The sequence below is a fragment of the Parvibaculum sp. genome, from assembly GCF_002684405.1.
Taxonomy (GTDB): domain Bacteria; phylum Pseudomonadota; class Alphaproteobacteria; order Parvibaculales; family Parvibaculaceae; genus Parvibaculum.
Genome location: NZ_NYVD01000129.1, coordinates 1 through 54,979, shown reverse-complemented (window position 1 = coordinate 54,979; position 54,979 = coordinate 1). Strand labels below are relative to the sequence as shown.

Sequence of the window (54,979 nt, the reverse complement as noted above, 5' to 3'; positions counted from 1 at the left end):
TGCACGTCCTGCAGCACGACCTCGATCATGCGCTGAACGAGATTGAGTTCGATCGTCGTATAGGGTCGCCCCTCGATCCGCATCGCCGCGGTGCCGCGGCGGCCGCCCAGCAGCACGTCGACCACCGAATAGATCAGGTTGGAATCGACGGTGAACATACCGAAATTGTCCCACTCCTTCGCGCGGAACACGCTCAGGATCGCCGGCAGCGGGATCGAATTGAGATAGTCGCCGAAGCGGATCGACGACACATTGTCGAGCGAAACCTCGACATTGTCGGAGGTGAAATTACGAAGCGAGATCGTCATCAGCCGGACGAGCCGGTCGAAAACGATTTCGAGCATCGGCAGGCGCTCATAGGAAACAAGCGCCGAATTGACGATTGCCTGAATGCCCGTGCGTTCGTCGGCCACCTCTTCCTCGACTTCGAAGCCGAGAAGGTTGTCGATTTCGTCCTGGTTCAGCACGCGCTCGGACGTGCCATCGGCATCCTCCTGCGTCTCGTCCAGGGTCTTGTCTTCCATGTCTTGCAGATCGGCGTCGGCCATGAGAATTCGGTCCGCTTACTGAACGATGATTTCCTTGAACAGGATGTCTTTGACCACGGGCGGCTGAATCGCCAGATTCAGGCGCCGCAGAAGCTCTTCCTTCAGGCGCATCATCGCCGCCGAGCCCTTGAGGTCTTCGGGACGGAGCTGCCTGAGATAGGTCTGAAAGCCGTCCAGTACCCGGGGAAGCTGCTGATCGACGATCTTGCTGGCTTCCTGGTTTTCAAGCTGCAGCGACACCCGCATCTTCAGGTAGCGCTGCGGCGGCGGACCGCTCAGATTGGATAGGAAATCGGGAAGGTCGTAGAAAACAGGTGCGACCGCCACCTTCTCTTCCGTCGGGGCGCCGGAGCCCCCCAGCATGCCCGTGAACCAGGCTCCTGCGCCCCCGACGACGAGCAACACCGCAACGAGCCCCCCGACAAGCACAAGCTTGTTGGGTCCCGATTTCTTTTCAGATTTATCGGAGACGCCTTCCACTTCAGTGGACGGATCGACATCTGTCGCGGTCATAGCCCCACCTCTTTTTTGCCCGCGTCATGAAGCGTCCTGCCCAGGACATGTGCTTCACGACAAATCGATCATCGTGGAGTTTAGTTAACGAAGAGTTTTTCAGACCGGCTTCCCTTCATGGATGCGCGTACGCACCCGCGCGAATCCTTATATAGGCGCGCCGGAAAAGCGGCAGATATTGCCGGGTAAAGCCTTCCTCAAGCAAATCCCGCCGCCGGTACGAAAAACCCAAGCCACTGATTTCATTGAGTTATCTGTCTGGCACAGCGCCTGCACATGGAAGTCCGGGATCGAAGCGAAAACCGGACAGCCACCCTAGGACGACTGCACCATGGAAAACGCACTGCTCATCGGATTGTCGAGACAGATGGCCATGCAACGGAACATGTCCATCATCGCGAACAACCTCGCGAACATGAACACCAATGGCTACAAGTCGGAATCCATGCTGTTCGACGAATACGTCATGCCGGTCGCGACCGAGGATGCCCCCGACAAGTCGCTCTCCTTCGTCCAGGATATCGGCCTCAACCGCGATCTGGCCGACGGCAAGCTGGAACCGACCGGCAACCCGATGGACGCCGCCATTTCCGGCAAGGGCTATTTCAAGGTCCAGACCGATGCAGGCATCCGCTACACCCGCAACGGCCATTTCTCGCTCGATGCGCAGGGACGGCTTGTCGATGTCTCCGGCAATCCCGTGCTCGACGACAATGGCTCGGTCATCACCTTCCGCCCCGACGAAGAGGACATCTCCATCGCGCGCGACGGCACGATTTCGACCGATCAGGGACAGCGCGGCAAGCTCGGCCTCGTCGAATTCGACAATGAACGCCTGCTGAAGGCCGCGGGCGGCACGCTCTACACCACCGACCAGGCGGAAGTGCCCGTCGAAAAGCCGCATGTCGTGCAGGGCGCGCTGGAAGGCTCCAACGTCAACGCCATCCTCCAGATGACGAACATGATCGATGTCACCCGCTCCTATGCGAGTGCCCAGAAACTCGTCGACAGCGCCGACCAGATGCGCCGCGACGCCATATCCAAACTCGGCCAGGCCGCCTGAAGCGCCGCCGCGGAATTTTGAGAAAGAGGATCTAGAACATGCAGTCCCTCAGCATCGCAGCCACCGGCATGATGGCCCAGCAGCTCAACGTCGAGGTCATCTCGAACAACATCGCGAATATGAGCACCACGGGCTTCAAGCGTCAGCGCGCCGAGTTTCAGGACCTGCTCTACCAGAACCTGCGCCGCGTCGGCACCAACTCGTCGGACAGCGGCACGGTGGTGCCCGCCGGCATTCAGGTCGGCCTCGGCGTGAAAACGGGCTCCGTCTACCGCATCATGTCGCAGGGCGGCTACCAGAACACCGGGAACGATCTCGACGTCGCCATTCAGGGCCGCGGCTTCTTCCATGTGCAGATGCCCAGCGGCGAAGACGCCTATACCCGCGCGGGCTCTTTCCAGCTTTCCCCCGACGGGCAGATCGTGACCGCCGACGGCTACACCGTGGCCCCCGGCATCACCATCCCGCAGGACGCGACCGACGTCACCATTTCCAGCGACGGACAGGTCCAGGCCAAGATCCCCGGCCAGACCGATCCGCAGATCGTCGGCACGCTGGAACTCGCCACCTTCCAGAACGAGTCCGGCCTCGACCCGATGGGCAACAATCTCTTCCAGGAAACCACGGCAAGCGGCGCCGCAACGCTGGGCAATCCCGACGACACCGGTTTCGGCTCGCTGCAGCAGCGCTTTCTGGAAACCTCGAATGTGAACGCGGTGAACGAAATCACCTCGCTCATCACCGCCCAGCGCGCCTATGAGATGAACGCCAAGATCATCTCCGCCTCGGACGAAATGATGTCCGTCACCTCCAACGTGAAGTAAGGAGCGAGACCGATGATCCGCACTCTTCTCGCCTCCTGTCGCACCGTCGCGCTCGGCCTTCTGCTTGTCGCGGGCGGCGCCGCGCCGCTTGCCGCCGCCGAGCTTCATCCCGCCGTCACCGTGTCGCAGGATGTGGTGACGCTGGGCGATCTCTTCGACGATGCGGGCCAGGCTGCCGATGTCGTCATCGCCCAGGCACCCGCGCCCGGTCTTGCCGGTCAGCTTTCCGTCTCGCGCATTTCGCTTGCCGCGCGGCGCAACGGTATCGACTGGCACAATCATGCAGGCCTCACCCATGTCGTGATCGCCCGCGCAGGCGTTCAGGTGCCCGAAACCGAAATCGCCGCTTCCATCGCCAACGCCGTAACGGCGCGCTCGCCCTCGCTCAGCGACCCGTCTTCCCTTCAGGTGGATTTCGCGCAAGGCCTGTCCGGCATCCAGGTGGCGGACGGCGCGCCCCTCACGGTAAAGGTCGAACAGCTTGCCTGGAACAACCGAAACGGCACCTTCGCCGCCGCCATCCGCGCGCCCGCCGACGATGCGCTCGCCCCGCTGCGCCGCGTGTCCGGCCGCGCCTATCCGGTGCGCGACGTGCCCGTGCTGTCGCGCGACATGACGCCGGGCGAGGTCGTGAGAGCCCGCGACATCGAATGGGTGAAGCTCCCCGCCAGCCGCGTCGCCGGCAACATCATCGGCGCCGAAAACCAGCTCAAGGGCATGTCGCCGCGCCGCCCGGTGCGCGCGGGCGTGCCGCTGCGCCTGTCCGACATGGAGCCGCCCGTCCTCGTCAGCAAGGGCTCGCAGGTGGACGTCATCTACAAGACCGGCGCCCTGACGCTCACCGCCCGCGGCCGCGCGCTTGAAGACGGCGCCATCGGCGATGTCGTCCGTATCATGAATATCCGTTCCAACCGCACCATCGAAGGCACGGTATCCGCGCCGAACACGATCAGCATCGACGCATCCTCCCCCGCCCAGGCATCGCTTGGCGGCGGCGCGGCCAAGGGCTGATCTCCGCGATTAACATTCGGCACCGGACCCAAAGTTAAAGGTTGTTTCCATGATCCCGCGTTCTCTCGTCAAATTCTCCGCCTTCGCCCTGCTCGGCGCCCTGCTTGCCGGCTGCAGCGCCGTGGACCGCATCGAGAATATCGGCCAGGCCCCTGCCCTCGCGCCGGTCGGCGCGGGGTTGACCGCCGAGGTAAACCAGCGCGTGGGCATGCCCATGCCGCAGCCGGAAAAGATCACCTATCAGCCCAATTCGCTCTGGCGCTCCGGCTCCCGCGCCTTCTTCCGCGATCAGCGCGCCAGCCGCGTGGGCGACATTCTCACCGTCAAGATCGACATTGCCGACAGCGCCAAGGTGGACAACACCTCCAAGCGCAGCCGCGACAATTCCGAAGACGCCAATCTCAGCAATTTCATGGGCCTGGAAAGCAATCTGAAGCACGTCCTGCCCGACGCCGTGGACCCGACGAAACTGGTCGGCGCCGGCAGCAAGAGCTCCAGCGCCGGTTCCGGCTCCGTCAACCGCAAGGAATCCATCGCCCTCACCATCGCCGCGGTCGTGACCCAGACGCTGCCCAACGGCAATCTCGTCATTGCGGGCCGTCAGGAAGTGCGCGTGAACAACGAGGTGCGCGAACTCACCGTTCAGGGCGTGGTGCGGCCGGAGGATATCTCCAACACCAACACCATCGAACACACCCAGATCGCCGAGGCCCGGATTTCCTATGGCGGCCGCGGCCAGATCACCGATGTGCAGCAGCCGCGCTACGGCCAGCAGCTCTACGACATCCTGATGCCCTTCTAAGGATCACCCGGCGCATCCGACAGGCAACCTTACCCAATAAAAAACGCGGCCCTCCATGCGGGGGCCGCGTTCTTTCGTCCGGTTTCGCCGACCGCAATCAGTCGTCGCGATAGACCTTTTCCCGCCGCTCGTGGCGTTCCTGCGCCTCGATCGACAAGGTGGCGATGGGGCGCGCGTCCAGCCGCTTCAGGCTGATCGGCTCACCCGTCTCCTCGCAATATCCGTAGGTTCCGTCCTCGAGCCGGCGCAGCGCCGCATCGATCTTGGAGATCAGCTTGCGCTGCCGGTCGCGCGTCCGCAGTTCGAGCGAGCGTTCCGTTTCGCTCGAGGCGCGGTCCGCGATATCCGGATGGTTGGAAGAATCGTCCTGAAGGTGCTGCAGCGTCTCGCGATTTTCCTTCAGGATGTCGTCTTTCCACTTCTCCAGCTTGAGACGGAAATATTCCTTCTGCCGTTTGTTCATAAACGGCTCATCGTCCGATGGCGTATAGCCTTTGGGTAAACGCACTGCCATACCGACGGTCACTCCCTCAAACGAGCCCTAACCAAGCGCGGCGGAGTATATGGAGAGACCCTACGATTCTCAACTGCGCAGTCAGCGATTCGCCGATGAAATATCCGTGAAAATTCAACTGACGCAATGACTTGGCAAAAGGCCAAATTGCCGCAAAAAGCAGCAAAATCAGCTCAGTTTTCGGGATAATTGCCGAATTTGGCCAGTTCCACCCGCGCCCGAAGCTCGATCTGGTCGAGAACGTCCTGGAGGTTCGGATCGGCCACATGGCCCCTCTTGCGCCCGACCACGCCCAGAAGACGGGTCAGCCGGTTGACCGGCATCTTGCCCGAGAGCAGGTCGATCTTCACCTGATCCAGAATATCGAGCATGTCCTCTGCGCGTTCCATGGCGCGGCGCGGTGCGCCCAGCGCATCATCCGCCGCCTCGGCTCCCTGAAGAGCCAGCAGCGCATCGACCGCGCCGATCGATGCCGGCGCACTCAGGCCCGCGCTTGCGCGCGCCTGCCCTGTTTCGCCGATGGAAAAGCTGGAACCCGCGCCCGACGCCGCCGAACCGGCGGATCGCTTGCCTTGCGTTCCCGATGTGCTCTTTGTCTGCCCGATTTTCATCATGGCCCCCAACTGCGCTCACCCATGCGCTTTATGACTATGGAGAATGGATCGCGAGGCTTAAGGCGGGGTTAAATCCGCCCCCTCTCCCGGCAGTTTTTGCCGCCTGAGGCCGGAAAGCGCTGCCGCCCGGCACCGCGGGGCCCGCCCTGCGCTATGCGGCGCCCGCCATCGAAAGCGAGTAAATTCAACAGCTTACAGAACGCTGGAAGCCCTGATCGGCTTTGGCACGGCATTCGCTAGATAGGGGCAGGATCGCTGGCGAAAAACGAGTACCCCCTCTCATGTTCCGCATTCTCTTTTCTTCCCATCGCATTGCCGCGGCTTTTGCCGCCCTTGCCTGCCTGCTGGCCATGATCGTCATGCCGGCGCAGGGCGCCTCGCGCATCAAGGACATCGTCGATGTGGAAGGTATTCGCGACAACATGCTGGTCGGTTACGGCCTCGTTGTCGGCCTCAACGGCACCGGCGACACGCTGCGCAACGCTCCCTTCACCCAGCAAAGCCTGATCGGCATGCTCGAACGGCTCGGCGTCAACACGCGCGGCACCGCGCTCAAGACCGACAATGTGGCCGCCGTGATGGTGTCGGCAAACCTGCCGCCCTTCGCGCCGCAGGGCACCCGCATCGACGTGACGGTCAGCGCCCTTGGCGATGCCACCAATCTGCAGGGCGGCGTCCTGCTGGTGACCCCGCTCATGGGCGCCGACGGTCAGGTCTATGCCGTCGCGCAAGGATCGCTCGCCACCGGCGGCTTTGCCGCGCAGGGCCAGGCGGCCTCCGTGGTGCGCGGCGTGCCCACCAATGGCCGTATCGCCAATGGCGCCATCGTCGAAAAGGAAATCGATTTCAAGCTGTCGGATATGAAGACGCTGCGCCTGGCGCTGCGCAATCCGGACCTGACGACCGCCCAGCGCGTTTCCGCCGCCATCAATGCCTATCTTGGCGGGGATGCGGCCAAGGCCGACAACCCCACCACCATCGACCTCAGGATTCCGCCGAAATTCCGCGACGACGTGGTCGGCCTGCTGACCGAAATCGAGCAGCTCCGTGTCGAGCCCGATGCGCCCGCGCGTGTCGTGATCGACGAAAGCTCCGGCGTCATCGTTATGGGTCAGGACGTGCGTGTCAGCCGCGTGGCCATCGCCCAGGGCAATCTGACGATCTCCGTGCAGGAAACGCCGCAGGTCAGCCAGCCCAACCCCTTCGCCAACAAGGGCCAGACCGTCGTCGTGCCGCGCACCAATGTGCAGGTGGACGAGCAGAAAGACCGCAAGCTCGGCATCCTCGACGGCTCGATCTCCCTTGCCGAGCTGGTGGACGGGCTCAATGCGCTGGGTGTCAGCCCGCGCGACATGATCACCATTCTGCAGGCGATCAAATCCGCCGGCGCGCTGCAGGCCGAAATCGAGGTGATGTGATGGACATGACCGCCCTTCCCTCCGGCGCCTTCCAGTCCGCCTATGTGCATGTCGGCGGCGCGCAGCACGCCGCCAACACACCGCAGGGCAAGGACCCGAAAGCCTGGGCTGCGGCGCAGGACTTCGAGTCCCAGTTCCTCTCCAGCATGTTCCAGTCGATGTTCAAGGGCGTGAAAACGGACGAGACATTCGGCGGCGGACAGGGCGAGGAAATGTTCCGCTCCCTGCTGGTGGACCAGTACAGCCAGGAAATGACCAAATCCGGCGGCATCGGCCTTGCCGACACCGTCTATTCGGAAATCATCAAGCTTCAGGAGCAACACCAATGAGCGCCGAGCGCCGCACTCCCGCCGAGCAACTCCCGCCTGCTGAACTTGCCGAGCGCCTGCTCCGCCTGACGACGAGCCTCACCTCGATCCTGACGCGCGAAACCGAGGCCCTGCAGGCCCGCAAGATCGGCGCTTTGGGCGAATTGCAGGCCGAGAAGATCCGCGTGGCCAATGACTACGCCATGGACAGTCAGGCCGTACGCCAGCGCACCGCACTCATCGACCGCGCGCCTTCCGAAAAGATCAACGAGCTGAAAGCGGCCATGCACGATCTCGACGAGACGCTGCGCCGGAACGAAGAGACCCTGCTCGCCACGAAATCGGTCTCCGACCGGCTGATCCACGCGGTTGCGGAAGGGGTCAGCCGCCAGAAGGCGCCGGCGGGCGGATATGGCGAGAATGCCGCCATTCGCCAGACCCGCGCACGCGACAATTCCATCGCCTTCGACGAGCGCGCCTGATCCGCCCGACCGGGCTTAACCATGCGCTAACCAAGTTTCGGCCATTTTCCATGGCGTTGGGCACCGGCGTCGGCCGGATTGAACGAGGGTGGGCATGGCGTTCGAAATCGAAATCGCAACGGATCCGGTAATTTCCATCGAGGCAACCAGCCTCCGGCAAAAGCTGGATCTGGCAGCGGACGCGGTAAAGGCCTGCGACCCGCTGAAGGCCATCCAGTATCTGGATGCCGTGCTGGCCGAGAAGCCCGACACGCATCAGGCACGCCTCGTCATGGCGCAGGCCCTGACCCTGCTCGATGAGACCGAAGAAGCCTGCAAACACCTCGAAAAGGCATCCCGGCGTGCCGGACAGGACCTGCAGAAACAGTTCGAGGTCGCCCTCGCCTTTGCCGAATGCGGCGAGAAGAAACGCGCCGAAGAGATCTATCGCAAACTGATGCGCAAGGAGCCGCGGATCGCGTCTGCGCGGATCAACCTCGCCTCGATCCTCGACGAGCGCGGCGAAACGCAGGCCGCGGTCGATCTCGTCTCGGAAGTCATCGAGATGTTTCCCGACAATGCCGAGGCTTACAGCAATCTTGGTCGCTATCTGGCCAATGCCGCCATGTTCGACGAGTCGGAGGCCTGCTATCGGCGCGCCCTGATGCTGAAGCCGGACCTGATCCAGGCCGCCGTCAACCTGGGCTCGATGCTTCAGAACGCCGGACGCACGCAAGAGGCGATCCAGCTTTATCAGCAGGCGCTGTCCGTCACGCCTCACAATGCCAAAATCCTCTGGAACCTCGCCCTCGCCCTGCTCGCCACCGGCGATATAGAGAATGGCTGGGATCTTTACGGCTACGGTTTCGAATCCGGCACGCGCACGCCGCTGCGCCCCTTCCCCGGTCTCATCTGGAAAGACGAAGACCTCGCAGACAAGACGATTTTCCTCTGGCGCGAACAGGGGTTGGGCGACGATTTCCGCTTTTCCACCGTCTATCACGACATCGTGGAGCGCGCGGGCCATGTCATCATCGAAACCGATCCGCGCGTGGTGCCGCTCTACCAGCGCACATGGCCCGGCGCGACGGTGCGGGCCGAAACGCGCCTTGCATCGGGCTTTGAAAATTACGGCGACATCGATTTCGACCTCACCGCGCCGGCCGCCATGCCGTCCATTCATCTTCGCCGCAGCCTGGACGCATTCCCGAAAAACCCGCCCCGGCTCGTCGCCTGCCCCGAAAAACGGGCCCGGGCGCGCGAATGGCTCTCTTCTCTGGGGCCGCGGCCCAAGATCGGCATCACCTGGCGCTCGGGTATCTCGAACGCGCTGCGCGATCTCTATGCCACGCAGCTTTCCGACTGGAAGCCGCTTCTGGACGACGACCGCTTCGACATTGTGAGCCTTCAATATTCGAAACCCGAGGAAGAGCTCGCCAAAGCAAGGCAGGAACTCGGCATCACGATCCACGAAATGCCGGGTCTCGACACCCATGACGACCTTGAAGGCGTGGCCGCGCTTCTGTGCGAACTCGATCTCACGGTCGGATCATGGAACGCGGCGACCGAAATGGCCGGCGCGCTGGGAGCCAACGCCCTCGTCTTCGCCCCGATCGAGAATGCCAACCAGCTCGGCACGGGCAGCCTGCCCTGGTATCCCTCCCTCACCGTTTACCCTCAGGCGCCCTTCTGGGACCGCGAGGCCCTGGTTTCCCTGTTCCGCCAGGAAGCGGCAAAGCGCCTGATCGGCTGAGCATTTCCTGCCTGCCGACCGGCAAACTTTGCCGCGGGCCGCGCATCAATTGCCGCCCACGGGGCCCTCAAAAACACTCAACCGATTGTTTTTATTGAAAAAATGGATATGGCACGGCTTGTGCGATATAGCATGCCAGTAGTGACGCGGCGTGGAATCTGGCGCTCGGAAGCGTGAGAAGCCACAGCGGAGAAGGAAAGATCCAGATCCGTTTACGCTGAATTAAGCATTAATTCCGAGTATAGCCGCTGTGCCGTGATGATACGACGAGCCGGCAAAACCCTAGAGGTAGATGACAATGGCTGATGTGGTTCTTTCCGGAGCGATCCGCTCCAATCTGCTCAGCATGCAGAACACGCAGAAGATGCTTTCGGAGACGAACCTTCGTCTCTCGACCGGCCTGAAGGTGAATAGCGCGATCGACAACCCGACCGCCTATTTCACGGCACAGGGCCTGAACAACCGCGCCTCCGATCTGAACACCCTGCTCGATAGCATGGGGCAATCCATTCAGACGCTGAAGGCCGCCGATCAGGGCATCACATCGATCCAGAAACTTGTCGAAAGCCTGAAGGCGACGGCGAACCAGGCGCTGGAAACCAAGATCAGCGCGACCACGCTGACCGGCAAGGCATCCACCGATGTCGTCGGCACCGGCACCACGGCGTCCGGCGCGACCAACACGCTGACCGATACATCCCGCGGCTTCACCTCCGGTGAAACGATCACGCTCACGGTCGGCGAAAAGACTTTCGACTACGCCATTACCGCCTCGAGCGACATCAAGGCGCTTGTCGATGCGATCAACACCGATGCGGGTGGCGACCTGACCGGCGAAGGCGTCACCGCCTCCATCGAGGACGGCCAGATTCATCTGGAAGCCGCCTCGGGCCGCGCGGTCGCCGTCACGACGGACTCCGCCGACAATACCGCGCTCTCCAAACTGCTCGGCACGAAGACGTCCTCGTCCAACGGCGTGAACCGCGACAAATACGAAACGGACTTCAACAATCTGCGCGACCAGATCAAGCAGTTGGCGGACGATGCGAGCTATAAGGGCGTCAACCTGCTCAAGGGCGATATGCTGAGCGTCTTCTTCAATGAAGATCAGAGCAGCAAGATGGATATTCAGGGCGTCCAGCTGACGCCGGACGGTCTTCTGAACATCTCCACGGTTGGCGCATCGGACGGCAATCACGAATTCGAGTCCGACAGCAACATCAGTGATCTGATCAATGGCCTGAACTCCACCACGGATGTTCTGCGCCAGCAGGCCTCCACCTTCGGCGGCAATCTGGGTGTGGTGGAAATCCGCCAGGACTTCACCAAGAACCTCGTGGACACGCTGCAGACCGGCGCCTCCAACCTGACGCTGGCCGACACGAATGAAGAAGGCGCCAAGCTGCTCGCCCTTCAGACGCGCCAGCAGTTGGGCACCACGGCGCTCTCGCTGGCCAACCAGGCCGAACAGGGTGTGCTGCGCCTCTTCGGTTAACCCGAAAATTACCACGACGAAATCAGGCGGGGCCTCGTGCCCCGCTTTTTTTGTGTCCACGACTGAAATCGCAATTCTGTTTACTGGCTCTTAAGAGGCCCGCCCCTATCGTCCATTCAGAGCTCAGGACGAGCTTTTGACGATCATTCCTAGGAAAGGAAATCTAAAATGGGTGGTATTGCTCTTTCTGCTTCGGTTCGTCAGAACCTTCTCTCCCTCCAGAACACGGCCGACATGATGGCGCAGACGTCTTCGCGTCTGTCCACCGGTAAGAAGGTCAACAGCGCTCTCGACAACCCGCAGTCGTTCTTCACGGCTCAGGGCCTGTCCAACCGCGCCTCCGACCTGACGGCTCTTCAGGACTCCACGAAGCTCGCGGTACAGACGCTGAAGTCTGCCGACCAGGGCCTCACCTCGATCCAGAAGCTGGTCGACCAGGCCAAGTCCACCGCCAACCAGGCTCTTCAGGCCAAGGCGACGGCGACGACGCTGACCTCTTCTTCGGTCACCGCGCATGACTTCAGCACGTCTGCCGGTACCAATGAAGCGCTCGACATCATCGTGGGCGGCGCGACGGCGGCCACGGTCACCATCTCGGCCAACATCACCGATGCCGGCGACCTCAAGACCGTGCTCGACACGGCTGGCGTCACGGGCCTGTCGGTCACCGACAATGGCGACGGCACGCTGGGCTTCTCGCTCGCAAGCGGCGAAGATCTCTCCTTCGGTGCGGCCGCCGCCACGTCGCTGGGCATCAACTCCGACAGCTCGACCAATGGCGAAACGGTGACGGAAGCCCGCGCGAGCTACGAGACGGACTACAACAGCCTGCGCACGCAGATCGACCAGCTGGCGACCGATGCGAGCTTCAACGGCGTCAACCTGCTCAATGGCGACAACCTGACCGTGAAGTTCAACGAGGACGGCTCGTCCAAACTCGACATCACGGGCGTGAGCTACAACTCGACGGGCCTCGGCATCAACACGGCCGACTTCTCGAGCGACGCCAAGGTTGCGAGCGCCGTGTCGGAGCTGAACGCGGCGACGAACACGCTCCGCGCTCAGTCCTCGACTTTCGGTGGCAACCTCTCGGTCGTGCAGAACCGCCAGGACTTCACGTCGAACTTGATCAACATCCTGGACTCCGGTGCCGGCGACCTGACGCTTGCCGACACCAACGAGGAAGGAGCGAACATGCTGGCCCTGCAGACCCGCCAGTCTCTGTCCACCACCTCGCTGTCGATGGCCAACCAGGCCGACCAGGCAGTGCTCTCCTTCCTCCGCTAAGGGGAGGCCGGGTACCGGTTTTAGTACGGAGTACGGTATCGAGTATTGGACGGGGGCTTCGGCCCCCGTCTTTTTTGTTGGATTTCAGCCGGCAAACCATGGGCGTATACTGCCCCGGGTGATTCGGGCAGGCAGCAATGCCGCGACCATGTTCTATCCCCTTGGGAACGGGGCCGTTCCTGCGGATAGGACACTGACTGAAAACATGTGACGTGCCCCTGGCGACGATCCCGTCGGCCAGACTTTCACGACACAGGAAGGACAGTGCGACATGGCCTTGAAGGTGGAATTGAAGCCGGGCGAGCGTTTTATTCTGGGCGACAGCGTCATCACCAATGACGACCAGCGGACCCGCCTCTTCATCGAGGGAACGACGCCGATCCTCCGCGAAAAGGACATTCTTCGGCTCGACGAGGCGGATACGCCCTGCAAGAAGATCTATCTCGTCGTGCAGATGATGTATCTCTCGCCGGACCCCCGCCAGCACCACGATATGTACTTCGATCTGGTCAAGCAGGTGCTGGAGGCCGCGCCGAGTACGCGCGCCTATATCGACGACGTGAACAGCAAAATATTAACCGGCGAAATGTATAAAGCTCTCAAGGCAGCTCGAAAGCTGATCGGGTACGAAGGGGAGCTATTGGGGAATGTCTCAAGCACATGAAGCCTACGCCGCGGCAAACCGTCGAGCAGTAAATTCCAGCGATCCACGCTCGTTCGAAGCGGAATTGCTGACCAAGGCCGCGGGCAGACTTCAACGCGCAAAGGACGCCTGGCAGGAAGGCTATTGCGACGAAGAGGACGCCCTCCTCTACAACCGCCAGATCTGGACCGTCTTTGCATCCTCGGCTGCGGAGAAGGAGCATCCCCTGCCCCATGAGATCAAACAGAACATTGCCAATCTGGCCCTGTTCATCTTCAAGCGCACAGCCGAGATCGAAGCCCAGCGCGAGCCTCGCCCGCAGCTCTTCGATCCGCTGATTTCCATCAATCGCGACATCGCCGCCGGTCTCGCCGGCCGGCCGTAATCCTTTCCCCTCATTTCCCCGAAAACGAAAAGGGCCCCGATGGAGGGCCCTTTTTTTGACCGGTGCCCGTCGAACACGACAGGCCCGGGAAATGCATCGAGGGATTAGAGGAAGTTCACCAGCGACATTTGCGAAAGCATCGACGTCACCTGGTAGCTCGCCTGAAGCTGCGTCCGCAGCGTGGTGAGCTTGGCGCCGACTTCATATTCGTCGATGCCCATCTTGTCGCCCAGAACGCCCGAGGCGAGGCCCTGCATCTGATCGTTCCTGTCGAGCGTCTCCTTCAAGGTGGAGGCGGTCAGCCCGAGCTGCGTCACCACCCCTTCCACCGTCTCCGCCCCGGAGGGCGCGGTGATGGTCGAAACGCGCGAGGTCAGGTCCTTATAGGCCTGCTCCGCATGCGGATCGGCCTTGTCATAGGTCACCGCCGACAGCAGCGCCGCCGCCTTCACCGTATCGCGAAGCGAGGTCTGGTTGGCCTGTGCGCCATATTTGATGATGCGGTCGTCGTCGATCACCGCGGTCATGTTCGCGCCCGGCTCAAGCGTCAGGTCGCCCTTGTACCAGAACACCGTATCGTCGCTCGTCGCGTCGCGCAGTCCCGTCGCCGTGTCGAAAGGCGGTCCGTCCACACGTTGTGGCGGATGGCTGCCGTCGAAATCGAAGAACTCGTTGGCGGCCTGCACCGATGAGGCCGCGCGCAGGCTCGTCGCCGCTTCCGTCTTGAGCGAGGCGGAGAGCGCGGCCTGAAAATTCGTCGCCGTATCCGCGGCACTCGCGCCGATCGTGAATTGTCCCTCCGCCGGCGGATCGTCCGTCGTCGCCGTCAGCGTAACGCGCGTCGTCGTGCCGTCCGGCAGGTCGAAATCCATGCTGATCGTATCGCCGCCCGACGGCTGGCTCGCGCCGAACTGAACGCTCATCGACGCCGGCGTGCCCGTCGGACCCGTCACCGTGGCGTTGGCGAGACTGGAAGAGACGCCGGTCATCTTGAAACCGAAAATGCCCGTCTGCTCGCCCACCGTCACCGTGTCGGCCGCCGGCGAGGTCACATCGAGACGGCCAAGACCGTTCGCCCCCATATCCGCCTGGCGGCGTTCGTCGACAAACTGCGTCAGGCCCGCATGGCTCGCATCGCCGTTGAGCATCGCATCGGGCAGTTCCACCGGCTTTTTCTGCGTCGCAGACCCGGCGAAAAGATAGCGGTCCTCGACATTGAGGTTCAGCAGATTGACCAGCTCGTCGAGATTCATGCCCGCCGAAAGCTGCCCGCTGTTCTGCGTCCCGCTCACCATGTCGAACTCGGTGGTGGCGCCCGTCAGCCGCAGGCCGGACGAAATATCGGAAACCCGCGTCAGCGAGTCCGCCATGGACTTCACCCGAAGCGAGGTCAGGTTGATCGTATCGTTGTAGGACCCCAGATTGCGCATCTGGCTCTGCAGCGACAGCACGACATTCTTGTCGGTCCCCAGCCCGCCATAGCTGTCCGAGATCACGCCCGAACTCAGCTGCTGCTGGAGCGTGGTGAACTCCGAGCGCATCTTGTTGATCGAGGTCTGCAGATTAAGCGACTGGGAAAGCGTGGAAATATGCATGTTCGTTACCTGCCGATGCTCATAAGCACGTCGAAAAGCTGGGAGACCGTGGTCATCACCCGTGCATTCGCCGAATAGGCGTTTTGCAGCACGAGAAGACTGGAAAGTTCGTTATCCACATTGACGCCCGTCTCGCTGTCGAAGCGGTCCTGAAGCGATTGCGACACGACCTCCTGGGAGGCAAGGTCGTTCTTCGCGTTGGAAGCCTGGGTCGACTGATAGGAGACGACGCGCTGCGCAAAGGAGGCGAGAGACCCCGTATAGGGAGAACTCGTGCCGCCGATCCCCGTGGACGGCGAAAATGCCCTGCCCGCCTGCGTCAGCCGGTTGTAGAGATCGACCGGCCGGGAGGAGTCGCCCGCCGAATTCGTGCCGCCCACCGTCTGATAGGTCACGAGCAGCGAGTCGTCGGCCACGACGTCGGGATTGATCGTAATGCGCGCGGCAAAGCCCGTCTTCTGGTCGACCGCGCCTTGCGCATTCGTGAAGAGCTTGCCCTGCCCGCCATCGACGAACAGCGCAAGCCCGGTGCCGCTATCCGTCAACGAGGTCGGCGTCACCGTCGCACTCAGCGAATTGATATTTGAAGTGCCCGCCGCACCGTCGTCCAGAATGCGGATCGTATTGCCCGACGGGTTCGACACCTGCACCGCGGCGGGCAGCGCCGCCTGCATGTCGGCGACGATACCCGCCATGGGCTGGTTGAAATCGATCCCCACCACCGTGTCGCCGGTCTGCGCCGTATCCGTATCGGAAAGCGGCAGCGCTGACGCATCGTCCACCCAGACGAAGGTCACCGTCTGGCTCGTCCCGCCGACATCATAGGTCAGGCTGATCGAATTGCCGTCCTGAAGCGCGCTCGTATCGAGGTCGAAGCCGGCCGCCGCGCCGCTGGTCGCAGCCGCGCCGTCGACCTTTTCCTGCGACATGGAAAGCGCGAGCTGGCTGGCGATTTCGTCGAGCTGGTTCTGCGCTTCGGGAAGGATCTTGTCGCGCAGTTCCAGATAACCGCCGATGGAGCCGCCCTTGAATGCCCCCGCCGCCACCAGGTCGACCCTGGTCGACCCGGAAACGAGGCTGACCGTCCCCACCGTGCGCTTGGCCGGATCGGTGTCATAGACGGATGAGGCGTTGATCTGCGTGTGCTGGTCGAAGCTGAGATCCGCCGGCGTCTTGTCCAGCAGCAACTGTCCGCCGCCGGTGAACACCGTCACCGTGCCGTCGTCGCGCTCATTGACCTTGATGTCCATGAGCTTCGACAATTCGTTGATCGCCAGGTCCCGCTGGTCCTGCAGGTCGGCGGCGGAAAGCGAACTGCCCACGCGCTGCGAAATCTGCTGGTTGAGATTGGCGACCTTTTTCAGCAGCGTATTGGCCTGCGCAATGCCGTCGGAGATATTCTGCTCCGCCTCCAGCCGCAGGTCCTGCACCGTCTTGGACATGCTGTTGAGGTCGGTCGCGACGTGCTTGGCCTGATTGAGAAAGGTCAGCCGGGCGGCGGAATCTTCCGGGCTCGTGATGAGATCGGAGAGCCGGGCGGCCAGCTTGTCGATCGACGCCGAGATGGACGTCTCGGACTCCGGCGAGCCGAACATCCGGTCGAGACGCGACAGCATGTCCGATTTGGCCGTCAGCGCGGAGGTTGCCGCACTCTCCGTCCGGATCTGCTGCTGCAGAAAGGCATCGACATGACGCTGCGCGGCCAGCCTCGTCACGCCGCGGCTTTCGCCCGCGACGATCAGATTGGTCTGATCGATGGATTTGGCCGTATAGCCGACCGTATTGGCGTTCGCGATATTGCGCGACGTCACATCGATGCCGGCCTGGCTGGCGGCGAGGCCGCTGCGCGCGGCGTTGAGCGCCTGTGTAAGGCTCATATCCTGTTGCCCTTAATGCTGGGACCCGGCATGAAGCGCCTTAGCGCTTCATGTTCAGCGTTTCCTGCGTGAGCTGGTCGACGGCGGTAATGATGCGCGATCCCGCCGTATAGGCCTGCTGCGTCGTGATCAGCTTGGCGAACTCGTCCGCCAGATCGACATTCGAGGCTTCGAGCGAAGAACCGACCACCTCAGCGCCCTTCGTCAGGAACGCCTCGCCCGATTCCTGCGTGGCCTCGAAGGCTGTGCCGTCGACCTTGTTGAGCGCGTTCGCATTGCCGAAATTCGCCAGCGATACCTCGGCCAGATCCACCGTCTTGCCGTTGGAATAGGTGCCGGTGATACGGCCATTGTCGCCCACCGCGATCCCCACCAGCGAACCGGACGGATAGCCGGTCTGGTCGAGATTGTTGACCGACACCGTGCCGTTGCCCTCGTCCCACTGCGTGATGCTCGCAGCGCCGTGATCGATCGTCACATCGCCCAGACTGACGCCATTGACCGCCATGCCCGTAACGGTGACGGAATTGACCGGCGGATCCATCTGGCCGTCGGTAAAATTGTAGTCCTGGCCGACATTGGTCCATTTGGTGGCAGCGCCGGTCGCGCTGTCGTCGCTCTTGTAGAAGAGCTGCCACTGGTCGCCGCCGCCTGCCTCATTGTCCACCTTCGCCCAGCGAAGCTGCACGCTGATCGGCTGGCCGAGCGTGTCATAGGCCGTCACCGCCCCGCCAGACAGGCTGCGGTCGAGAAACGCGGTTTCCTGGTTGGCCGGCACGACCGAAAGGTCCGCCGTGCCCAGATCGCCCGGCGTCAGCAATTCGCTGTTGGCGATATCCGGGTCCGCCACCGCCGTCTTCGGATAGGACGGCAGGTTCGCCTCATAGGAAATCACATCCGTGGGCCGCGCCTTGAGGAAGTCGCGGCTGATCTGGATCAGGCCCGGCGTGTCGCCGACGGGATTGCCGGTGTCCGGATCGACCATCAGGCCCTGAAGCGAATAGCCCGACTGGTTCGTCAGATAGCCATATTTGTCGAGCGAGAAGTCGCCGCGCCGCGTGTAATAGTCGACCTCGTCATAGACCGGCTTGCCATCCACGGTCGCGACCGGCGAAGACACGATGAAATAGCCGCTGCCATTGATCGCCATATGGGTTTTGGTCGCGGAGGCATCGATCGAGCCCTGCACCGTATTGGTGTAGCTCGGCTTTGCCATCACCGCGCCCGGCAGATGGTTCCGGCTGGTGGAAGCGGTCACGATGTCTTCGAAGCTCGTTTCCGTACGCTTGAAGCCCGTCGTCTGCGAATTGGCGATATTGTCGGAAATATTGCCCAGCGCGCTGGACTGCGCGCGGATGCCGGTAACGGCGGTGGTCATCGTCCCGTAGAAACTCATGGCCTGTCTCCATGCTTGATGTCCCGGACCTCTTGCCGCGGGACTTGGCTTGCGCCTCAAGGAGCAAGAACAGGACCACGCCCTATCATTGAATAATTTCAATGACTTGTGGAATTCCCGGCACCGTCCGCCGCCCCCTTTGCCCGGCACTCTGTGCCCGCCGCCCGGCAGTATTTGCCGTGTCGGGGCCCCGATCGCGGCCATATATGGCTTTTCCTTGAACGCAGGCAGCCGACGCCCTAGTTTCGTCGCGTCCAGACATTGCTAAACAAACCTATAGTGCCGAGGGAGATCACTAGTCGCATGAAGTTCGAGGGAACAAAGAATTACGTCGCCACCGAAGACCTTCGCGTGGCGGTCAATGCCGCGATCACGCTTGAGCGCCCGCTGCTGGTGAAGGGCGAGCCCGGCACCGGCAAGACGGTGCTGGCCGAGGAAATCGCCAAGGCGCTGGATGCCGAGCTCATCACCTGGCACATCAAGTCCACCACCAAGGCGCATCAGGGCCTTTACGAGTATGACGCGGTGTCCCGCCTGCGCGACAGCCAGCTCGGCGACGAGCGCGTGCACGACATCCGCAACTACATCGCCAAGGGCAAGCTCTGGGAAGCCTTCGAGCGCGAGAAGCGCCCGATCCTGCTGATCGACGAGATCGACAAGGCCGATATCGAATTCCCGAACGACCTGCTGCAGGAACTCGACCGGATGGAGTTCTACGTCTACGAGACGAACGAAACCATCAAGGCCGCCCAGCGCCCCATCGTCATCATCACCTCCAACAATGAGAAGGAACTGCCGGACGCCTTCCTGCGCCGCTGCTTCTTCCATTACATCAAGTTCCCGGACGACGAGACGATGCAGGCCATCATCGACGTCCATTTCCCGGGCCTGAAGGGCCAGCTCGTCAAGGAAGCGCTGTCGATCTTCTACGAGATCCGCGAAGTGCCGGGCCTGAAGAAAAAGCCCTCCACGTCTGAACTTCTGGACTGGCTGAAGCTTCTCATGTCCGAGGACATCTCGCCGGAGACGCTGCGCGAGAAGGACCCGACCAAGCTCATCCCGCCGCTCCACGGCGCGCTGTTGAAGAACGAGCAGGACGTTCACCTCTTCGAACGCCTCGCCTTCCTCGCCCGGCGCGAACGGAACTAGGCGTCGCGTCCATCGAAAAGCACTGAAAAGCCGGATCGGGTCCTCCCGCTCCGGCTTTTTTCATTCCGGCTTGGCGATCAGCGGCTCGCTGCCAAGGAAATCGTCGAGATCCTCCGCCCGCTCGCGCGCCATATCCGTCTCGCAGCCTTCCTTGATCGCCACATACATCGTGCCCTGCGTCATGTCGAACCGGTCGCAGCGCACCTTTCGATAGGCCTCGAAGCTCGCCGCCGATTCTTCGAGCCATTTGTCGATTTCGGGCGAGCCCAGCGCCTTCACCGCCGCCATCCGCTGCCTGACCTGCCCCATCCAGTAGCCCGTCGCCTCGCCCTGGCACTCATTCATCGCGGATTGCGTCCAGCCCCGCCCTTCGGCGCACGCCTCGAAGAATTTGTCGGTGCAATAGGAAGTCGCCCCCTTGAGCGGCGCCCCGTCGGCCTTTTCCTGCATGGCGGCCGCGTCATAGGAGGCCAGACAGCCCTCAATGGCCTTCGCCGCCGGATCGCCCGCATCCGCCGAAAATCCCGGTCCGGCGGCCAGAACAAGCAGCATCGGCAAAAAGGTCAGGAAACGCCCCATTTCCGCCTCCCCCATTCCCTGCGGTCTCGCCCCTTCAAACCGGGGCGCATGAGGGTTAGATTAGCGCAACTTGGATATTTCTGAATACCGCCCCGGGAGGGCCCGCACCGCATGTTCGTCAATTTCTTCCAGGAACTCCGCACCAACAATGTGCCGGTCAGCCTGCGCGAATATCTCACCCTGCTCGAAGCGCTGGACGCGCATGTCATCGAGCAGAATGTGGAGGATTTCTATTTCCTCTCCCGCTCCGCGCTGGTGAAGGACGAACGCAATCTCGACAAGTTCGACCGCGTCTTCTCCCATGTCTTCAAGGGCCTCGACATGATGAGCGAGGCGGACCTCGCCGAAATCCCGGAAGAATGGCTGCGCTCGCTGACCGAGAAATTCCTCACCGAGGAAGAGAAAGCCGAGATCGAGGCACTGGGCGGCTGGGAAAAGATCATGGAGGAGCTGCAAAAGCGCCTCGAGGAACAGGACGAGCGCCATGAAGGCGGCAACAAGTGGATCGGCACGGGCGGCACCTCCCCCTTCGGTGCGAACGGCTACAATCCGGAAGGCGTCCGCATCGGCCAGAAGGAAGGCCGCCACGGCAAGGCCGTGAAGGTCTGGGACAAGCGCGAATATAAAAACCTCGACGATCAGGTCGAACTCGGCACGCGCAACATCAAGGTGGCGCTCAGGCGCCTGCGCCGCTTCGCCCGCGACGGCGCACCGACCGAACTCGATCTCGACGATACGATCCGCTCCACCGCGCAAAACGGCTATCTCGACATCAAGATGGTCCCGGAACGCCGCAACAAGATCAACGTGCTGATCTTCTTCGATATCGGCGGCTCCATGGACAGCCATATCAAGCTCTGCGAGGAGCTGTTTTCCGCCGCGCGGACGGAATTCAAGAACATGGAATATTTCTACTTCCACAACTGCCTTTACGAAGGCGTGTGGAAGGACAATCGCCGCCGCCATACCGAGAAGATGGATACCTGGGACGTGCTCCACAAATATCCGTCCGACTACAAGGTCATCTTCGTCGGCGACGCCACCATGAGCCCCTATGAGATCACCTATGCGGGCGGCTCGGTGGAACACTGGAACGAAGAGCCCGGCGGCATCTGGCTCGAGCGCGTCAACCAGATCTACGAAAACTGCGTCTGGCTGAACCCTGTCGCCGAGCGCCACTGGGAATACACGCCCTCGCTCCAGATCGTGAAACAGATCATGGCCGAGCGCATGTTCCCGCTGACGCTGGAAGGCCTCGACGGTGCCATGCGCGAACTTTCGCGCTAAACGCAAAAAGCGGGAACTCTCGCGCTAACTCATAAACGTCATTGCGAGGAGGCGTCAGCCGACAACGCAATCCAGCCCTGCCCGTCTCGCGGTCGCGGTCGCGGGAGGCTCTTGACGCCCGCCCTTTCATGTAACTATAAAAGTTACATGAAATCCAACAGCCAATTGTCCCTCGCCCTTCATCTCCTGCTGCACATGGCGGATATGGAGGAGCCCGTCACCTCCGGGCTGCTCGCTTCGGCGATGAACACCAATCCCGTCGTGATCCGCCGCCTGATGGGAGGACTTCGCGAACACGGCATCGTGCAATCGAGGAAGGGACATCACGGCGGCTGGACCCTCTCCCGCCCTCTGGCGGAGCTGACGCTGCGCGACGTCTATCTCGCGCTCGGCGGCGGCCCCCTGCTCTCCCTCACTCACCGGACGCAGAACCCGGACTGCCTCATCGAGCAGGCCGTCAACGAAACGCTCGACGGCGCGTTTCGCGACGCCGAAGCCCTGCTCCTTGCCCGTTTCGCGGATCTGTCCCTCGCCGCCCTGCAATCGCGCATACACGCAGCGATCCACAGCCCCGCGCATCTCTGTGCCTGAAAGGAAAACCGCACCGTGAACCAGTTCCTGAAATCTTTCGAGGACCCCGAAGCCGTGGCGCGCTATACCGACGGCCCCATGCGCTTCGTGCCGGGCCTTGCGGATATGCACCGCATGACGGCGATCCTACTGGCCGAACGCGCCCCGCAGGACGCGCGCATTCTGGTGCTCGGCGCCGGCGGCGGTATGGAGCTGAAAGCGCTCGCCGAAGCCCAGCCCGGCTGGACCTTCGACGGCGTGGACCCCGCCCCGGAAATGCTGAAACTCGCCGCCCGCACCCTCGGGCCGCTGGCCGATCGTGTAGACTTGCATGAGGGCTATATCGAAGATGCGCCGGAGGGCCCGTTCGATGCGGCGGTATGCCTCCTGACCCTGCATTTTCTGGAACGCGAAGAACGCGAGCGCACCGTGGCGGAAATCCACCGCCGCCTCGCACCCGGCGCCCCTTTTGTGGCGGTCCACGCCAGCTTTCCGCAAAGCGCCGCCGAACGGGCGCTCTGGCTGTCGCGCTATGCGGCCTTCGCTATCGCCGCCGGCATCGAGCCAGCCATCGCCGAAAACGCCCGCGCCGCCGTCGATGCCAGCCTGCCTGCCATCGAGCCGGAGGACGACGAGGCGATTTTCCGCACCGCCGGTTTCTCGGATGTCAGCCAGTTCTATGCGGCCTTCACCTGGCGCGGCTGGGTCGCCTACGCCTGAGGGCGGCGGAAAGACGGCCCTGCGCTAGCCGTGTTTCGTATCCGACACGATCTCGCCATCCACCAGATGCACATTGCGCATCGCCGCTTCCGCGAAGGCGGGCTCATGCGTGACCGCGATGATGGTGCGCCCCTCTTCCTCCGCCAGCCGCCGGAAGATATCGCGCACCACCTCGCTGTTTTTCGTATCGAGATTGCCGGTGGGCTCGTCCGCCAGAATGATATGCGGATCGTTGCCGAGCGAGCGCGCAATCGCCACGCGCTGGCGCTGGCCGCCCGAAAGCTGGTCCGGCATCTTCTCCGCCTGGTCGGCGATCCCCAGCCGGTCGAGAAGCGCCAGACCGCGCTCCGTCAGCTCCTTTTCGCTCAGCCGCCCGAGACGCCGCATGGGCAGCGCCACATTATGCAGCACGCTGAATTCCGGCAGCAGGAAATGAAACTGGAAGACGAAGCCGAGACGCGATAGCCGCAGCGCCGCCAGCTCGTTCGACGAAAGCCCCGCCGTCGTCTGTCCGCCGATCAGCACCTCGCCTTCGCTCGGCACATCCAGCAGCCCGAGCAGATAGAGCAGCGAGGATTTGCCGGAGCCGGACGGCCCGGTGATCGTGACGAACTCGCCGCTCTCCACTTTCAGGTCGATATCGTGAACGAGCCGCACCGGCACGGCGAGATCGAGAATGCGCGTTACGTTGCGCGCCTCGACGAGAACACCTTCCTGGAGCCGTGCCGCCCCCATCACACAGCCCCCCGGATGATGTCCACCGGCTGCACCTGCGCCGCCTTGCGCGCCGGGATCCAGGCCGCGCCGATCGCTGCGATCAGCGAGAAGGCACCGCCGACCGCCCATTGAAAGATGCCCCAGTCGAGGACGAAGCCCTGCCGGTCCGCCATGCCTGGCACGTTGAACTTCACCTGCCCCAGAATACCCAGCAGGCCCCAGCCGATAGCCCACCCCATCAGCATGCCGAGCACGCCGACAAGAAAACCCTGCATCAGAAAGATGTACTGGATGTCGGCCTCGCGAAATCCCATCGACATCAGGATGGCAATGTCGCGGCGCTTCTCCAGCACCACCGTCGAGATGATGTTGAAGATGCCGAACGAGGCCACGATCATGATCGCCGAGACGATGGAATACATGATCGCATTACGGATGATGAAAAGACCGAGAATGTCCCGGTTCACTTCCTGCCAGCTTTCCGAGCGATAGCCCCAGCGCGCTTCCAGCCCCGCGGCGATGGCCTCCGCCTGGTTCGGATCGGGCACCTTGATGCGAAGCTGGTTGGCGATGAAGGGCTTGTCGAGCAGCACCTGCGCATCCTTGAGCAGCATGTAGATCTGCCCCTCGTCGAGCAGCAGATTGCCGGTGTGGAAGATCCCCACCACCTTCATACGTTTCACCAGCCCCGCCGGAGACACCACCGTCGCGAGATCGCCGAGCTTCAGGCTCAGCCTGGTGGACATGCCCGAGCCGATCACGATCCCGTCGGATGCGGTGCGCAGCCGCTCGAGGCTGCCCTCCCTCATATCCTCGGCAACCTTGGTCAGCAGTTTTTCCTTGGACGGATCGATGCCGATCAGCGAGGCGCTCACATCCTTGTTGGCATAGCGCACGATGGCCTGTCCCGTCAGCGCGGCTTCGGCGATATAGCCCGGCCGCTTCGACAGTTCCTCCACCTTCTCGCCATAGTTCTTGATGCCGCGCAGATATTCCCGCGGCTTGACGTTTTCCAGCTTCACCGCCGCCTTGGGAAACCGGATGAAGACCGGCTGCTTGGCAGGGTGGCGGAACTCGTCCTTGACGGTGATATGCGGCGAGCTGTTCACCAGCCGGTCCACGAAATCCTTTTCCGAGCCGGACATGATGCTGGAGACGCCGATAAAGAAGCCCACGCCCAGCGCCACGCCCAGCACCGACACGACGGTCTGCCGGCGCCGATGGGTCAGCTGCGCAGCCGCGATGGAAAAGGCGACACGCCAGAACATGGGGGCCCTAGTCCTTTTCGGCCGGGGCCGCCTGCACACGCTGCCCCTCTTCAAGACCGGACGGCGGGTTCGCGATAACCTCGGCCGTGTCGTCGAGACCGCTTTTGATCTCCGCCATTTCCTCGCCCACCGTGCCGAGCGTCACATCGGCAAGATGCGCCCGGCCATCCTTGAACACCCAGACCCCCGCGCCCGATATCGCCGTAACGGGCACAAGCAGCGCATCCTTGCGCTCATCGACGACGATATTGATTTCCGTCGTCATGCCGGAAAGCAGCGGCGTGTCGGACGGCAGCAAAATATAGACGCGATAGGTCCGCGCCACCGGGTCGCCATGCGGCGTGATCCGGCTCACCCTGCCCTTCAGCGCCTGGCCGGAAAACGCATCCGCGCGAATGAGCGCGACCTGCCCCGGCTTGATGCGCGGAATGTCTTCCTCATCGACCTCGGCGTTGATTTCCAGCGAAGAGGGATCGCCGATCAGGAAAAGATTCTGGTTGGCGCCCACCATGTCGCCGGGCTTGATCTGCTTCACCGAACGCAGAACTTCGCCTGTGAGCGGCGCCAGAATGAAATGCTCGTCGAGCCTTGCCTTGGCGCCCTCGACGGCGCTTTCGGCGGCCTGCGACACGCTCACCGCCTGATCGAGCGCCGCTTTGGAAACATGACCGCCCTTGAAGAGGCGCCTGGCGCGCGAAAGATCGGAGCGGGCAAGATCGAGCTTCGCCCGCGCTTCCTGAAGCTGTGAAATGGCCTCACGGGCATCGAGAACGGCGAGCACCTGCCCCTCGCTCACCTTTTCTCCCTCGCGCACCGGCACATCGGTCACACGGCCGATAACCTTGGACCCAACATAGGCGTAACGAACGGATTCGACCGTCCCCGTGGCATAGACCGCTTCCACCGCCTCGCCGCGATGCGGCTTTACCGTCTGTACACTTGCCGGGCTGAAAATCAGAAAAAGGCCGCCCGCGAGGACGCCCAGCAATATCAGCCCACCGACCCAGAGGAATTTTCTGGACATTCGCAACCCGCTCTCGTGACGCCATACCCGCGCTGCCCCTTATATCAGAAACAGCCGCTAAATGGCGTCCCCGGGGTTGACCTATCGTCGCATTGGAGGCCGCAATAGGGACATGGAAAACATGGAAAGAATGAAGGAGTCGCCCCGGCGTCGACGGCTGACACGGGCCTTTGCCTGGCTCGATCTCGCAATCACCCTGCCCCTTGCCATTCCCTTTGTCGGAGAATGGGTCATCACGCTCCTCTATCGGCTGGATTATGCGATAGGCTGGTTTACCGGTTTTCCGGTTCTGAACCCCATTTCGATGCTGTTTATCCATGTCACCGGCCTGCTCGGGGTCGTCTGGGCGCTTGCCAGGCTCCACGACCCGAGCGAGTTCAACGCGCGGATCGATTCGCTGGGCCGTTTGGCCGTATCGGTTCTGATCCTGTTCGCGCTCTATCAGGGCGCCACGCCCGCTATCGGTCTTTTTCTCGTCACGGAGCTTTCCGGCGTGATCGTCGAGAAGATATGGCGCCCGAAGAACAGCAACGAACTCGCCTTCGGCAAATACAATGGCAGGATAAGATAGCCGCCTTCAGTGAAAATCGCGGCTATTGGGAAGCAAACGCGCCGTTCGCCCCCTGATGGAACTCTCGTCCATGCCGTAGAGAAGCCCCAGCTCATCCGTCAGGTCGGTCAGCTCGTCGGCCACCACATGGATAACGCGCCCTTCCTTCTGTACGCGGCCGCGCACCATCATCAGCCGCGAGGTCAGCACGATCCGGCGATAGGTCTCGAACACCCGGGGCCAGATCACGATGTTGGCAATCCCCGTTTCATCCTCCAGCGTCGCGAAGATGACGCCGCTCGCCGTGCCAGGCCGCTGACGCGCCAGCACGATCCCCGCCACGCTCACGCGCTTCCGATCGTCGATATGCTGCAGCCTTTCATTCGCCGCCACGCCCCGCGCAACAAGGCGCGAGCGCAGAAATGAAACCGGATGCGCCTTCAGCGACAGGCGCAGCGTCGAATAATCCAGCGCGACATGCTCGCCCAGCGGCATGGGCGGCAGCGCCGTTTCCTCTTCCGTCTGGAAACCGCCCTCCTCCATCGCAGCGAAAAGCGGCAGCGCCGCCGGCATCTTGCCGTTCTGTCCGCCCCCATATCCGCTCTTATGTCCGCCCCCATACCCGCCGAGCCCCCGCACGGCCCAGAGCGCGGCGCGCCTGTCGAGCCCGAGGGAACGGAAAGCATCCGCATCCGCCAGCCGTTCCACCACGCGCGGCGCCAGCCCCGTTGCGAGCCACATATGCCGAACGCTGTCGAACCCCTTGCCCCGCCGCGCCTCGACGGTTTCGCCATCGCCCGCATGGAACCCCTTCACCTGGCGGAGGCCCAGCCGTACCGCACACCGGTTGCCGGGCAGCTTTGCCTCTTCGGCCTTGTCGAGCGGTTCAAGCGCGCAGTCCCAATTGCTGAAATTCACATCGACCGCGCGCATCTCCGCGCCATGTTCGCGCGCATCGCGCACGAGCTGGGCGGGCGCGTAAAAGCCCATGGGCTGCGAGTTCAAAATCGCCGCGCAGAAAACATCCGGGTAGTAATATTTGAGCCAGGCCGACACATAGGCGAGCAGCGCGAAGCTCGCCGCATGGCTTTCGGGAAAGCCGTAATCGGCAAATCCCTCGATCTGCTTGAAACAGCGCTCGGCGAAATCGGTCTCGTACCCGTTTGCCTCCATGCCGGCGATGAACTTTTCGCGGTAATGACCGATCGTGCCCGTCTTGCGGAAAGTCGCCATGGCCCGGCGCAGCAAATCGGCTTCCTGCGGGCTGAACCCCGCCGCGACAATCGCCATCTTCATCGCCTGCTCCTGAAAGAGCGGCACGCCATAGGTCTTGCCCAGCACCTCGCGCAGCGCGTCGGAAGGAAACTCGACCGGCTCCTTGCCGTGGCGACGGCGCAGATAGGGATGCACCATGTCGCCCTGAATGGGACCGGGGCGGACAATCGCCACCTCCACCACGAGGTCGTAGAACTTTCGCGGCCTGAGCCGTGGCAGCATGGTCATCTGCGCCCGGCTTTCCACCTGGAAGACGCCGATGGAATCCGCCTCGCACAGCATGCCATAGACGCGGGCATCGTCATGCGGCACATCGGCAAGCCCCATCGTCACGCCGTAATGCGTATCGAGCAGCTCGAAGGCGCGGCGGATACAGCTCAGCATGCCGAGCGCCAGCACGTCGATCTTCAGTATACCGAGCGTATCGAGGTCGTCCTTGTCCCATTCGACGATGGTGCGGTCTTCCATCGCCGCGTTCTGGATCGGCACCACCTCGCTAAGCGCGCCGCGCGTGATGACGAACCCGCCCACATGCTGCGAGAGATGGCGTGGAAACCCGATGAGTTCGCCCGACAGCGCCAGCACCTGTTGCAGCCGCCCATCCGTCGGATCGAGCCCGGCTTCCGCCGCGCGCTCATGCGAAACGCCTTTCGAGCTCGATCCCCAGCCGGATTTCGCCAGCGCCGCCACCACATCCTCCGACAGGCCGAACACCTTGCCCACTTCGCGCACCGCGCTGCGCGAACGATAGGTGATGACGGTCGCCGCCAGCCCGGCGCGATGGCGCCCGTATTTCTCATAGATGTACTGGATCACCTCTTCGCGCCGCTCATGCTCGAAATCGACATCGATATCAGGCGGCTCCTTGCGTTCCAGCGAGATGAAACGCTCGAACAGAAGATCGATCTGCGTCGGGTCCACCGAGGTGATGCCGAGACAGTAGCAAACGGCAGAGTTGGCGGCCGACCCCCGTCCCTGACAGAGAATGTCCTGCTCGCGCGCATAACGAACGATGTCATAGACGGTGAGAAAATAAGGCGCATAGCGCATCTCCCCGATGAGCTGAAGCTCATGGCGCAATGTCTGTCTGAGCTTTTCATCACAGCCTTGCGGATAGCGTTCCTCAAGCCCTTCCCATGTCAGCCGTTCCAGCAGTTCCTGCGGCGTCTCCGTCGCGGAAAAAGTGTCGTCGGGATATTCGTAAGCCAGCTCGTCGAGCGAGAAACCGCACCGCGCCACGATCTCCGCGGTCGCGGCCAGCGCCTCCGGCAGATGGCCGAGCAAACGGTGCATCTCGTCCGCCGGTTTCAGATGGCGCTCCGCATTGGCCTCGATGAGATAGCCCGCCTCCTCCAGCGTCACGTGCTCCCGAATGCAGGTGAGCACATCCTGCAGGGGCTTTCGCGCCGACACATGATAAAGCACATCATTCGTCGCCATCAGCGGCACGCCCGTTTCCCGCGCCATCGCCGCAAGCCGCGCCTGCCGCCGCCCGTCGTCTCCTGCATAGGCCGGAGAAACGCCGAGCCAGACCGACCCGGGAAACGCATCGGACAGCACGCGCAGATTGTCCCGGAACGCCGCGCCCGGCTTTGCCGGCGGCATGGCGATGAAGCAGAACCCCTCGCCATGCGCCAACACATCCTCCATCACGAGATGGCATTCCCCCTTGGGCGCGCGTCGATTGCCCAGCGTCAGCAGCGTCGTCAGCCGCGCATAGGCGGCCCGGTCCCGCGGATAGGCAATCGCCTCGAACCCGTCCGTCAGCATGAGCCTTGCCCCGACAAGCAGCCGCATCCCATGCGCCTTCGCCGAGGCATGCGCACGCCCCCCCCCCGCCAGCGTGTTCCGGTCGGCAACCCCGATCGCTTCGAGCCCCAGCGCCCTGGCCTGCAACACCAGCTCGTCCGCATGCGAGCCCCCGCGCAGGAAACTGAAATTGCTGGTAACGGCCAGTTCCGCAAATCCGCTCACGCCTCACCCCCACCTAAATCCTCCCCCGCAAGCGGGGGAGGACTTTCAAGGAGCGCAAAGCCTTCTTCCCGAATGACCGTCAACACGCCGCCGATATTCGTCAGAACCTCATTGTTCCAGAAACGTAAGACACGAAACCCCTTGGCATTCAGAAATGCCGTTCGCTTTTCGTCATGCGGCTTCCGGCGATCATGCTGCCCGCCATCCAGTTCGATGATGAGAGGCGGATCCAGACAGAGAAAATCGGCAACGTAAGGCCCCACGGGCGACTGACGGCGGAAGCGCCAGCCTGCCATCTGCTTCATGCGCAAATGACGCCACAGCACTTGCTCCGCCTTCGTCATATTCCGGCGCAGATAGCGGGCCCGAGCCGTGTTGCCCGGAAGCCTTCCCCCTCGCCGAGGGGGAAGGTTTGGATGGGGGTATCCTCCCAGAATATGAGGGTACGCTTTATCGCTCATGCGAAAACCCCGTGCAGATACCAGCGCGGCACGTCCTCGTCGCGCGCGTAAAGCCCGTCGCGGTAGAGCCAGAAGCGGCGGCCTTGCATATCCTCCACCCGGTAATAATCGCGCGTGCGCCCGCCCCCCTTTTCCCGGCGCCACCATTCCGGTGCGATGCGCTCCGGTCCTTCCGCCCGCGCGACCCGATAGGTCACGCGCCGCCAGCGAAAGATGCGCGGCGGCCCTTCCGGCACTTCGGCCACCACCTCCACCGGCTCCGCCGCGCGCAACAACCTCAACGGCCGCGACACGCCCTCCGGCAGATGCGCCGTCTCGCGCGCCCATCCCGCAAGCGCGGGCGACGCGCCCCGCATGGCGGGCACGGATGCGACGGCGCGTTCTGGAATATGGCTCGCCCGCGGCTCCGCCCGCGCGATGCGCCCCGACCCCAGCCGGTTGCCCAGACGATCGATCAGCATGGCAAGGTCATGCGCCTGGGCCCCCTCGCCCGTCAGCCCCTCCTGCGACGGCGCAAGATCGTCCACGGCCAGACAGGCAAGGCTCATCGCCTCGATACCGAACCCCGCATCGAAATCCTCCCCCGCCCCGTCGAGCTTTTCGCGAAACAGCCGCGCCACATGCCGCGTTTCATGGCTGGGCGCGCTCGTGCCCGCATGAAGCTCGCGCACCTCGCCATCGACGCGATAGAGAGACAGCCGCAGCCGCCGCGCGCCCTTGTGCTCTCCGGCCAGCAGCGAACAAAGATCGCCCGCCAGCCGCATCACCGCCTCTTCCACATGCTCCAGCCGCGCAATCGGCTCGGCGAAATGAAGCCGCGTGCGAAACGGCACATGCGGCAGCGAGGGCGAAATCGGTTCGGGCGCATGGCCCAGCGCCTCGTCGAGCCGCCGCGCAAGCAGGGGGCCGAACCGCGCCGTCAGCGGCCCGCGCGGCTTGTCATAGAGATCGCCCACGCGCCTGAGCCCCAGCCGGGCAAGCCCGTCCGCCACATTGGACGGCAACCGCAGGGCCGCGACCGGCAGGGACGCCAATGCCTGCCGCTCGCCGCCCGGCGACAAAACGGTCAGCGCCTCGCGGCCATAACGGGCCAGCGCCCAGGCCGCGCCCGGCGTGGACGCGACACCCGCCCGCACCCCGAAGCCGAACCGCCCGAACCGCGACGCGATCTCGTCAAGCAGCGCCTCTTCGCCGCCGAAAAGATGCGCGCAGCCGCTGATGTCGAGCAGCACGCCATCCGGTTCGCCATTCGCCTCGCCCACCGGGTCCGCCACGCTCCAGGGCGTATAGCGTCCGCACCAGCGCGCGAGCTTGTCGAGCGCGGCCCGGTCCGCCTCCGGCGCGGCGTCGTAAACCCCGACGGAGGGACAAAGCGCCGTCGCATCCGGCACGAGCTGGCCGGGCGTAATCCCCGCCGCCCGGGCGGAACCGTTGCAGGCCGTCACCCGCATTCCCCCCGCCCCCGGCGCAGCAAGAACGATGGCGGCGGCCGGCGCCCGAGGCCCCGCCGGAGACACGGCGCGACCATTGGCCGCCGCGGCCTCCCCATGAGAACGCTCCACATGGCCGCGCCTTTCCCGCAGAAAGCGCTCCATCGGCCAGTCCGGCAAAAAAAGCGAGGCAATGCGCCGTTTTTCGGTCATCACACCTGAACGTAAAATAGAACAAAAAAGGAACATTATTCTGACTCGAGACCCGCCCCGACGCGAGTCGAATCGACGCGACCCGAAAGAATTGCCGCCCTTTCGTCATCTTTATGGTTAGCCTGTACCCAACCACTGACGGGAGCTTCGACAATGAAAAGCCTGCGCATTCCACTTGCCGTAACCATGCTCGCCCTGCCCGCTCTGGGGCTTACCGCCTGCGCGAATACGGAGGAACGGCAAGCTCAGCAAAGACTGGAAGACCGGCAGAACTGCAAGGACCTCGGCTTCAAGGAAGGCACCGAGGAATTCGGCAATTGCATCCTGAAGATGCGGGAAATCCGGGCCCGCAAGGAAATGAACGACAACCCCAATTTCGGTTTCGGTCTCGGCGTCGGGATCGGCCTGTAAAATGCGCTTTGGTCACGAGTAAGGTGAGGTCGGTTCCATGAAACGCATGATGAAACCTCTTTTTCTGGCTTTCGCCCTTTCGCTTCCGCTTTTCACCGCCGCCTGCACGACGCCGGGCGAGGAAGCCGCGCAGGCTCAGGCCCGGCTCGCAGCCGACAAGGCGGAATGCACGCGCCTCGGCTTCAAGGAGGGGACGGACGATTTCAGCAATTGCCTGCTGAAGCTGAGAGAAATCCGCGCCATCAAGGCGGAAACCCGCTCACGCGACCTCGACCGCATGAACCGCCCCTGGTGGCCCTATTACAGCCCCGGCTACCCGCCCTATTATTGGCGGTGAGGCGGTTCCCTTCCTCCTGTGTCGTCATGCCCCGCTTCATGCGGGGCATCCACGTCTTTCTTTCACAATGTCAAAGACGTGGATGGCCCGAACAAGTCGGGCCATGACGAAAAAGCGCGACACCCTCACCCCGTCCGCCGCAGGGCCGGCACCTCGCCCGCCATATCCTCCGTAGACAGATCGGTTCCCTTCTCCGCTCCCTCTCCCACCTCGAACGCGCACGCCGCCGCCTTCCAGCGCAGTAGCCATGACGCAGGCACCCCGCCTCTCGCTTTCCGAAGGCGGACCTGCCAAACCGGGTCTCCGACGAGCCCCGGAAAACCGTTCCCGAAAAAATCCCGATCCGCCTCCACACGGCCCGGCGCCGGGCCGACCGCCCAGCGCGTCGTGGCCGCGCTCGCCCCACCCTCGCCTTCTTGCCGGTGCCCGGTGAAAAGCAGCACGGGCGTACCCGTTTCCTCCGCCGCCAGTTGCAGCCGCCGCGTCGCCGTCAGGTCGAACGCCGCCGACCGCCCGTCGATCTCGCCGACCACGCCTGAAAGCACGCCGGCCCTCAGCGCCTCCTCCATCACCCATAAAAGCTCCACGGGCTTCGCGGGCGACGCGAGGATCAGCCGTGCCGGATCGAGCCCGAACCCGGCCAGCCCCGGCGCATAAAGCGGTCCCATATCGAAAGGCGGCGCCGCCATCTGGCACCAGAGAAGCGGCGCGTCATGACCCGCCTGCTGGCAGCGCGCCGCCAGCGCCGCGAGAAACCCGGTCGCAGCGCCCATATCCCGATATTCGCCCGCCGACACCTCATGCAGCGCGCCGCGCTTCAACCCGCCGCCCGGCAAACCGGCATCCAGGGCTTCGTTTCCGAGAGAAATCGCTCCCCTTTGCACAGCCTCATGACGGCCGCCCGCCTCGCAGGCGGCAATCCGCGCTTTCAGATCGGCAATAAGGGCGGCCTTGCTCATGGTGCGGCCTCAAGAATTATGTTCTTGTTTTGTTCTAGATTTGCGACCGGAAAGAGTCAAGCCGCCGCCTTTCCCGGCCTTACTTTCTCCCGGCCATATTCGCCTGGAATTCTTCGCTGCTATTGGTCCGCGGATAAGGCGTCTCCGGCACCTTCACGCCGAGGAAATCGCAAAGCGGCTCCCACCCCATCTTCGCCTCGAAGACAAGCAGCCGGTCGGCCGGGATCGCGCGCTTCACCTCCGCCTCATGCGCCTTGAACACCTCCACCGCATGCGCCTCGGAAATGTCCCCGCCAAAGGTCTTTTCGAGCACGATCTCTCGCGCCATTTCGCTGACCTGCTTCATGACCGGATCGTCGACCTGCATCTGCACGGCCTGAAAAATCGTCTCCGACGCGCTCTTGAACCAGCTCTGCGGATCGCGCGTGGAAAGCACCACCTTGGCCTGCGGAAAGGCCTCCGACAGCTCCCGCCAGAAAGAACAACCGGGAAAATCCACCATCGCCCGATAGCCCTTGAAGACCGTCTCCCAGTCCACCGTCTCGCCGCGCGCGGCGGCGAGAAACAGCGGTGCCTGATCGGGGTTCTGGAACACTTCCGTCATATGGTGGCATTTGACGAAACCGAGTTCTTCCAGCGCCTGCTTGAGCGACAACGTCCCCGTCCGCCCGAACCCGGCGCCGATGACATCGAGGCTCATGCCTTCGCCGCGCCCCAATAATTGAACCCGGCGATCTTCGGCGTGGACGGCAGATACATGGTCTCCATCTCGTCGATGGTGAACCCGCCCTGCCGGATCAGCTCCGTCATGTTGCGGTTGATGTGGCAGCCCCCGAAAAGCACTTTCCACATCGGGTTGATCCGGTTCTGCCATTTCAGCGTCGCCTCGTCCGGCGCCGCGCCATGCTCGCAGAAAATGAGCTTGCCGCCCGGCTTCAGCACGCGCCGCATGCCTTCCAGCGCCTTCACCGGATCGGGAATGGTGCACAGGCTGTAGGTGACGAGCACCGTATCGACGCTTTTCGCCTCCAGCGGAATTTCCTCGCCCGGCAGGCCCACGAATTCCACATCGAAAGGCAGCGCCTGCGCGCGCTCACCCGCCAGCACCCAGGATTCCTCCGACGGATCGAGCCCGATCAGCCGCGTCACCTTGTTCGTGTCGTAATATGGCAGGTTAAGCCCGGTGCCGATGCCGATTTCGAGGACCACGCCCTCCGCGGCCGGTACCACCTTGCGGCGCTGATAGTCGATCGGCTTGGTGCCGCAGGCCTTGTTGATGACATGCGGCAGGATGCGTCGCTCGTAAAAACCCATGAAATTGTACCTCCCCTTTATCGGGGAGGGATTATGACGAGCCTGCGCGCCTAGCGCCACTCGGAAACGCCGAACCGCAAAAGCTTGTCGCCATCCACCGGCCCGATGGTCCGCCCCCGCCCCTTGAGCCCGATCACGGCGGCGCGTAGAAGCCGGGCCTCGCGCAGCGCCGATGCCCGCCGCGCACCGCCCGACAAGGCCTCCTGGATCGCATCCGGTTCCATCGCGCCGGTCTGGAAGACCGTCTTCCGCCCTTCCCATGACATGGCGGCGATACGGTCGCGAAGCGGTTCCTGCCTTATGGAAACGCCACCGGCATAAACCGCGTCGGAGAGCAGAACCGCCATATAGGCGGCTTCGGCGGCCGAGCGCCCGGCCACGCCCACCATGTCGGCAAGTCCCTCGGTCGGAAATTCCGCCCTGATGCCCGCCATCGCCGCGCCGCCCGTAACGCCCGGTCCCAGCGCTGTCAGGAATTCGCAGAGCACCGGCGGCATATGCGGGATGAAGGGCATCGCCATCCCCCGCGCCATCTTCACCGCCATGGCGTCGCCGAGCGACACGAGCAGAAATTCGCAGCCGTCGCCACTGGCCTCTTCCATGGCCTCCAGCACATGATCGCAGACCGCGCCCGGCAACGCCGCCACCACGGGCGGCAACCGGCCGGGCTCCAGCCGCGCCGCATCGGCCACGCGATGCACATGCTCCGTCACACGGCGCGCCGCGGCGCTGCGCGGCAGCACATCCGGCAATCCGCTGGAAAGCAGTTCCGCATCCGAAAGAAGCGCCCCCGACGTTTCCCGCGCGGCATCCATCGCAGCGGCAAGCGCGGCATGAGCCCCCTCGCCCGCCGCCGCGAAACGCAACAACCCGGGCCAGATTTCGAAACTGTTCTCGATAAGCGCAATGGTGTCGTTCATGCCCGGCATCATAAAGCCTGAGACGGCAAACGAAACGGGCCCTCTTAAAGAGGGCCCGTTAAATTCGCTTCATCGGCGATGAAATATCAGGCCGCTTCCTTCACCGAAATCGGCGCCAGGCGGACGCGAAGACCGTCCAGCTCTTCCGACATCAGGATCTGGCAGGACAGCCGCGACCACTCGCCACCGTAATTCTCGTCCAGCATGTCGAGTTCGTCCTCGCGCGGCTCATGCAGTTTCGCCGCCCAGTTCGGATCGACTTCCACTTGGCACGTCCCGCAGGCGCAGGCCCCGCCGCATTCGGCCACGATGGGATAGCCGTGATCGCGGATGATTTCCATCACCCGCCAGCCTTCCAGCGCCTCCAGCTTGTGCTCGGCGCCATGGCCGTCAACCAGAACGATATGCATCACGCGAACTCCTACTCTCACCCGGCAACGAAAAGCCCGGCGACAATCATGCCACGCCGAGCTTCTTCTGAAGGCTCGTCGACGAGGTCGTGTACTGGAACGTCACTTTGGCTTCCGGGTCGATATAGCGCTTGGCCGCCTGCGCCATCAGCGCGGCTTCGTGGAAGCCCGACAGGATGAGCTTCAGCTTGCCCGGATAGGTGTTGATGTCGCCGATGGCGTAAATGCCTTCGGCATCGGTGACGAACTTCTCGGTATCGACCGGGATCAGGTTCTCGTTGAGATTGATGCCCCAGTTCGCGATCGGGCCGAGCTTCATCGTCAGACCGAAGAACGGCAGCAGCGTGTCGCATTCGACCTGGAAGATCTCGCCGTCATTGCCCTTCACGCTCACGCCGGTGAGCTGACCATTGTCGCCGTGAAGTTCGGTGATCTGGCCGAGATGGAACTTCATTTTCTGCTCTTCCACCAGCGCGTGCATCTTGTTCACGCTGTCCGGCGCGGCGCGGAAGCCGTCGCGGCGATGGATGAGCTGCATGGAATTGGCGATCGGCTCGAGATTGATCGTCCAGTCCAGCGCGCTGTCGCCGCCGCCGGAGATCAGGATGTTCTTGCCGCGGAAATCTTCCATCCGCTTCACCGAATAGAAGACGGACTTGCCTTCATAGGCTTCGATGCCGGGGATCGGCGGCTTCTTGGGCTGGAAGCTGCCGCCGCCCGCCGCGATCACCACCGCCTTGGCATGGAAGGTCAGTCCGCCATCCGTCTTGAGGTGGAAGCTTCCGTCCTCGTTCTTGCGAAGCTCCTCGACCATCTCATTGTAGTGATATTCGGGATTGAACGGCGCGGCCTGCTCCATCAGCCGTTCGGTCAGCTCCTGGCCGCTCACCACCGGCAGGCCGGGAATGTCGTAGATCGGCTTTTCGGGATAAAGCTCCGCGCACTGCCCGCCTGGCTTGTCCAGAATATCCACCAAATGGCATTTCAGGTCGAGCAGACCCAGTTCGAAGACGGCGAAAAGTCCCACCGGTCCAGCCCCGATGATGACGACATCCGTGGTGATCGTTTCTTGAGTCATCCTTGATACCTGTATCCGTCGCGCGGAGTTGCGCGTCAAAAATAACGCGCAAACCATGTGATTAATTTTATTTCACAAGTTCGGCTGCATATATAGGTGCGCTGCGCCCGCGAGCCAAGAGAAAAATACCCCCGAATTGGCGCCACGAAGAGGCGACCCATGAGCGCAGGGGGCGCATGCGCGCAATCTCGCCCCGCCTCACGCTCAATCTCGCTCCAACCTTGCCCGAACCATGCTCATTCAAGCGCATTTCAGCCCGTGACAAACGCGCCGTTCTGCCTATGTTGTGCGCGCAGCGTGACGCGCTGCAGCACATATGCGGTCCGTTTCAGTTCTAGAGAAAATGCCCGGAGCCCCCCATGGTGAAATGCAACACGATGCAGGAAGTCCGCCGCGAGATCGACCGGCTCGACCGGGAACTCGTGAAATTATTGGCGGAAAGGCAGGGCTATATCGAGCAGGCCGGTCACATCAAGGGTGAGCGCAGCGCCGTGCGCGACGATGCCCGGATCGAGGATGTGGTGGCGAAAGTCGTAGCCGAGGCCGAACGCGCCGGCCTCTCCCCCGCCATCGCCGAGCCGCTCTGGCGGCTGCTGATCGAGAAGTCGATCGAGCACGAATACACGGTCTTCGACGCCAGAGCGCAGAAGACCGGAACCGATTGAATTTAAAGGAAAATCAGAACTGCTTTTCCGGCGTGGTCACGCGCAGGCCATCCAGCTCGTCCGAAACCTTGATCTGGCAAGAGAGACGGCTGTTCGGCTTCACGTCGAACGCAAAGTCGAGCATGTCCTCTTCCATGGACTCCGCCGGACCGACCTTGTCCATCCAGGCTTCATCCACATAGACATGGCACGTCGCGCAGGCGCAGGCGCCGCCGCAATCGGCATCGATGCCCGGAATGGAATTCTTGATCGCACCTTCCATCACCGTCATGCCGTTCTCGACGTCGATGACGTGTTCGGTGCCGCTATGCTCGATATAAGTAATCTTCGCCATCTTGCTTTATTCTTTTGTCCGTGATGTCGGAAAATCAGGCTCGCAGGGAGTTATCATGATGACTTGCCGCCCGTCCAGCCGCTTTTGGGCAAGCCCGGTATCTAAGTAAGGGGATTTGGGGATGACCGCCGACGCGACAAGGGAAAAGCCGCTCAATATCCTTTTTATCACGGCCGACCAGTGGCGGGGGGACTGCCTGTCCGCGCTGGGCCACCCGATGGTGAAAACGCCGCATCTGGACGCGCTGGCGGCGGACGGCGTGCTTTTCGCCAATCATTTCGCCAATGCCGCACCTTGCGGGCCGTCCCGGGCCACGCTCCATACCGGCATGTACCTCCAGAACCACCGCTCCGGCACCAATGGCACCCCGCTCGATGCCCGCCACACCAACTGGGCGCTGGAAGCCGGCCGCATCGGCTACGATCCGGTGCTTTTCGGCTATACCGACACCGCAAACGACCCGCGGGAACTTCAGGATGACAGCCCTTGGCTCCGAACCTATGAAGGTCCCCTGCCCGGCATCCGCCCCGTTTGCATGATGGGCACCTGGCCTACACCCTGGACCGATTGGCTGTCCGCCAACGGCTACGAGGTGCCGGACGACATCCGCCATGCCTATGGCGTCCGCGCGCCCGGCCCCGAATATGAGGACGGCGCACCGCATCCCCGCCCGCTCATCTACGGGCCCGAGATAGACGACACGGCCTTCCTCACCAACCGGCTGATGGACTACCTGAAGGAGGCAGACGGCCCCTTCATCGCCCATCTCTCCCTGCTGCGCCCGCATCCGCCTTTCGTGGCGCCGAAACCCTATTCCTCCATGTACGACCCCGCAGAGGTGCCGGGCTTCGTCCGCGCCGGAACGCGCGAGGAGGAAGGCGACCAACATCCCTGGCTTGCCCATCAGCTTTCCCGCAAGCTCTACACCTGCCCGGACGATGAAAAGAAGCTCCGCCGCATGAAGGCAGTCTATTACGGCCTGATGAGCGAAGTGGATGATGCGCTGGGCCGTGTCTTCGCCTCGCTGAAGGAACTCGGCCTCTGGGACAATACGCTCATCGTCTTCACCTCCGATCATGGCGAGCAGATGGGCGATCACTGGCTGCTGGGCAAAGGCGGCTATTTCGACGCTTCCTACCGTATTCCGCTCATCATCCGCGATCCCCGCCCCGCTGCCGATGCGGAACGCGGCAAGGTCGTTCGGAGCTTCACTGAAAACGTGGACATCATGCCCACCATGCTGGACCTGATCGGCGCGGAAACACCCGTCCAATGTGACGGCGCCTCGCTCCGCCCCTTCCTCGAAGGCCCGGAAACACCGGCATCATGGCGCAGGCAAGCGCATTGGGAATTCGATTTCCGCGACCCGGCCGACGACACGGCGGAGAAGAAACTCGGCCTGACGCTGCATCAATGCACGATGAACATCATCCGCGACGACCGGTTCAAATACGTCCACTTCACGCATTTGCCGCCGCTCTTTTTCGATTTGGAGAAAGATCCGCACGAGATGGTGAACCGGGCAAACGACCCGGCCTATCTGCCACTCGTACTCGACTATGCGCAGAAACTGCTCTCATGGCGCATGAACCATGACGAACAAACGCTCACGCATATTGCCCTCACGGACGACGGCCCCGTTGCACGGCCCGCCGCGAGATACTGACGCCCGGCTTCCCTAAGCTTCGCGGAAGCCGTCGATAAAGGCGTTTACGGCCGCGACCGCCACCCTGATCTCTTCCAGCGCATCGGCCCGCTCGGACACGGCCGCGCCGCGTTCTGCGAACTCCGCCAGATCGGCCAGCCGCCACGCACCGAGGGCCTTTGCGCTGCCCTTCAGGCTATGTGCCGCAGACACCCAGTCCTCATCATTGGCCGCCTCGGCGAGACGGCCCAGATAGACGTCGGCCTGCGCCCGGAAAAGGCCCATGAGCTCATTTTCCAGATCGCGATTACCGAGCGTGTATTTGGAGAGATGCACCAGATCGATCGGGCGGGCATTCGCGGCGACGGGCATACAAACGGTATCCTCGGCCAGTTTCATCGGTTTCATGCCTTGGCTCCTCAGCCGGTACCCCACAGTTACAAAGAAAAAGGCTACCGATTCGACATGGCTGAATCGTTAAAATTGTCGCCTTTCCTGCACCTTTGATTCCGAGTGTGTCTTCAAGTTGACGCCTTTGCGGCCTTCCGACACCCTATGAGGCGAAATTGCGGCTTCATGGCTCCGGCGAAACCAGATGAAAAACAGCGACTTGGCGAGCGACGCCCCCACTTCCCCTGAAGAAAAGCCCGCCCCCGTGGCGGCAACGGCAGCGGGCGTGCGCGCGGCGAATGAGGACAGCCCGTCCGGCGGCGCCCTCTACCGCATGATTTCGCGCCGGCCCAATCCGCGCATCCTGACGCTGGCCGTACTGGCGAGCATTTTCGTTCTCGGCGTGGAGGGGGCATATCTCTGGGGATTTTACGGCCCCGAAGTCCTGCGCGCCCAGGCGCCCGAACAGCTGGCGGTGCTGGGCGCCGCCCTCCTCTTCCCGCTTCTGCTGATCTGGATGCTGACCTACACGGTCTGGCGCGGGCAGGAGATGAGGCTGATGTCGGAGGCGCTGGCCCGGACTGCCATCCGCCTCTCCGATCCGGAAGATACCGCAACCGGCGAAATCGCCTCCATCGCGCAGGCGGTCCGCCGCGAACTCGACGACCTGAAATCAGGCCTCGACGAAGCGGTACAACGCGCCACGAGCCTCAAGGATGTCGTGACCGGCGAAGTTGCCGAGATCGAGCGGGGAACCGGCCGGGCCGAATTCCGCACCCGCACCATGGAAGAACTGCTGAAACGCCACCGGCAAAACCTGGAAGAGCTTTCCCATACACTGGGATCGCAGAGCGATACGATTTCCCGCGCAATCCGCGATGAAGTCGATGCGGTGCGTACGGTGGCACAGGAGGCGGAAACCGGCATTGCAGAAGCCACCACGCGCCTCTCCTCACAAACGGAAGCCCTGTCGCGCACCGGCGAAGCGGCCCGTGTCGGGGCCGACGCCACCGCCGCCATGCTGGACCGCCAGTCATCCCGCCTCGAAGTCGTATCGAGCAATGCGCTCAACCGCGCCGAGGAACTATCGCAGCGCTACGAAACCCAGCGCGACCTCATCGCGGAAGCCGCCCAACGGCTGGAAAAGGAGCATGTTCGCCTCCAGTCGATCTTCGAGTTGCACCGCGACACCATGCAAGCTGCCGACACGGCGCTTGCCGGCCATACCGATCAGATCAGCAAGGCTGTTGGACAGCTTTCCCAGGGGATCGACGACAATTTCGCCCGCGCCCACGACAAGGCGACGGCGCTACGCGAAAGCGTATCGGCCGAACTGGCCCGCGCCGCGGAGGAAGCGGAAACGACCTCGGCCGCCGTCAGCCGCTCGGCAGGCGCGGCGACACGCGCAATTGGCGCCACGGTGCAGGAACTGAAAGATGCCGGCAGTGCGCTCGACAACGAAGTGAACAAAAGCGCAGCCGACGCCATATCGAACACCACCGACCGCCTGAAAGCGGCAACCGCCGAAATGCGCGAGGAGGTGGGCCGTGTGACGGCAGCCATCCATGCCGATCTCGACAAGCGCGGCAACGAATTCCACTCCCTCATCGAACGCACCGTCGCGCAGGGAGAAGACACCACCTCGCGCCTCTCCGGTGTCATGGAACAACTCGGCAATACCGCCCGCACGGCCAGCGGCGACCTGCAGCTAGCCAGCGATGAACTCTCCCGGCGTATCGACGACCTGCCGGACGAAGCGATGGAAAGCGCCGACGCACTGCGCAAGGTGCTGGAAGATCAGGTCTCGGCACTGGCCAGCATCGCAGAGATCGTAGTGCGCCATGCCCGCGTGATCGATCGCTCCAGCCCCGCCCCGGAACAGCCCTCACGCCGAACGCACGAGCCGCTTCACGACCTGCCGCGGCAGAGCTCCACACGCGCCGACGAAAAAGGCGAGCGTCCCTGGGCGATGTCGGAACTGCTGGCCGCCGCCGGCGAGCAGCAGACCGAGCAAGCCATGCCCGATCCCGGGATGAACGAGGATGCGTTCCAGCGGGCGTCCGTGAATGTCTTTGAAACGCTGCAATCGCTGGCGATCGATCTCGACCGAGCACTGGAGCAAAGCCCGCCGCCGGATCTGTGGCGGCGCTACCAGGCGGGCGAGCGGAATGTCTTCACCCGCCGTCTCTACAATCTGTCGGGCCGGGAACTGTTCGACCAGATAGCCTCGAAGTACAAGAGCGACGGCGAATTCCGTACCTATGTCGATCGCTACGTCTCGACCTTCGAGGAACTGCTCGGCGCAGCCTCGGCACGCGACCGCAGCAATATTCTGGTCGAAACCTACCTCACATCCGACACCGGCAAGGTCTATCTGATGCTGGCCCAGACCAGCGGTAAACTGAGCTAAACCGCAAACGGCAGGCCTAACCGACGGGCTCAGCCGCCTTCAGCGTCGCGGCCGTCCAGCCCGAAAGCTTCGACAGGACATTGCCCAGCGCCGCGTTATAGGCGCCCACCACATTGTCCATGCGGCCATCGGGCGACGTAACCGTTTCGGAGAAGAGTTTCGTCCCAACGATACGGCCCGTGTCCTTCTCGATCAGCCGCGCCAGCAGCTCGACTTCGACCCGCTTTTCATTTCCCGCTGCAGGCATCGCCGCGAAGCGCCGGATGTCGCCGGTCAATGCATAATCAGCCTGCGCCGGAGATCCCTCGCCCAGCACAGCGGCGAAGCCCCCGCTCCGTTCGAGCGTTTCGATCATCAGCTGCCGGATCATGGCCGGGGTCTGGTCCGCCCAACGCGCGCCCGCATAATATTTGATTTCATTTTCCGAAGGCTGATAGACGATCCGGCTGGTTTCGAGTGCCGCGCTGGTTGTGAATTCCTGAACGGAAAGCTGCACCGGCATGGTCGGCGCCTTCGATTGAAGGGCTGGCGGCGTCAGCATGAAGAAGCGCGGCGCAGGCTCGCTGGCGACATCGACCAATGCGCACCCGCCAAGCGAAGCAAGAGACGCGGCCACGACCGCGCCGCGAAGGATTTTCGATATCCGGCTCATCCTGACCTCTCTCATTTCGCTTCCACTTCCGGTACGCGATTACCGATGAAGTAACGCGCCGGATCGTCTTGCGCACGATTGGCAATGCCGTTGAGCGACGTGACGAGCGAACGCGTTTCGGCAACGAGCTGCGGCAATTGTTGCAAACCGTCGCTGACCGCCGGACCGCTCGTTTTTATCATCCGGTCGAGCTGGTCCCCGACCTTGCGGTAGGATTCCACCGCTTTGCGCGCTTCGACAACAAGCTCTTTCCCGTCGCCGGCTATCAGCTTATCGGCATTGCGGCTGATATTGTTCAGATGAACCGACGCCTCCGACAATTCCTTTATGGCCTTCTCCATATCGGAACTGCCATCGGACATCACCTTGCTCATCTTCTCCAGGTTCTGCAGCGTATCTCTTATCGACTCGCGGTTTTCGTCGACGATATGGCCGACCGACGATACCAGCTTGTCGATCTTTTGCAGCGTCTTCGGGGCGGCGGTCGCTATTTCCTGCAGGGTGCTCTGTTCGGCTTTGATGATCGGATAATACTGGTCGCCCTTCGCCTCCAGCCGCGGCGATTTGGGACTGCCACCCGAAAGCTGAATGAAGGCGACGCCTGTAATGCCGGCAAGCTCCAGCTGAGCGACGGAATCCTCTTTGACGGGCGTGCGCCCATCGACGCGGATAAGCGCGACAACCTTATTGGGATTGTTCTTCATCAAATGAAGGTCCCGCACCGTCCCTACAGGCAGGCCGTTATACTGCACCGCACCGCCCACGCTCAGTCCGGAAACCGATCCGTCGAAAACGATCTCATACTCGTCATATTGCTGGTTCACCTGCACATGGCTCAGCCACATGACGAACAGGAAAACGCCGAAGACGGTAATGAGCGTGAAAGTGCCGATCAGCACATTATTGCTTTTGATCTCCATGGAGTCCGCTCCTTCGGCTGAGTTCAGCCCTTCTTGATGGCCGCCCGTGCGCGAGGTCCGTGAAAATACTCGTGAATCCACGGATGGTCGCTTGTCAGCATATCGTCCACCGTCCCCACGAGAATAACTTGCCGCTCCGCCAGAACCGCAATTCTGTCACAGATCGCGTAAAGCGAGTCGAGATCGTGCGTGACCATGAAAACGGTCAGGCCAAGCGTTTGTTTCAGATCGCCGATCAATTCGTCAAAAGCCGCCGCGCCGATGGGATCGAGGCCTGCCGTCGGCTCGTCCAGAAAGAGGATTTCCGGATCCAGCGCCAGCGCCCGGGCAAGCCCCGCCCTCTTGCGCATCCCGCCCGACAGCTCCGAGGGGTAGAGAGAAAACGCATTGGCGGGCAGTCCCGACATCTGGATCTTGGCGGCGGCCAGTTCGTCCATCAGATCGGGTTCCATGTGAAGATGCTCGCGATAGGGCACCTGCACATTTTGCGCAACGGTGAGCGCGGAAAACAGCGCACCATCCTGAAAGAGCACGCCCCAGCGCCGCTCATAGGTCCGCCGCTCCGCCTCCGGGAGTTCCTGCAGATTTTCGCCAAAGACGCGAATCCGTCCCTGATCCGGTTTCTTGAGCCCGAGGATTGTTCGCAGCAGGACGGATTTCCCCGTTCCCGAGCCGCCGACAATACCGATGACCTCGCCGCGCCTCACCTGAAGGTCGAGATTTTCATGGATGACGTTATCGCCGAACCTCGTACCGAGACCTTCCACTTCGATGATGTTGTCCGAGGAGTCGGCGCTCATGCCCTATACCCCCACCGCTGTGAAGAACATGGCGAATATCGCATCGACGATGATGACGAGGAAAATCGCCCGAACCACCGAATGCGTGGTCTGCTGGCCAACGGATTCCGCACTTCCGGTAACGAGCAACCCCGCCCTGCACCCGACCATTGCAATCATCGCCGCCATGAAGGGCGCTTTGATAATACCGACGGCGAATGTCCAGAAATCCGCCGCATCCCGAACCCTGTCGATATAAAGGCCGGGCGACATGCCGAGCATGAAAAAAGACACGACCCCGCCGCCGAGAAGCCCCATCAAATCGGCCACGAAGGCGAGCATGGGCAGCGTGACGATCAAAGCCAGCACGCGCGGCAGGATAAGCATGTCCATCGGGTCGAGACCGAGCGTGCGCATGGCGTCTATTTCCTCGCGCATCTTCATCGATCCGATTTCCGCGGTGAACGCACTGCCCGATCGGCCCGCCACGATGATGGCCGTCAGCAGCAGGCCGACTTCCCGAAGAAAGACGATTGTCACCATATTGACGGTGAAGTAATCCGCGCCGAATTTCGAAAGCTGCGTGGCCCCTTGCTGCGCAAGCACGGCGCCGATCAGGAAAGTCAGCAGACAGACGAGCGGCAGCGCGTCGAACCCCGCCCTCTCCATGTGATGAACGAACGGCACCCAGCGCAGACGCGCAGGCCGCCTGAACACCCGTCCGACGGCGGCGACAACCTCGCCGAGAAACTCGATAATCCCCACCGCCTCCCGGCTGACGGCGATAACGGCATCGCCCATATTACCGGCCACATGGGCGTAGAGACCGACCTCGTGCTCTTCAACCGGCGCGGGCGGTCCATCCTGCCCCAGCTTGTCGAGTAGAAGCGACTGGGCTTCATTCAGGTTCTGGAATTCGACCCGAGCCCCGGCCTCTTCCAACGCATAGGCGCAGCGCGAAAGAATCACCGCGGCGGAGGTATCGAAGCGGGTCACCTCGCCAAGATCGAAAACCGCCCGCGTCACCTGTCCGCTCTTGGCATCGAAGCCACGCAATTGCCGGTCGACGCCGGAAATCGCAGCCACCACCCACTCGCCGGACGCCCGCAAGACCAGCGTATCCCCCTCCTCTTCAAGGGAAATACCGGCCGCTCCCTCGGAATCGGGCGGATTTTTCTGGTGGTTGCGGAAAATACCCAATGGTGACTCGGATGTAATATTTAGCGATGGCGCCACTTTGACGGCCAGCACGGCGACGCGCAAGGGCCGGGCGCGCCAGTTTGACGCATGCAATCGACAGGGTTCAGGTTTAGGTTCCAGACGGACCGCCTGTCGGCGGACGAAAAGGAATTATCCGGGTCTCTGCCTGGCATGCTTGAGGAAGGGAAAGATCATGCGTTTTGAGAAATGGCTAAAAGGCACGGCGGCACTTGTTCTGGCGGCGAGCTTCGCAGCCCCCGCCTTCGCAGCGGATGGCGGCTTCACCAAGGGCGACGCCAAACACGGCGAAAAAGTCTTCAAGCTTTGCAAGGCATGTCATACAGCCAATGAAGGCGGTCCCAATCGCGTCGGACCGAACCTGTACGGCATCTTCAAGCGCGGGATTGCCACTCATGAAGGCTACAAATATTCCGATGGAATGAAGAAATTCGCTGGGGAACACAAGGAATGGACCCCGGATGTGATGTTCGTCTATCTGAAAAACCCGCGGAAGGATGTCCCCGGAACCTTCATGTCCTTCCCCGGCCTGAAGAAGGAAAAGGACCGCGACGACCTGATCACCTATCTGATCCAGGACACAGGCGGCCTTCCCGAGGAATGAGCCTCTCCGCCATATAGCGGCAACCATTTGCCGATATGAAAGGGTCCCGCTTCGGGGCCCTTTTCTTTTCCCGTCGAATGGAACGGAAGATGCAAATTGATTGCAGAGTGGCGAGCCCATGTCCCGGATCGGGACAGAAAGCTCGCAATATCGGTCAATTTAGGGCATTTGAAGCGGACCGGGGTCCGCTTCCGGGGCTGGCAAGAGAGTATGAATCCGACACCCACGTTCCGACGACTGTCTGCGCTGCTGCCGGGGCTGGTCCTGGTGCTCGCTCTTCTCGTGTCGATTTACGACGCGGGAGGTGCCGGCACCTATTTGCGGAATCTGGTTTTCGACGGCTATCAGCAAATTCTGCCCCGCACGCCTTCGGCCGGCGGCCCACACGCCGTCTATGTGGATATCGACGCCGAAACCTCCAGCCGCTTCGGCGCATGGCCCTGGCCGCAAAAGCGCCTGGCCAACCTGCTCGTCGCCCTGAAAAAACAGGGCGCGCGCACCATCCTGCTCGACATGCCGATTTCCGAGCCCGATCCGACATCGGCAAGCGAATTGCGCAGCCTCTGGGGATACCTTCCCGAAGGGCTCGCCGGACGGCTACCCCAAGGCGTCACCCAGCTCAAAAATGCCGCGAAGAACGCCAAACTCGTCGCCAGTTTCACACCCGGCCTGCCTTCCCTTCATCCGCCGCGCAAGCCTCGCCTTGCCGCGCCGCTCGACATGACGGGCGGCGACCCACGCCACTTCGTGCCCCGGTTCGACGAATGGCGGCCGAGCCTGCCGCAAATCGAGGCGATCGCCGATGGCATGGGCGCCACGATCCCGGCGCAGGAGACCGGAAGGACAGTCCATTCCATTCCGGCGCTCACCGAAATCGAAGGCACACTCTACCCGTCCAACGCGCTGGAAGCCCTCCGCGTCTCGCACGGGGGGACGGGCTATCGCAGCATCGTCTCCGAACCGGCAAACGGCCTCTCCTTCGATCTCGAACCCGGCGTCTCCCATGTGGAAATCGCCGGCACCGACCTCGATGTCGCCACACTCAAGGATGGCAGCCTCCGCCTCTATTTCGCAAAAGCGGGCTCACAGCTTTCCGTTCCGGCCTGGAAGGTACTCACCGGCGCATCCGACATCCCCTCGTTTGACAACCGGATCGCCGTAGTCGGCGTCTCCGTCAACGGCAAGCGCATGCTCTATGGCACGCCCATCGGCATTCCCATGGCGAGCGGCGAGATCATGGCGAATGCGATCGATCAGATCGCCGACGGGGCCTTCCTGACCCGGCCTGGCTGGGCCGCCACGGCCGAACAGGCCTTCATCTTCCTGGCCGGCGTGCTAGTGATTGTCGCGGTGACGCAACTCCGCTTCCGCTGGAGCCTGGCCTTCACCCTGATCCTGATCGGAGGCGCCGCCTATGGTTCCTGGTATGCCTTCGACATGCACCGCTGGCTTATCGACCCGGCCCTGGCAAGCGTCACCCTGCTGACTGTCTGGCTGACGGGCGGCCTGATGACGCGGCTCCATACCGAAGACCAGATCCGTTTCCTCGAAACCCAGTTCGGCAACCGCCTGTCGGAAGCGGGACTGGCAAAGGTCAAGGCACACCCCAAGCTCATCCAGTCCGAAGGCCAGCTTCGCGACGTGACATCGGTCGTGGTGGGCCTGCGCGGTTTCAACGTGATTTCGGATCGCTATCTGGAAGATCCGGAAGCCTATGCCGACATTCTGAACCGCTTCTTCTCACCGATGACCAAGATCGTGCTGGAACGCAACGGCATGGTGGACCGCAATGTGGGCGACACGCTTTATGCGATCTGGAATGCGCCGCTCGATGCGCCGAACCACGCTTCCAAAGGCTGCGACGCGGCGCTGCGCATGGTCGAAAACCTGGAAGCGCTCAATGAATTCCTCGAAGAAGATGCGCGCCGGCAGCATCTGAGCCATGTCCCGCTCAGCCTGTCCATCGGCATCGATACCGGCCCGGCCATTACCGGCAATCTGGGCGCCATCCAGCGCTTCGACTATGGCGTGATGGGCGAACCGGTCGGCTTTGCCGCCTATCTGCAGAAGAACGCCCGCCATTTCGGCCCCGCCATCATTGTCGGCGAAGGCTCGCAAAAGGCGGTGGGCGACCGCTATGCACTGCTGGAAATCGACCTCGTCTCGACCCCGCGCCACCCGGAAGGCCGCCGCGTGTTTGCGCTGCTGGGCGATCCGATCATGCGCGCCAACCCGAAATTCCGCGCGCTGCAGGAAGCCCATGCCCTGATCTTCGCCGCCTATCGCAACCAGCGCTGGAACGAAGCGAAGGCGGCTATCGCAGAATGCCGAAAGCTCAACGGCGCCATTCCCACGCTTTACGATTTCTACGAAAGCCGCATTGCCTACTACCAGGAAAACCCGCCGGGCGATAACTGGAACGGCGCCTGGTTCGCGGGCCGCATCTGACACGAATATCCTGACCGCATCGGGCGGGGACTGTTTTCAGCCACATTCCGCATATATCCAATGTGCCAATTCAGGTCTTGGTGTTATGCAACTTTAACGCGATTATCTCAGCCCGATTCCCCTTTTACGTCAGATCACACACAATTATCCGATGCGAACCGTCTATATCGAAGCCGAGTCCTGGCCGCTACGAGAGGCCTTCGTCATCTCGCGAGGCGCCAAGACAGAAGCTCGGACCATTGCCGTAACGATTGAGGAAGGTGGTTTCGCCGGCCACGGAGAATGCGTCCCCTATTTGCGCTACGGCGAAAGCGAGAAGGAAGTAGTCGCTGCGATCCGCGCGCAGGAGCCAGCTCTGCGGGACGGACTAAGCCGGGAAGACCTCCAGCGCAACATGCCGCGCGGCGCCGCGCGCAACGCCATCGACTGCGCGCTGTGGGATTTGCAGGCCAAGAAAACCGGCCAGCGCGCCTGGAAGCTTGCCGGGCTGCCGCAGCCCCTGCCCCGGCGCACCGCCTACACGATCAGCCTCGACGAACCTGACGCCATGCGCGAGGCGGCCAGACGCGCATCGGACCGTCCACTGCTGAAAATCAAGATGGGCGGCGGCAACGATATCGACCGCCTGCGCGCCGTGCGCGAGGGAGCGCCCAGCCCGGCTCTTATCGTCGACGCCAATGAAGCCTGGACACCCGACGAGGTACGCCCGCTTGCGAGCGAACTGGCAAAGCTCGGCGTCAGCCTGATCGAGCAGCCGCTTCCGGCCAAGGACGACGAGGCGCTTCGCGGGATCGAATCCCCCATTCCCCTTTGCGCCGACGAATCCGCGCACGGCATCGAAGGCATGCGCCGTCTGGTGGGCCTTTACGACTATGTGAATGTGAAGCTGGACAAAACCGGCGGCCTGACCGAAGCGCTCGCCGTGCTGCGTTGCGCGGAAAGACGCGGACTGCGCGTCATGGTCGGCTGCATGGTCGCGACATCGCTTGCCATGGCGCCGGCGATGCTGCTGGCCCAACGCGCCGAGTTCGTCGATCTCGACGGCCCGCTGCTTCTCGCACGCGATCGCAGTCCGGCGCTTCGTTATGACGGCAGCGAAGTCCACCCGCCCGAGTCGGAACTCTGGGGCTAACCCCGCTGCCTCTTAATCAGCGGCTCAAGCGTGGTTGAGCACGATCTTGCCGAAATGCGATGCGCTCTCCATGGTGCGGAACGCCTCTTGTGCATCCTCCAGCCCGAAGCGCTGGTCGATCACGGGATGGATGTCATTGGCGACAATGGCCCGCGACATATCCTCGAACATCGTCCGGCTACCCACCGTGATGCCGCTGATCTTCAGATTCTGCGAGAAGATCGCCGCGACATTAAGGTCCTTCATCATACCCGACAGAAGACCGATTACCGCGATGTGCCCGCCAAGGCGCGCCGCCATGATGGAATGCTGAAAGGTCTCCGCACCGCCGACTTCCACGATGTGATCGACACCGCGTCCGCCGGTGAGCTTGCGCGTCTCCGTCGCCCAGTCCGGGGTCTTGGCGTAGTTGATGAACATGTCGGCGCCAAGCTCGCGCGTGCGTTCCAGCTTTGCGTCCGATGAAGAGGTAACGATGACCCGCGCGCCCGCCGCCTTGGCGAATTGCAGCGCAAAGATCGACACGCCCCCCGTACCCTGCACCAATACCGTGTCGCCCGGCTTCACCCGGCCTTCGACCATCAAGGCGCGCCACGCCGTCAGCCCCGCGCAAGGCAGACAGGCCACTTCCTCATCGGACAGATTGTCGGGCGCCTTCGACACACCCTCCGCCGACAAGCGCATATAATCCTGGGCGCAACCGTCGATGGGTCCGCCCAAGGATGTCCCCAGAGCCTCCAGGGTCGGTGCGCCGGAAATCCATCCCTGAAAGAAGCTCGGCGCGACCCGATCGCCCACCTCCACGCGCGTGACGCCCTCACCCGCTTCCACGACTTCACCGCACCCGTCGGACAAGGGGACGAGCGGGAGCTGTCCCCGAACGCCATGGAGAGCCGCGACGGTCGCAAGGTCGCGATAGTTGAGTGAGGCGGCCTTCATCCGGATGACGATCTCGCCCGGTCCCGCTTTCGGGGTTTCGCGCTCGGCAAGTTTCAGATTATCGATGCCGAAATCGCCCTGAATTTCCATCGCGCGCATGGATATTTCCTCCCTGAATTCTGATGTCGATGCGCGCTAGGCTGCCCGTCAGACACGCCCTGTCAATCCCGTGCTGCACACGCTGCGGGAAGGCCAGTTTGCCGCGACGTCAGAAACCGGAGTTTTCAGAAAGGCTGTTTGCCTTTGATCTGCGCCCGGTGCATCACGCGCCGCTGTGAGCCGTCAAAAGCATCGCGCCGATGAATCGCACAGCGATTGTCCCAGATCAGAAGATCGCCGACCGCCCATTGATGCGTCCACGCAAATTCGGGCTTGGCGCAATGGGCCCAGAGCCGATCGAGCAGCGCCTCGCTTTCGGCAACCGGCAAGTCTTCGATATAGCCGTTGAGACGCCGCCCCAGATAAAGCGACTTGCCGCCCGTTGCCGGATGAGTCCGGATGACGGGGTGTTTCGCTCCCGGCGCTTTCGTGACGTCGATCACCTCATTCGCGCCCGCCCGAAGCTCGCCCACGCTGGTCGTGCTCGAGTCATGATTGCAGACCCGCCCCTCTATGGCCGCGCGCAAATCATCCGGCAGCTCTTCAAGCGCCTTGTACATATTGGCAAAGCTCGTATCGCCGCCGCTGTCGGGAATTTCGAGCGAATAGAGGCAGCTCGCCATGGGCGGCTCATCGACATAGGACATGTCTGTATGCCACTCCGCCTCCTTGTCGCCCAACGCACCGATAGGTTTTCCGTCCTCGACGACATTGGAAATGATCCAGATCTCCGGTCGTGATTTGGTTTGCGAACCTGCCATGTCCGTCGCGCTGGCAGGCGCGATGTCGAGATCGCCGAAGCGGCGTGAAAACCCGATCAGGTCGTCGTCCGAAATTTTCTGTCTACGGAACAGCAACACGATGTGATCGTACCAGGCCTGAAGAACTGCCTCGAAATCATCATCGCTCAACGGGCGGGACAGATCGAGCCCGCGTACTTCCGCGCCCAGCGCCGCGCCTGTGGGAATGATTTCAACCGGCATCTTCTTCCTCCTCGTCCGAAACGACCGGGCCACCCTGCCAACGGGTTTGAAGCAGGATTGCCCCGGCGAAAGCAGCCAACGCCGTCGCAGCCGGCAGCAGATAGGCCTCCGACAGGAAACGGTCGTAAAGCGGCCCCGCGGCCAGCGTCATCGCACCCATCATAATCCCGGCGGAAATGGAGGCGTAAAGACTTTGCGCTGTCGAGGCAAGCGACGGCGGTGAGGATTGGGCGACGAAATGAAGCGCACCCAGATGCGCCGCGCCGAAGCTCAACCCGTGCAGCGCCTGGCAGAAAATTACAAGCCAGAACGGTGGATTGAAGGCGAGCAATGTCCAGCGGATGACCGCCGCGCCTGCCGCCAGCATCAAAAGACGCGGCGCCCCAACCACACGCAAAACACGTCCCGATTGCGTGAAAAGCAGGATCTCGGCGACGACGCCGATCCCCCAGAGAATACCGATCAGCCCGTCGCTATAGCCCAACCGCTGCCAGTTGATAGACCCGAATGCGTAGTAGACCGCATGGCTTGACTGGATGAGCCCGCCCGTCGCCAGACCGAGCATGAAGACAGGGTGCCGCGCGATCTGGAGCGTGGCGATAAGCTGCCCGCCCTTTCGTTTGCGCTTTTTCGGCTGCGGTACCTCGCGCGCCAGAAGGAAGGTTCCTGCCAGCGTCGTGAGAAGACCGGCCAGCATGCAGAAGACGATGATGGATGCCGAGAACCAGCCGACCAGCCAGCCCGTACCGGTACTCGCCACGATGAAGGTAATCGAACACCAGATGCGCACGCGTCCGTAGTCGATACGCCCTTCCCGCGTCGCCTTCATGGCGATGGTTTCGATCAGCGGCGTGATGGACGGCCAGCAGGACATAAGCACGATGCTGACGGCCAGGATCGCCCAGAACCCGTTGACCAGCAAAAGCAGCGAGCCCGCCGCCACCGAACTCCATGCGAGCGCCACCACGACACGGCGGCGGTCGTCCAACCGGTCGGCGGTATAGGCGAACACCGGCCCGGCTGCGATACGCAGCAGCATATTTCCCGCGATGATGATGGAGATTTCCGACGACCCCAGCCCCACCGATTTCAGCCAGACGGGGAAAAACGGAAGCTGCACGCCGGAGAACAGGCAGAGCGAGCCGTAAAAGATCGAAAGGCGGATAGAAAGCGGCATGATTGGCCTGCGGCGACAGCGATGCGATCACTCATATCGCACCCGGCTGCCGCCGCGAAGGGCCTTGTTGAGATCACATTGTCGGATAGGGAAGCTTCCGCCTCTCCGCCGAGTCCGACAAATGCTTCCAGATCCGGCGTTCCATATGGGTCGCCCAGTCCCCACTCTGCCCTTCCAGATAGGTCTGAAGGTCGATCAGCATGGTTTTGAGTGCATCGTTCACGCTATCGAGCGCACTGATACGCAGCGACGTGTCGCGTATATCGGACGCATCGCTGAGGCGGTGGCGAAGTCCGGCATCCTCGATCTGGGATGCGGCCTCGGCAAAAATGGAGCGCATCTCGGAATTGTCCTCGGTACGGACTTCCGCCGCGCGGTCATATTCCTCGGCCGACATGAAGAGCATCAGCCCCATCACGCTGACATCGCCCACCGAATATTCCGCACCCAGATGAGGTGCAACCTCCATCAGGAGGGTCGCAAAACAGCCCTGCAGGACGTTATCGACGACAGGTTTCATTTGCGTGCCTCCTCCCTCAGTTCGGTCATACGGGCCACCAGCAGCCTGTTATGTACATCCGTGCAGTACCAGCTCGAAAAGGCGAGGACCGGATCGCGGTTGGACCCGCTCTGATATTCCTTGCCTGCAGAAATCCAGATGGCGAGGCCCTTCACCGCGGCGAACACCTCCCACCATTTGAAGGCCTCACGGTCGAGCGTCACGCCGCTGGCTTCCTGCCAGATGCGTAAGGCTTCCTCACGGTCGATGAGCCCCGCGGGCCGCTCGCGATTGCCGAAGGCCCAAAGCGGATCGGCCGCCCAGGCGAGATCCTCCAGCGGATCGCCCAGATGGCACATTTCCCAGTCGAGGATCGCCGTGATTTCTCCAGCACCATTGAACATGAAATTGCCGGTGCGGTAGTCGCCATGCACGACGGCAAGCTTCTTTGGCGGCGGCGGCGGGTTTTGCCGGAGCCAACGAATGGCCGCTCGCGCGATGGGCTGCGGCGTCAGCTCGTCCTCGTCGATCACTTGTTCCCATTTGTCGAGTTCGCGCTTCCAGCATTCTTCCGGCTTCACCGGTTCCATAGACGCCGAAAAGCCGATGGCATCGGGATCGGCACCGGAAATCTGCCCCAGATAACGCCAGAACTGATCGCCCAGTTTGTCCTTCAGTTCGCCGAATGGATCGGGAGAGAACGGCGAGGCCGCCTGACTATCCATGATCTGTTCCATCACGAAGAACGGGCGGTCGAGCCATTTGGTTTCCGTTTCCAGGAAAAGCGGCTCGGGCACCGGCAGGCCGGTCGGGTGGAACGCCTTGTAGGCATTGTATTCGAGGTCGCGCTCCGTCTCGATGAGGCTCGCTTCCGGATCGCGGCGCAGGATGAGCGCTCGCTCTTTCTTCGTGCCGCCCTCGTCCCAGGCGGC

The 54,979-nt window shown here is 62.5% G+C and carries 55 protein-coding genes and 1 pseudogene; 25 read left to right on the top strand and 31 right to left on the bottom strand.

The features are described from left to right. Positions 1-524: pseudogene (locus CMI59_RS12145) on the bottom strand (flagellar motor switch protein FliM); the annotation flags it as partial. Between the two features lie 39 nt (positions 525-563). Next, a complete protein-coding gene (locus tag CMI59_RS12140; RefSeq protein WP_293328516.1) occupies positions 564-1,061 on the bottom strand; it encodes a flagellar basal body-associated FliL family protein in 498 nt (165 codons plus the stop codon). Positions 1,062-1,392: 331 nt separating this feature from the next. On the opposite strand from CMI59_RS12140, the gene flgF reads away from it, so the two are divergent. The 4 genes from flgF to flgH are packed head-to-tail and all read left to right on the top strand — an operon-like array spanning position 1,393 to position 4,761. Further along, positions 1,393-2,124, top strand: a complete 732-nt coding sequence (gene flgF / locus CMI59_RS12135; RefSeq protein ID WP_293328515.1) for a flagellar basal-body rod protein FlgF — start codon at positions 1,393-1,395, stop codon at positions 2,122-2,124. 38 nt (positions 2,125-2,162) lie between these two features. After that, positions 2,163-2,948, top strand: a complete 786-nt coding sequence (gene flgG / locus CMI59_RS12130; RefSeq protein WP_293328514.1) for a flagellar basal-body rod protein FlgG — start codon at positions 2,163-2,165, stop codon at positions 2,946-2,948. Positions 2,949-2,960: 12 nt separating this feature from the next. After that, on the top strand, positions 2,961-3,959 hold the full coding sequence (flgA, locus tag CMI59_RS12125; RefSeq protein WP_293328513.1) for a flagellar basal body P-ring formation chaperone FlgA: 999 nt from the start codon (positions 2,961-2,963) through the stop codon (positions 3,957-3,959). A 49-nt stretch (positions 3,960-4,008) separates the two neighbouring features. Then, positions 4,009-4,761: a flagellar basal body L-ring protein FlgH gene (gene flgH / locus CMI59_RS12120; RefSeq protein WP_293328512.1), complete on the top strand. Its 753-nt coding sequence runs from the start codon at positions 4,009-4,011 to the stop codon at positions 4,759-4,761. Between the two features lie 97 nt (positions 4,762-4,858). On the opposite strand, the gene dksA is transcribed toward flgH, so the two are convergent. Together dksA and CMI59_RS12110 are read right to left on the bottom strand one after the other, a co-directional pair. Further along, positions 4,859-5,275: an RNA polymerase-binding protein DksA gene (gene dksA, locus CMI59_RS12115; RefSeq protein ID WP_293328511.1), complete on the bottom strand. Its 417-nt coding sequence runs from the start codon at positions 5,273-5,275 to the stop codon at positions 4,859-4,861. A 173-nt stretch (positions 5,276-5,448) separates the two neighbouring features. After that, complete coding sequence (locus CMI59_RS12110) at positions 5,449-5,889, bottom strand: flagellar assembly protein FliX (RefSeq protein ID WP_293328510.1); 441 nt, start codon at positions 5,887-5,889, stop codon at positions 5,449-5,451. 350 nt (positions 5,890-6,239) lie between these two features. Here CMI59_RS12110 and CMI59_RS12105 point away from each other — a divergent pair, with 350 nt between their 5' ends. From CMI59_RS12105 to flaF, 8 genes are all read left to right on the top strand, one after another. Beyond that, positions 6,240-7,307 (top strand): flagellar basal body P-ring protein FlgI, encoded by a 1,068-nt coding sequence (locus CMI59_RS12105; protein ID WP_293328519.1) that lies wholly within the window; start codon positions 6,240-6,242, stop codon positions 7,305-7,307. Beyond that, positions 7,307-7,636, top strand: coding sequence for a rod-binding protein (locus tag CMI59_RS12100; RefSeq protein ID WP_293328509.1), 330 nt, complete (start codon positions 7,307-7,309; stop codon positions 7,634-7,636). Before CMI59_RS12105 ends, CMI59_RS12100 begins: the two co-directional genes overlap by 1 nt. Then, a complete protein-coding gene (locus CMI59_RS12095) occupies positions 7,633-8,097 on the top strand; it encodes a hypothetical protein (RefSeq protein WP_293328508.1) in 465 nt (154 codons plus the stop codon). The genes CMI59_RS12100 and CMI59_RS12095 overlap by 4 nt, the downstream gene beginning before the upstream one ends. Before the next feature lie 94 nt (positions 8,098-8,191). Beyond that, entirely contained in the window at positions 8,192-9,829 is a 1,638-nt protein-coding gene (locus tag CMI59_RS12090) for a tetratricopeptide repeat protein (protein WP_293328507.1), read from the top strand. Between the two features lie 298 nt (positions 9,830-10,127). Next, the gene (locus CMI59_RS12085; protein ID WP_293328506.1) at positions 10,128-11,324 is read left to right on the top strand and encodes a flagellin; all 1,197 of its coding nucleotides are present in this window, start codon (positions 10,128-10,130) and stop codon (positions 11,322-11,324) included. A gap of 168 nt (positions 11,325-11,492) precedes the next feature. Then, the gene (locus CMI59_RS12080) at positions 11,493-12,611 is read left to right on the top strand and encodes a flagellin (protein WP_293328505.1); all 1,119 of its coding nucleotides are present in this window, start codon (positions 11,493-11,495) and stop codon (positions 12,609-12,611) included. Positions 12,612-12,882: 271 nt separating this feature from the next. Continuing rightward, positions 12,883-13,275, top strand: a complete 393-nt coding sequence (gene flbT / locus CMI59_RS12075) for a flagellar biosynthesis repressor FlbT (protein WP_293328504.1) — start codon at positions 12,883-12,885, stop codon at positions 13,273-13,275. Beyond that, positions 13,259-13,639, top strand: coding sequence for a flagellar biosynthesis regulator FlaF (gene flaF, locus CMI59_RS12070; RefSeq protein ID WP_293328503.1), 381 nt, complete (start codon positions 13,259-13,261; stop codon positions 13,637-13,639). The genes flbT and flaF overlap by 17 nt, the downstream gene beginning before the upstream one ends. 104 nt (positions 13,640-13,743) lie before the next feature. On the opposite strand, the gene CMI59_RS12065 is transcribed toward flaF, so the two are convergent. The 3 genes from CMI59_RS12065 to CMI59_RS12055 are packed head-to-tail and all read right to left on the bottom strand — an operon-like array spanning position 13,744 to position 18,507. Further along, the gene (locus tag CMI59_RS12065) at positions 13,744-15,234 is read right to left on the bottom strand and encodes a flagellin (RefSeq protein ID WP_293328502.1); all 1,491 of its coding nucleotides are present in this window, start codon (positions 15,232-15,234) and stop codon (positions 13,744-13,746) included. A gap of 5 nt (positions 15,235-15,239) precedes the next feature. Next, on the bottom strand, positions 15,240-17,111 hold the full coding sequence (gene flgK / locus CMI59_RS12060; RefSeq protein WP_293328501.1) for a flagellar hook-associated protein FlgK: 1,872 nt from the start codon (positions 17,109-17,111) through the stop codon (positions 15,240-15,242). Between the two features lie 40 nt (positions 17,112-17,151). Beyond that, complete coding sequence (locus CMI59_RS12055; protein WP_293328500.1) at positions 17,152-18,507, bottom strand: flagellar hook-basal body complex protein; 1,356 nt, start codon at positions 18,505-18,507, stop codon at positions 17,152-17,154. Positions 18,508-18,810: 303 nt separating this feature from the next. Between CMI59_RS12055 and CMI59_RS12050 the strand changes: the two genes are divergently transcribed. After that, positions 18,811-19,656 carry a MoxR family ATPase gene (locus CMI59_RS12050; RefSeq protein ID WP_293328499.1) on the top strand — a complete coding sequence of 282 codons (846 nt, stop codon included), beginning with the start codon at positions 18,811-18,813 and terminating at the stop codon, positions 19,654-19,656. Positions 19,657-19,716: 60 nt separating this feature from the next. Here CMI59_RS12050 and CMI59_RS12045 read toward each other — a convergent pair whose 3' ends face one another. After that, on the bottom strand, positions 19,717-20,235 hold the full coding sequence (locus CMI59_RS12045; RefSeq protein ID WP_293328498.1) for a lysozyme inhibitor LprI family protein: 519 nt from the start codon (positions 20,233-20,235) through the stop codon (positions 19,717-19,719). 111 nt (positions 20,236-20,346) lie between these two features. Between CMI59_RS12045 and CMI59_RS12040 the strand changes: the two genes are divergently transcribed. The 3 genes from CMI59_RS12040 to CMI59_RS12030 all read left to right on the top strand — a co-directional run bounded on the left by CMI59_RS12040 (position 20,347) and on the right by CMI59_RS12030 (position 22,812). After that, positions 20,347-21,522 (top strand): VWA domain-containing protein, encoded by a 1,176-nt coding sequence (locus CMI59_RS12040; protein ID WP_293328497.1) that lies wholly within the window; start codon positions 20,347-20,349, stop codon positions 21,520-21,522. 147 nt (positions 21,523-21,669) lie between these two features. Then, the gene (locus tag CMI59_RS12035; RefSeq protein WP_293328496.1) at positions 21,670-22,113 is read left to right on the top strand and encodes an Rrf2 family transcriptional regulator; all 444 of its coding nucleotides are present in this window, start codon (positions 21,670-21,672) and stop codon (positions 22,111-22,113) included. Positions 22,114-22,191: 78 nt separating this feature from the next. Then, positions 22,192-22,812, top strand: a complete 621-nt coding sequence (locus CMI59_RS12030; RefSeq protein ID WP_293328518.1) for a class I SAM-dependent methyltransferase — start codon at positions 22,192-22,194, stop codon at positions 22,810-22,812. Positions 22,813-22,836: 24 nt separating this feature from the next. Here CMI59_RS12030 and CMI59_RS12025 read toward each other — a convergent pair whose 3' ends face one another. From CMI59_RS12025 to CMI59_RS12015, 3 genes are read right to left on the bottom strand one after another with little or no spacing between them, the layout of a single operon-like run. Beyond that, positions 22,837-23,547, bottom strand: a complete 711-nt coding sequence (locus tag CMI59_RS12025) for an ABC transporter ATP-binding protein (RefSeq protein WP_293328495.1) — start codon at positions 23,545-23,547, stop codon at positions 22,837-22,839. Next, on the bottom strand, positions 23,547-24,797 hold the full coding sequence (locus CMI59_RS12020; protein WP_293328494.1) for an ABC transporter permease: 1,251 nt from the start codon (positions 24,795-24,797) through the stop codon (positions 23,547-23,549). The genes CMI59_RS12025 and CMI59_RS12020 overlap by 1 nt, the downstream gene beginning before the upstream one ends. Positions 24,798-24,804: 7 nt before the next feature. Beyond that, positions 24,805-25,821: an efflux RND transporter periplasmic adaptor subunit gene (locus CMI59_RS12015; protein ID WP_293328493.1), complete on the bottom strand. Its 1,017-nt coding sequence runs from the start codon at positions 25,819-25,821 to the stop codon at positions 24,805-24,807. 121 nt (positions 25,822-25,942) lie between these two features. Here CMI59_RS12015 and CMI59_RS12010 point away from each other — a divergent pair, with 121 nt between their 5' ends. Then, positions 25,943-26,392 carry a hypothetical protein gene (locus CMI59_RS12010; RefSeq protein ID WP_293328492.1) on the top strand — a complete coding sequence of 150 codons (450 nt, stop codon included), beginning with the start codon at positions 25,943-25,945 and terminating at the stop codon, positions 26,390-26,392. A gap of 6 nt (positions 26,393-26,398) precedes the next feature. Here the strand turns inward: CMI59_RS12010 and CMI59_RS12005 are convergent, their stop codons facing one another. From CMI59_RS12005 to CMI59_RS11995, 3 genes are read right to left on the bottom strand one after another with little or no spacing between them, the layout of a single operon-like run. Further along, positions 26,399-29,620, bottom strand: a complete 3,222-nt coding sequence (locus tag CMI59_RS12005) for an error-prone DNA polymerase (protein ID WP_293328491.1) — start codon at positions 29,618-29,620, stop codon at positions 26,399-26,401. Next, a complete protein-coding gene (locus CMI59_RS12000) occupies positions 29,617-30,054 on the bottom strand; it encodes an endonuclease domain-containing protein (RefSeq protein ID WP_293328517.1) in 438 nt (145 codons plus the stop codon). Before CMI59_RS12000 ends, CMI59_RS12005 begins: the two co-directional genes overlap by 4 nt. Positions 30,055-30,077: 23 nt before the next feature. Next, a complete protein-coding gene (locus tag CMI59_RS11995) occupies positions 30,078-31,724 on the bottom strand; it encodes a DUF6504 family protein (protein WP_293328490.1) in 1,647 nt (548 codons plus the stop codon). Between the two features lie 153 nt (positions 31,725-31,877). Here CMI59_RS11995 and CMI59_RS11990 point away from each other — a divergent pair, with 153 nt between their 5' ends. Both CMI59_RS11990 and CMI59_RS11985 read left to right on the top strand, forming a co-directional pair. Next, positions 31,878-32,135, top strand: coding sequence for a hypothetical protein (locus CMI59_RS11990; protein ID WP_293328489.1), 258 nt, complete (start codon positions 31,878-31,880; stop codon positions 32,133-32,135). 37 nt (positions 32,136-32,172) lie between these two features. Continuing rightward, positions 32,173-32,472 (top strand): hypothetical protein, encoded by a 300-nt coding sequence (locus CMI59_RS11985; protein ID WP_293328488.1) that lies wholly within the window; start codon positions 32,173-32,175, stop codon positions 32,470-32,472. 125 nt (positions 32,473-32,597) lie between these two features. Here CMI59_RS11985 and CMI59_RS11980 read toward each other — a convergent pair whose 3' ends face one another. From CMI59_RS11980 to CMI59_RS11955, 6 genes are all read right to left on the bottom strand, one after another. Continuing rightward, the gene (locus CMI59_RS11980) at positions 32,598-33,431 is read right to left on the bottom strand and encodes a hypothetical protein (protein ID WP_293328487.1); all 834 of its coding nucleotides are present in this window, start codon (positions 33,429-33,431) and stop codon (positions 32,598-32,600) included. 79 nt (positions 33,432-33,510) lie between these two features. Then, positions 33,511-34,131, bottom strand: a complete 621-nt coding sequence (locus CMI59_RS11975; RefSeq protein WP_293328486.1) for a sulfotransferase family protein — start codon at positions 34,129-34,131, stop codon at positions 33,511-33,513. After that, positions 34,128-34,745: a class I SAM-dependent methyltransferase gene (locus CMI59_RS11970; protein WP_293328485.1), complete on the bottom strand. Its 618-nt coding sequence runs from the start codon at positions 34,743-34,745 to the stop codon at positions 34,128-34,130. Before CMI59_RS11970 ends, CMI59_RS11975 begins: the two co-directional genes overlap by 4 nt. A gap of 50 nt (positions 34,746-34,795) precedes the next feature. Then, positions 34,796-35,665, bottom strand: coding sequence for a hypothetical protein (locus tag CMI59_RS11965; protein WP_293328484.1), 870 nt, complete (start codon positions 35,663-35,665; stop codon positions 34,796-34,798). A gap of 86 nt (positions 35,666-35,751) precedes the next feature. Continuing rightward, positions 35,752-36,075 carry a 2Fe-2S iron-sulfur cluster-binding protein gene (locus CMI59_RS11960; RefSeq protein WP_293328483.1) on the bottom strand — a complete coding sequence of 108 codons (324 nt, stop codon included), beginning with the start codon at positions 36,073-36,075 and terminating at the stop codon, positions 35,752-35,754. A 46-nt stretch (positions 36,076-36,121) separates the two neighbouring features. Next, positions 36,122-37,153 (bottom strand): NAD(P)/FAD-dependent oxidoreductase, encoded by a 1,032-nt coding sequence (locus CMI59_RS11955; RefSeq protein ID WP_293328482.1) that lies wholly within the window; start codon positions 37,151-37,153, stop codon positions 36,122-36,124. A 359-nt stretch (positions 37,154-37,512) separates the two neighbouring features. Here CMI59_RS11955 and CMI59_RS11950 point away from each other — a divergent pair, with 359 nt between their 5' ends. Next, on the top strand, positions 37,513-37,818 hold the full coding sequence (locus tag CMI59_RS11950; protein ID WP_293328481.1) for a chorismate mutase: 306 nt from the start codon (positions 37,513-37,515) through the stop codon (positions 37,816-37,818). A gap of 13 nt (positions 37,819-37,831) precedes the next feature. Here the strand turns inward: CMI59_RS11950 and CMI59_RS11945 are convergent, their stop codons facing one another. Beyond that, the gene (locus tag CMI59_RS11945) at positions 37,832-38,152 is read right to left on the bottom strand and encodes a 2Fe-2S iron-sulfur cluster-binding protein (RefSeq protein WP_293328480.1); all 321 of its coding nucleotides are present in this window, start codon (positions 38,150-38,152) and stop codon (positions 37,832-37,834) included. A gap of 121 nt (positions 38,153-38,273) precedes the next feature. On the opposite strand from CMI59_RS11945, the gene CMI59_RS11940 reads away from it, so the two are divergent. Further along, positions 38,274-39,818 (top strand): alkaline phosphatase family protein, encoded by a 1,545-nt coding sequence (locus CMI59_RS11940; RefSeq protein WP_293328479.1) that lies wholly within the window; start codon positions 38,274-38,276, stop codon positions 39,816-39,818. 12 nt (positions 39,819-39,830) lie between these two features. On the opposite strand, the gene CMI59_RS11935 is transcribed toward CMI59_RS11940, so the two are convergent. Then, positions 39,831-40,205: an Hpt domain-containing protein gene (locus CMI59_RS11935; protein ID WP_293328478.1), complete on the bottom strand. Its 375-nt coding sequence runs from the start codon at positions 40,203-40,205 to the stop codon at positions 39,831-39,833. A 187-nt stretch (positions 40,206-40,392) separates the two neighbouring features. Between CMI59_RS11935 and CMI59_RS11930 the strand changes: the two genes are divergently transcribed. After that, the gene (locus CMI59_RS11930; protein ID WP_293328477.1) at positions 40,393-42,597 is read left to right on the top strand and encodes a hypothetical protein; all 2,205 of its coding nucleotides are present in this window, start codon (positions 40,393-40,395) and stop codon (positions 42,595-42,597) included. A 16-nt stretch (positions 42,598-42,613) separates the two neighbouring features. On the opposite strand, the gene CMI59_RS11925 is transcribed toward CMI59_RS11930, so the two are convergent. Genes CMI59_RS11925 through CMI59_RS11910 form a run of 4 tightly spaced genes read right to left on the bottom strand, consistent with a single transcriptional unit; the run spans position 42,614 to position 46,148 of the window. Next, positions 42,614-43,249, bottom strand: coding sequence for an ABC-type transport auxiliary lipoprotein family protein (locus CMI59_RS11925; RefSeq protein WP_293328476.1), 636 nt, complete (start codon positions 43,247-43,249; stop codon positions 42,614-42,616). Positions 43,250-43,260: 11 nt separating this feature from the next. Beyond that, the gene (locus CMI59_RS11920) at positions 43,261-44,169 is read right to left on the bottom strand and encodes an MlaD family protein (protein WP_293328475.1); all 909 of its coding nucleotides are present in this window, start codon (positions 44,167-44,169) and stop codon (positions 43,261-43,263) included. 23 nt (positions 44,170-44,192) lie between these two features. Further along, positions 44,193-44,969 carry an ABC transporter ATP-binding protein gene (locus tag CMI59_RS11915; protein WP_293328474.1) on the bottom strand — a complete coding sequence of 259 codons (777 nt, stop codon included), beginning with the start codon at positions 44,967-44,969 and terminating at the stop codon, positions 44,193-44,195. Between the two features lie 3 nt (positions 44,970-44,972). Beyond that, the gene (locus CMI59_RS11910) at positions 44,973-46,148 is read right to left on the bottom strand and encodes an MlaE family lipid ABC transporter permease subunit (protein WP_293328473.1); all 1,176 of its coding nucleotides are present in this window, start codon (positions 46,146-46,148) and stop codon (positions 44,973-44,975) included. Between the two features lie 193 nt (positions 46,149-46,341). On the opposite strand from CMI59_RS11910, the gene CMI59_RS11905 reads away from it, so the two are divergent. The 3 genes from CMI59_RS11905 (at position 46,342) to dgcA (ending at position 50,350) form a co-directional block, all read left to right on the top strand. Then, positions 46,342-46,770: a cytochrome c family protein gene (locus tag CMI59_RS11905; RefSeq protein ID WP_293328472.1), complete on the top strand. Its 429-nt coding sequence runs from the start codon at positions 46,342-46,344 to the stop codon at positions 46,768-46,770. A 210-nt stretch (positions 46,771-46,980) separates the two neighbouring features. Next, positions 46,981-49,218: an adenylate/guanylate cyclase domain-containing protein gene (locus CMI59_RS11900; RefSeq protein ID WP_293328471.1), complete on the top strand. Its 2,238-nt coding sequence runs from the start codon at positions 46,981-46,983 to the stop codon at positions 49,216-49,218. 151 nt (positions 49,219-49,369) lie between these two features. After that, complete coding sequence (gene dgcA / locus CMI59_RS11895) at positions 49,370-50,350, top strand: N-acetyl-D-Glu racemase DgcA (protein WP_293328470.1); 981 nt, start codon at positions 49,370-49,372, stop codon at positions 50,348-50,350. Positions 50,351-50,374: 24 nt separating this feature from the next. On the opposite strand, the gene CMI59_RS11890 is transcribed toward dgcA, so the two are convergent. The 5 genes from CMI59_RS11890 to CMI59_RS11870 all read right to left on the bottom strand — a co-directional run. Beyond that, a complete protein-coding gene (locus CMI59_RS11890; RefSeq protein WP_293328469.1) occupies positions 50,375-51,388 on the bottom strand; it encodes an NAD(P)-dependent alcohol dehydrogenase in 1,014 nt (337 codons plus the stop codon). Between the two features lie 125 nt (positions 51,389-51,513). Then, positions 51,514-52,371: a TauD/TfdA family dioxygenase gene (locus CMI59_RS11885; RefSeq protein ID WP_293328468.1), complete on the bottom strand. Its 858-nt coding sequence runs from the start codon at positions 52,369-52,371 to the stop codon at positions 51,514-51,516. Continuing rightward, entirely contained in the window at positions 52,361-53,548 is a 1,188-nt protein-coding gene (locus tag CMI59_RS11880; protein WP_293328467.1) for an MFS transporter, read from the bottom strand. Before CMI59_RS11880 ends, CMI59_RS11885 begins: the two co-directional genes overlap by 11 nt. 73 nt (positions 53,549-53,621) lie before the next feature. Further along, positions 53,622-54,068 (bottom strand): hypothetical protein, encoded by a 447-nt coding sequence (locus tag CMI59_RS11875; protein WP_293328466.1) that lies wholly within the window; start codon positions 54,066-54,068, stop codon positions 53,622-53,624. Further along, positions 54,065-54,979 (bottom strand): phosphotransferase family protein (locus tag CMI59_RS11870; RefSeq protein ID WP_293328465.1); only part of this gene is annotated, 915 nt, incomplete at its 5' end. The genes CMI59_RS11875 and CMI59_RS11870, both read right to left, overlap by 4 nt.

Coding starts and splice junctions, on each gene's coding strand:
- CMI59_RS12140 (WP_293328516.1), bottom strand. CDS start 1,061: ATGACCGCGACAGATGTCGATCCGTCCACTGAAGTGGAAGGCGTCTCC.
- flgF (WP_293328515.1), top strand. CDS start 1,393: ATGGAAAACGCACTGCTCATCGGATTGTCGAGACAGATGGCCATGCAA.
- flgG (WP_293328514.1), top strand. CDS start 2,163: ATGCAGTCCCTCAGCATCGCAGCCACCGGCATGATGGCCCAGCAGCTC.
- flgA (WP_293328513.1), top strand. CDS start 2,961: ATGATCCGCACTCTTCTCGCCTCCTGTCGCACCGTCGCGCTCGGCCTT.
- flgH (WP_293328512.1), top strand. CDS start 4,009: ATGATCCCGCGTTCTCTCGTCAAATTCTCCGCCTTCGCCCTGCTCGGC.
- dksA (WP_293328511.1), bottom strand. CDS start 5,275: ATGGCAGTGCGTTTACCCAAAGGCTATACGCCATCGGACGATGAGCCG.
- CMI59_RS12110 (WP_293328510.1), bottom strand. CDS start 5,889: ATGATGAAAATCGGGCAGACAAAGAGCACATCGGGAACGCAAGGCAAG.
- CMI59_RS12105 (WP_293328519.1), top strand. CDS start 6,240: ATGATCGTCATGCCGGCGCAGGGCGCCTCGCGCATCAAGGACATCGTC.
- CMI59_RS12100 (WP_293328509.1), top strand. CDS start 7,307: ATGGACATGACCGCCCTTCCCTCCGGCGCCTTCCAGTCCGCCTATGTG.
- CMI59_RS12095 (WP_293328508.1), top strand. CDS start 7,633: ATGAGCGCCGAGCGCCGCACTCCCGCCGAGCAACTCCCGCCTGCTGAA.
- CMI59_RS12090 (WP_293328507.1), top strand. CDS start 8,192: ATGGCGTTCGAAATCGAAATCGCAACGGATCCGGTAATTTCCATCGAG.
- CMI59_RS12085 (WP_293328506.1), top strand. CDS start 10,128: ATGGCTGATGTGGTTCTTTCCGGAGCGATCCGCTCCAATCTGCTCAGC.
- CMI59_RS12080 (WP_293328505.1), top strand. CDS start 11,493: ATGGGTGGTATTGCTCTTTCTGCTTCGGTTCGTCAGAACCTTCTCTCC.
- flbT (WP_293328504.1), top strand. CDS start 12,883: ATGGCCTTGAAGGTGGAATTGAAGCCGGGCGAGCGTTTTATTCTGGGC.
- flaF (WP_293328503.1), top strand. CDS start 13,259: ATGTCTCAAGCACATGAAGCCTACGCCGCGGCAAACCGTCGAGCAGTA.
- CMI59_RS12065 (WP_293328502.1), bottom strand. CDS start 15,234: ATGCATATTTCCACGCTTTCCCAGTCGCTTAATCTGCAGACCTCGATC.
- flgK (WP_293328501.1), bottom strand. CDS start 17,111: ATGAGCCTTACACAGGCGCTCAACGCCGCGCGCAGCGGCCTCGCCGCC.
- CMI59_RS12055 (WP_293328500.1), bottom strand. CDS start 18,507: ATGAGTTTCTACGGGACGATGACCACCGCCGTTACCGGCATCCGCGCG.
- CMI59_RS12050 (WP_293328499.1), top strand. CDS start 18,811: ATGAAGTTCGAGGGAACAAAGAATTACGTCGCCACCGAAGACCTTCGC.
- CMI59_RS12045 (WP_293328498.1), bottom strand. CDS start 20,235: ATGGGGCGTTTCCTGACCTTTTTGCCGATGCTGCTTGTTCTGGCCGCC.
- CMI59_RS12040 (WP_293328497.1), top strand. CDS start 20,347: ATGTTCGTCAATTTCTTCCAGGAACTCCGCACCAACAATGTGCCGGTC.
- CMI59_RS12035 (WP_293328496.1), top strand. CDS start 21,670: ATGAAATCCAACAGCCAATTGTCCCTCGCCCTTCATCTCCTGCTGCAC.
- CMI59_RS12030 (WP_293328518.1), top strand. CDS start 22,192: ATGCGCTTCGTGCCGGGCCTTGCGGATATGCACCGCATGACGGCGATC.
- CMI59_RS12025 (WP_293328495.1), bottom strand. CDS start 23,547: ATGGGGGCGGCACGGCTCCAGGAAGGTGTTCTCGTCGAGGCGCGCAAC.
- CMI59_RS12020 (WP_293328494.1), bottom strand. CDS start 24,797: ATGTTCTGGCGTGTCGCCTTTTCCATCGCGGCTGCGCAGCTGACCCAT.
- CMI59_RS12015 (WP_293328493.1), bottom strand. CDS start 25,821: ATGTCCAGAAAATTCCTCTGGGTCGGTGGGCTGATATTGCTGGGCGTC.
- CMI59_RS12010 (WP_293328492.1), top strand. CDS start 25,943: ATGGAAAGAATGAAGGAGTCGCCCCGGCGTCGACGGCTGACACGGGCC.
- CMI59_RS11995 (WP_293328490.1), bottom strand. CDS start 31,724: ATGACCGAAAAACGGCGCATTGCCTCGCTTTTTTTGCCGGACTGGCCG.
- CMI59_RS11990 (WP_293328489.1), top strand. CDS start 31,878: ATGAAAAGCCTGCGCATTCCACTTGCCGTAACCATGCTCGCCCTGCCC.
- CMI59_RS11985 (WP_293328488.1), top strand. CDS start 32,173: ATGAAACGCATGATGAAACCTCTTTTTCTGGCTTTCGCCCTTTCGCTT.
- CMI59_RS11980 (WP_293328487.1), bottom strand. CDS start 33,431: ATGAGCAAGGCCGCCCTTATTGCCGATCTGAAAGCGCGGATTGCCGCC.
- CMI59_RS11975 (WP_293328486.1), bottom strand. CDS start 34,131: ATGAGCCTCGATGTCATCGGCGCCGGGTTCGGGCGGACGGGGACGTTG.
- CMI59_RS11970 (WP_293328485.1), bottom strand. CDS start 34,745: ATGGGTTTTTACGAGCGACGCATCCTGCCGCATGTCATCAACAAGGCC.
- CMI59_RS11965 (WP_293328484.1), bottom strand. CDS start 35,665: ATGAACGACACCATTGCGCTTATCGAGAACAGTTTCGAAATCTGGCCC.
- CMI59_RS11960 (WP_293328483.1), bottom strand. CDS start 36,075: ATGCATATCGTTCTGGTTGACGGCCATGGCGCCGAGCACAAGCTGGAG.
- CMI59_RS11955 (WP_293328482.1), bottom strand. CDS start 37,153: ATGACTCAAGAAACGATCACCACGGATGTCGTCATCATCGGGGCTGGA.
- CMI59_RS11950 (WP_293328481.1), top strand. CDS start 37,513: ATGGTGAAATGCAACACGATGCAGGAAGTCCGCCGCGAGATCGACCGG.
- CMI59_RS11945 (WP_293328480.1), bottom strand. CDS start 38,152: ATGGCGAAGATTACTTATATCGAGCATAGCGGCACCGAACACGTCATC.
- CMI59_RS11940 (WP_293328479.1), top strand. CDS start 38,274: ATGACCGCCGACGCGACAAGGGAAAAGCCGCTCAATATCCTTTTTATC.
- CMI59_RS11935 (WP_293328478.1), bottom strand. CDS start 40,205: ATGAAACCGATGAAACTGGCCGAGGATACCGTTTGTATGCCCGTCGCC.
- CMI59_RS11930 (WP_293328477.1), top strand. CDS start 40,393: ATGAAAAACAGCGACTTGGCGAGCGACGCCCCCACTTCCCCTGAAGAA.
- CMI59_RS11925 (WP_293328476.1), bottom strand. CDS start 43,249: ATGAGCCGGATATCGAAAATCCTTCGCGGCGCGGTCGTGGCCGCGTCT.
- CMI59_RS11920 (WP_293328475.1), bottom strand. CDS start 44,169: ATGGAGATCAAAAGCAATAATGTGCTGATCGGCACTTTCACGCTCATT.
- CMI59_RS11915 (WP_293328474.1), bottom strand. CDS start 44,969: ATGAGCGCCGACTCCTCGGACAACATCATCGAAGTGGAAGGTCTCGGT.
- CMI59_RS11905 (WP_293328472.1), top strand. CDS start 46,342: ATGCGTTTTGAGAAATGGCTAAAAGGCACGGCGGCACTTGTTCTGGCG.
- CMI59_RS11900 (WP_293328471.1), top strand. CDS start 46,981: ATGAATCCGACACCCACGTTCCGACGACTGTCTGCGCTGCTGCCGGGG.
- dgcA (WP_293328470.1), top strand. CDS start 49,370: ATGCGAACCGTCTATATCGAAGCCGAGTCCTGGCCGCTACGAGAGGCC.
- CMI59_RS11890 (WP_293328469.1), bottom strand. CDS start 51,388: ATGCGCGCGATGGAAATTCAGGGCGATTTCGGCATCGATAATCTGAAA.
- CMI59_RS11885 (WP_293328468.1), bottom strand. CDS start 52,371: ATGCCGGTTGAAATCATTCCCACAGGCGCGGCGCTGGGCGCGGAAGTA.
- CMI59_RS11880 (WP_293328467.1), bottom strand. CDS start 53,548: ATGCCGCTTTCTATCCGCCTTTCGATCTTTTACGGCTCGCTCTGCCTG.
- CMI59_RS11875 (WP_293328466.1), bottom strand. CDS start 54,068: ATGAAACCTGTCGTCGATAACGTCCTGCAGGGCTGTTTTGCGACCCTC.